Consider the following 57,671-nt stretch of genomic DNA (forward strand, 5'->3'; position numbering starts at 1 on the left):
ATTGTGCAGTAGTCGATTGATGATTCCGGGTTGTTTGCGAGAGCGGCTCGCTTCAGTGCGCAGCCAGCCCGATAACTTCTGGGTAAATGGCTCAAGCTTGCTGCAAGCCTTGGCTTGCACGACATCTGCGCGTAAGTACTTGCGGATGGTGTTATGAGAAAGCCCTGTGCGCCGAGCAATCTCACGAATCGATAGGTGCTCTCGAAGAGCCCAGCGGCGGATGGCACTCAAAGTGGCCACGTCAATCACTCCTGATCTCCTGCTGCTCACAAAAACAGCAGGTTAGGGTTAATACGTGGGTCAGTTTGAGATGGAAATCAACAGACAGCCTAATCATCGATGGGCGCTTCCGCCCCACGGCTCTGCCGGACGGAGACTAAAGCTATTCGCCGGATTCACGCCATTGAAACAGTTTTAATAGAGTACAAGATTACGCCACGCACTGAATGTGGCGCTAAAACCGTAAGCTGAACAAACATGTGCCTTGGATGGTATTGCCACTAAACATCTGCAGGCCATAACCGTATAGCTCTACTTCTCAACGCTAGGGGTGTGGGGCTTACCTTTTCAGTGGCTCCCTATGGCAACATAGCTTTTACAAATGAGCCAATGGATGCGCGAGTCTAGGCCATGGAGAGTTAAAAAAAGCATTCACCTCGTTTTGGTCTACATCTTCAATTTTTGACGGCGTCCACTGAGGTTGATGGTCCTTGTCGATGGCTAGTGCACGGATCCCTTCAATAGTTTCGCTGTTTTCCTGGCGGTTAGGACGCAGATAGAAACAATTTCTTACCATGTCTCTTTCCATGCGCAAATCATCTGCAAGAGACAGATCTCGCCCCTTACGTATTTGCTCAAGAACAACATGCAGCATCAGTGGGGAGCGCTTACGAAGCGTACTGGCCGTCTCTTGCTCCCAAGCTTCTGTTGATTGTTCAAGGCGATCAACAATTGTTTTAACTAAAGGTAAGCCAAAATAGTGGTTAATACGATCAATGTGATTGTTAGGTAAAGCCGTTTTGGCATCGAAAAAATCTCGGACATATTCTTCGATTACTTGTGGGCTTGCAAAATGGCCTTCTTCAAGACCCTTCCACAGATTTGGAAGTTTTTCTGCTTGAATACAGCCATCTGCTAGGCCAAACGCAATAGCTTCACATGCCTGAATTACGTTACCTGTTAACGCAAGGTATTCGCCAACATGTCCAGGCGCGCGACTAAGAAAATATCCCCCGCCCACATCAGGGAAGAGACCGATAGCAGTTTCTGGCATTGCCATCTTGGTGCGCTCTGTCACAACGCGCAGACTGGCTCCTTGGGAAACACCCATTCCGCCCCCCATCACAATGCCATCCATGAAGGCTATATATGGCTTACCAAGATGGTGCGTGAGGTGGTTAAGAGCATATTCTTCCGTAAAAAAGTCTTCCAATTCTGGATTTCCATCCACGGCTGATTGGTGGAGAAACCGGATATCGCCGCCTGCACAAAAAGCGCCAAAAGCACCCTCTCGGCTATTCCCGCGAATGGCTATGGCAAGCACTTGAGGATTGTTTTTCCAACTTAGCAAAATGCGGTTGAGCTCCCTAACCATCGGGAGAGAGAGCGCATTGAGGGCTTTGGGGCGATTGAGGGTAATGAAGCCGACTTGGCCACGGACTTCAGACAAAACCTCTGTTGAATTGCTCAAGATGTGCTCCTATTTTTTCTAATAAAACGATGCCTGCAAAAGCAGCTAGGCATTTGAGAGGCCACTGCTAATTAAGCAGGCGTGTTTGCAATGCGAGTCAATGTGAAGTTGTGTGTTTTTTTTACAAAAAAGACATGATGTTCGCCTTTTCTCGCCAAAAAACTACCTTTCGTCACTTCGCTGCGCATCGGGATGTTAGCGGTTTTTAGCATCTAGGGCATGAAGAAGTTTGTTTTAGAGCACCCCGTCGAATGTAGAGAGCATGGTTTCACGATGATTGAGCTGCTGGTGGTCATCACCATTGCGGCGGTCTTGGCCGCTTTAGCCCTACCAAGTTTTGACAGCATGGTCAAACGCTGGCGTGTGAGATCTGCTGCGGAAAATGTTGTTTCAGCCATTTATTTAGCACGCAGTGAAGCTGCTCGTCTGGGGGGGGTCAAGTTTGTGCGTGAAACACCACAAGGTTGTGCGATTGGCAATGGGCAATGGCAATGTGGCTGGCGTGTTGAAAGCATGGAAGCGACACCGCAAGTACTGCAACAGGCGGAGCCTAGTAAGGGCATTCTCATTAAAAGGAGCCAAAATGGAAACGAAATAACTTTCAATCAGTATGGACAGCCTAGTGGGCTTGGAGCTTATAGCTTTGTGATTATTCCTGTGGCTGATGATCAAAAAAATGATAAATCGCGCGCGATGGTGGTTTGTGCCTCATCTGGCGGTCGTGTCCGTACTTTAACTGGCGTCGATGCCTGCTCGTGAGCACGATATGAGAAATAAAAAATATTTCAGCATAAAAGATCAGCGGGGCGTATCTTTATTTGAGGCGTTGATAGCTGTTCTTATACTCGCCTTTGGGATTCTCGGAATGCTGGGCATGCAGTTGGGTATTCTGGCTGAAACAAGAAATAGTACGCAAAGATCCCAAGCAATAAAAATAATTGGAGACCTTTCTGAAAGAATTAAAAGCAATCCAGATCGATTTAGGGTTATTTCTAATTACGCATTGAATAACTGGGCTGTGCCAGGAGTGATAACAGCCTTTGATTGCGATGCTGCCAGTTGTACCTCAGAGCAACAAGCACAATGGGATCTTAATGCGTGGAGGCGTAGCGTTAATAGTTATGTGAATGGTTTTCAGGCGAATACTTTTTTTTCATTCAATGAAACTGATGATGGAAATAGAAGGCAAATTGGCGTCATGATTGCATGGCGTTTGAATAGCAGGTCAAATAATGCATCTGATAATAATTTTTCGTCGCCATTTTCTATTTCTTTAGGCAGTGGTTCCAATGCGATTGATTGTCCTGAAAATATGATTTGCCATTTGGCTTATATACAGCCTTGACGTTTCTTTTTAGGTTATTTTTATGAATAAGTCAAGAAATATTTCCCTGCAAAAAGGGATGACGCTCCTTGAGCTTTTGGTTGGCATCACTTTAGGTGCAATGGTGATTGCTGCAGCATTGGGAACACTGGTCATGTCTAAGTCGATTACCAGTACGACCGATGAACTGGCAACGATGGAGCAAGACGCTACTTTTGCACTGAATTTGATGGGGCGTTTGATCAGCCAAGCTGGCTCCTTGGAACCGAATCAAAAAACCAGTGATTTTGGGATTCCAATGATCTCTTTCAGAGAAAGAGCGATGGTTGTTATTAATGGTACTAACAACACCGATTCACCAGATGTTTTGACTGTGGGGACACAGTCTGGGTCTAGTGTGGGTGTGAATGTTGATTGTTTCGGAAATAGCGTGGAGGCTTCTGAATATACATCAACATTTGATGTTGGTGGGAATAATGAATTGAGATGTACACCAAGTACTGCTGGCAGTACCACGACAACTTCGGCGCAGGCTATTATTCCAAATGTTTATGATTTACAAGTTCATTATAGAGTTGCACAGCAAGATGCGGCAGGTAATGTGAGATTGAGGTTGGAAAATAATCCTCCAGCAGCTTCATTAAATACTATGGATCCCTACGTTACGGCCGTGCATGTTTGTTTAGAGATGCGTGGCTCTGAGATTATTAATAATGCTAATGCACAATATACAAACTGTCGTGGTGGAGATTCAACTGTGCAGCAGCGTATGGTGAAGGTCTTTCGCCATGTTTTTTATGTGCGTGTGTCATAGTTTGGTTTTATTTGGATGTTGAGATGAAAATATTATTTGGGAGCAATGTTCCAGAATATAAATCCATCCCGAATGGTAAGCAGCATGGTGTGGCTGTTTTTATAGTGATGGTTGTCATGCTGCTCGGCGCTTTGTTGGTTGTTTGGTCTAGTCGTGTTACTTTGTTTAATGAGCGCGTGACAGGGAATAATGCAGATTATTTGTTGGCTTATGAAGCTGCGCAAGCGCTATTGGCTGATGCAGAGCTTGATATTCTTGGGATGATGGCGGATGGGAGCGATTGTTCATCTCCGTGTCGAAATAAAAATAATGGGGTACTGCAGATTCCAGATAATTTGACTGTTCTTGAAGACGATGGTGGGGCAATGGTTCTTTTGGCGAATAAAGTCAAAGATAGAGCGGTGCCTTGCATGCAAGGCTTGTGCTTTGATAATGGAAATCTAAAGACAGAATTTTGGTCTGAATCAGATGTTTTGAATAATATGATAGGTGATTCTGCGTTGTATGGTGAATATACAGGTGCAGTTAATGATGCGACGATGGGAAATCCAAGGTTAATTGTCAATGACGGTATGATTAATAATCGCGCATTAGCTAGTGCTTGGTATTGGATAGAGCCTATTGAGTTCAATGCCGATACTCCCATAGGACGAAAATATGCAGGGATGGGGGCGGACGTCGCAATGGGAACAACTAACGGGATAGTTTATAGGGTCACCGCCATCGCCAATGGGCGCAAGCCAGGAACTAGAGCCATTATTCAGTCAATTGTTTCGCCGAAAATTGTTCCTGTAAATTTTATAAATCCACCTGTCTGAGATTGCAGATTTTTTGCGTAAAAATAATTAAGTGAGAGAGGAAAGCATCTATGTCAAAGAAAATAAATAATAAACGCATTGAAGGAAAATACGTCGTCATGGCGGCTATTTCCTGTTTGTCATTCAATGTAGAGTTGTTTGCAGCACCACTTCATTTGGTTCAAGCACCAGTGGTGAATGTGAGTAAACCTCCTGCCCCAAATGTAATTGTTTCTGTTGATGATTCTGGAAGTATGAATAGTGGGGGGAAGAGGGATGCATTGAGTAATGCGCTAAAGGAAACATTTAAAGAGGAAAATGTGCCGGATGGTGCAATTCGGCTTGGCTGGCAAAGTATGAATGCCTGTCCGAGCATTAAGAATAATTCTGGTTGTCAGGATGATAATAGGATAAAGGTGCTGGATTCTGGTCATAGAGATAGTTTTTATAGGTGGATTGATTGGATTAATAGTTATACTTCAAAAGGTAATAAAGGTACACCTTCACACGGAATGTTGAATCAGGCTGGTCAATATTTGAGCTCGGATTTGAACTCTAATAGTCCTTGGGCACATATTCCTGGTGAAAAATTGAATCCAGTTCAGGCCTGTCGGCGTTCTTATACCATTTTTCTTTCCGATGGAGAGTGGAATGGATCAACTAGTACTGCTAAAAATGAAGATAATACGGTGATTACGTTTCCGGATAATGTGAAGTATGATCCTAAAGCTGATCAATCTCGTGTTTATAGAGGCTCAGATGAAAAAATGCTTGCGGATTTGGCTTTTAAATATTGGGCAAATGATCTGCAACCGAATATTCCTAATAAAGTTCAACCAAAAATGGCGGTTAGAACGGACGAAAAAGGGCTTACACCTTACTGGAATCCAAGAAATGATCCTGCAACTTGGCAGCATTTAACGATGTATGCCATTGGTTTTGGTGCAGGTGCAGCTACGTGGCGTGATGCTCCTTTATGGGGCACTGACACATGGACAGGGACAGACTATGATCAGATTTTGTCTGGGAAATTAAGTTGGGGAAAGGCGGTTCTACCTGATCAATGGCACGCTGCAATCAATTCGCGAGGTCGTTTTGTTCCTGTATTGCAGCCTGTCGATTTAGTTGAGGCATTCAAGAGTATTCTCAATGAGATTCTTTCGGATAACAATAAACCTGTCTCCTCCATTTCTTTAAGTGCGACCACCACCCGTACAGATTCTTTCATGTTTTCTGCTACTTACGACCCTATGACATGGTCGGGGAGCGTTTCAGCACAGAAAATCAAAGCAGGAGATGCAACGGTCGATACGGTGAATTTTCCTTGGGGAGGTAAAAATACCGCAGAAATTATGGCTGCTAAGCCAGAAAATTGGTATTTGAATCGAAAAATTATTGGTAGCCAATCCGATGGTTCGGCTATTGACTGGACATGGACAAATTTGGATGATATTCAAAAGAGACTCTTGAATGCTAGTGATAACCTGGGTGAAAGTCGAATCAAATATATTCGAGGCGATCAATCAAAAGAAATTGGAAAGACGGGAGGGGTATTTCGCCAGCGTGAATCTATTCATGGAGATATTGTGAATTCGAATATATGGTATATGTCTGGAAATAATTACCGGACAAAAACCAAGAGTGTTGATCGCCCTAATATGGTCTATGTGGGGGGCAATGATGGTATGTTGCACGCGTTTAATGGGGCTGATGGACAAGAATTACTGGCTTATATTCCCAAAGGCGTTGTGGGTCATTTGCCTGCATTGACTGATCCGAACTACCAAAACCAACATCGCTATTACGTGGATGGATCCCCCTTTACAGGTGATGTGTTTACCCATTCCAAAAATTTTGATGGGACAGATAACACGGATTCGGCGAAAAGCTATTTAGCAGGATTTTTGGGGGCAGGTGGCCGCGGTTATTTCCTCTTGGATGTCACAGCGCCACAGAATTTTTCGAATGCCCGCGCATCGGATGTGTTGGTCATGGATAAAACGATCGGTGCTTCAGAAGTATTTGATGCGACTGATGCCAGGGCCTTTGTGGGGCACATTACCAGCGAGCCCGTCACTGATCAGGTGGACACACGCGTTTCCAACCAATTGGTTCGCATGAATGATGGACGCTGGGCGCTGGTTATGGGCAATGGCTACAACAGCCAGAATGAGCAAGCTGCATTGCTGATCCAATTCTTAGAGGGCAGTAAAGAGCTGAAAGTGCTGAAAGCCAGTAGCACAGAAGCAATTGGCAATGCGAACGGTTTAGCTGCGCCGCGTTTGCTTGATTTGAACAATGATGGCGCCATGGATGTGGCCTATGCTGGTGATTTGCACGGCAACCTGTGGAAGTTTGATTTGACTTCATCTAATCCTGCTCAGTGGAAAACATCTTTTGCTGGACAGCCTTTGTTCCAAGCACGCAAGAGCACCACTTCTGGTGCCGTGGTTCGTCCAATTACCGCCGCGCCTGCATTTGCTTTTCACCCCGATGGCGGCGTGATATTGATGGCTGGTACGGGAAGGTTGTTGACGGAATCTGATCGCAGCAGTATCGACAGGGAATATATTTTTGCTGTTCGTGATGCTTCGAGCATTTCTATTGAAATTACTCAAGATGCAAAAACAAGTCTGGGCGCTGTACGCATAGGAGAGGCTTCCAGTGATCGTGCGGCATGGGGTGACTTGGTTGAACTGACAACGACTGCTAAAGGAGATAGTTGGAATCTTTCTGGTGATTCTATTGATTACAAGAACAAGAAAGGGTGGATTGTTCAACTGCCTGTGGCTGGATCGCGTGTGGTGCAAAACAGCCAGTGGGTGATTGGTGAGCGATTCCGCGTGCCTTTTGTGTTGCCAGCCCAAGGTGGTGGTGTGCTCAATGAGGAGACCTGTGATCCACAGTATGCGGCCAGCAAACATTATCTGGCGACCGTGGAAATCAGGACCGCAACCCAAGCTTTGCCACCAAAGAAGTGTGATGCACAGGGTAATTGTAAAGAGTGGACGCGAGAACCTGAACTCACCCCGGTCATTAAAGATCCAGGAGGAGTCCCAGCACGTTTATTGGGCCCAGATGGTTCAGAGCACCTATTACCAGATGGCGAGGTGAAGAAAATTTTTGACACCAATCCTCTTTACCCTTCGTGGCGCCCGATTCAGTAACTGATTGGCATCGGGCCTTACGGCCCGACGATCAATGGCGTAGAGGAATGAACCATTCCATTTGCTGTTAAACCACGGATGCACAGAGTGCCCATTGTGGATGGGCGCGCTCTCTACGCAATACAAAGAGCAAGGAACAACGCATGTGTATGCAAAAAAACTATAGCCAGCATGGTTTCACCTTGATTGAGGTGATGATTGTGGTTGCCATTGTGGGGATTTTGGCAGCCATTGCTTACCCTAGTTATGAGGAGTATGTGAAGCGTGGGCGGCGTGCCGAGGCCCGTGCGGCGTTGTTGGAAGGGGCGCAATGGCTGGAGCGGGTGGCCACGGCCAGTGGTTCCTATCCTGCGGCTGCTTCTTATCCGACATCCCTGCAGACAGTGCCTTCAGGTGGATACGCTATTGCCTATGCGCCTAGTAATGACAGCATGACTTATACCTTGACCGCAACGGCGCAAGGGGGCCAAGCCAAGGACAAGTGCGGTAACCTGACCTTTACCCAAAGCGGGCAAAAGGGGGTGAGCGGCGCCCTTTCTGTAAACGAGTGCTGGAACCGCTAAGGCGGAAAGTAAGCCTTTAGTGCTATGTCCTACCCATATTGCAGAGGCTGTTTCAGTTCCATTCAGCAGTATCTACCAATACGATTTCGGCATCTTCACTGGCTGCAATGTGAATGTTGCTTTCCCCGTGGATGGCTGCGCCATCGCGCTGGGACAAGGCGACGCCGTTGACGGTCGCACTGCCTTTGGCCAGCACCAAATAGCCATAGCGCTCGGGTGAGGAAAACGCATACTCCACACTTTCCCCAGCTTTGACTGTGGCGCCTAGCACCCGTGCGTTGGCGCGAATCGGTAGAGCATCCGTATCGCCTTCCACGCCGCTGGCCAGCGTCATAAATTTTCCACTGCGATCGCCTTTGGGGAAGGGCTTGGTTCCCCAGCTGGGTTGGTGCCCTTGGCGGTCAGGCATGATCCAGATTTGGAAGATTTGGGTTGCTGTGGACTCTAGGTTGTATTCGGAGTGCCGAATACCAGTACCCGCACTCATGACCTGCACGTCACCGGCGACGGTGCGCCCTTTATTGCCTAAGTTGTCTTGGTGGGTTATGGCGCCTTCACGCACATAGGTGATGATTTCCATGTTGGCGTGGGGGTGGGGTGGAAAACCCGTTTGTGATGCGATCGTGTCGTCATTCCATACCCGCAAAGCGCCCCAGTTCACGCGGTTGGGGTCATGGTATTCAGCAAAAGAGAAATGGTGTTTGGCATTGAGCCAGCCGTGGTTGGCACCGCCCAAGCCGTCAAAGCTGCGTCGTTCAATCATGTCAGAACTCCTTCAATGGTGTGTCGATGGAGTGAATGTAGGGCTTCTTTGAGATAAATTAAATAGAAAAAATAGAAAGGTATCATTTCTATTCTTGATGTAATCACCTCCAGCTAGACATGAGTAAACTCCCCGATTTGGAGGCATGGGCCATTTTTGCCAAGGTCGCAGAAACAGGCTCTTTCGCCCGCACTGCTAATGATTTGGTATTGTCACAAGCTACCGTCTCAAAAGCCATTACGCGGCTGGAAGCGCGTATGAAAACCAATTTATTCCACCGTACATCGCGCAGGGTGATGCTGACAGAAGCAGGTAAGGGAGCGCTTGAGCGTGCTGCGCGCATCTTGCATGAAGGGGAGGCGGTGGAGGCTGATATCACCGAGCAATCGACAAGTTTGCGGGGTCTGATCAGAGTGGCTGCTCCCATGTCTTTTGGAATTGCACGTGTCGCTACCATCTTGCCGCAATTCATGGCCAGCCACCCTGAGGTGGCAATTGAGTTGCATCTAGCTGATGAGCAGGTGGATTTGATTGGTGAGCGTTTTGATGTGGCGCTTCGCATTGCCAATATGAACGACTCCAGCTTGATTGCACGCCAGTTGTGCAAAGTCAAACTGCTGTTGGTGGGCGCGCCTGGTTATTTTGAGCGCTATGGCCGCCCCCAGCACCCGAAGGATTTGGCTCACCACAAAGGCTTGCAGTACAGTCTGGCGCGCGACGGTTTAAGCTGGAAGTTCCGCCATCCAGAACACGGTGAATTCACACAGGTGATGGCCGCGCAGCTGCAAGTCAACAATGCAGAAGCTCTCGAGCCTGTGCTATTGGCTGGAATGGGGCTTGCAGTGCAGCCTGCTTTTTTGGTGTGGGAAGCTGTGCGTGATGGGCTCTTGCAAGTGGCGATGCCGCAATGGGACGCAGGCATGTTGTCTTTAAATATTGTGACGCCGCCCGGCCGGTTGCGGCCAGCGCGGGTGCGTGCGTTCATTGACTATGCCGCGCAGCAATTTCGCCATGAACCTTGGGCGCATTGGTCAGAGGGCATGGACGAGTCTATGTGAAGGAGGTGGCAAGGGGCTTTTGCGTTGCGCTGATGTTCACCGACCTACGTACCGGCCTGGTTTGTGACTCATCCACAAAAATACGCCCATGACCACCGCCGCCAAAATGGAATACAGAACGCGGTCAATGGGCACAATCAACAAGGCAAATGCGACGACTGTGCAATCAATGATGAGCTGTACTTTGCCCGCAGGAATGCCATAGCGCTCTTGCAAATACAGCGACAAAATCGTGGCGCCGCCTAGACTGGCGCGGTGTCGTGCCAAGAACAAACAGCCGGTGCCTAACAACAAACCGCCTAGCACAGCAGCAAATAACGGATTGAGGTAATCGACGTGAATGACTTTGGGGCCCAAGTCAGTCAGCAGCGACAGAAAGCCGACCGAAATGAACGTCTTAATCGTGAATTCTGCGCCCATGCGTTTCCATGCGAACCAGTAAAACGGCAGGTTGAGTGCAAAGAAAACGCCGCCCAAAGGAAGGCCTGACCAGTAATGGATCAAGAATGCAATGCCAGCCGTACTGCCGGTGAGCAGACCTGCCTGCGCAAACAACATCAAGGTGATGGAGACAAACAGCGTGCCTGTGAACAGGGCTTGAAAATCTTCATAGCGCCCATGGCGAAGCCCATTTTGCAATAGCGCTGGTGCGGTCGCAGGCTGGCCCCCGGGGGTGGTAGGGATCGGCATAACGAGAAGTCCTTTAAGCCTCATCAGGCTTGAGTGGGCATCTTTAGGTATGGATGCAGGTCAAAGCAAATAAGCAAAAAATGCGCCAGATAGACTTATGGTTTACCCGTGCATGCAGCGTTATTGTGCTTGAGATTGATGGCTTGGAATAGAGGGCCGTGCAGATTTATTTGCACTCACGTGTGAGGTGTTTTGTTTGCGGCCATGCCATTGAGATTGCAGCGATTGAATGGAGGCTGCATGGTCCAAAAGAGCGCATGGCGCGCTCTTTGAAAGGGATGGGGGTCGTTCTTATTCTGACCAAGGATAGCTTTATTCCACCTTGATGTTGCGCCGATCGGCCACCGTTTTCCAGCGCTCGATTTCGCTCTTGATTTGCGCCTGCATCGCCTCTGGCGTGCTGGGCGCGGCCATGCTGCCGACTTGGGCCAGGGCTTTTTGCGTGTCTTCCTGCGCCAGAATCGCGTGCAGCTTCTGGTTGATGTCTTGCACGATGGCGTTTGGCGTGCCTTTGGGTGCGGCCAGACCCAGCCAGGAGCGCACTTCAAAGTCCGGCAGGGTTTTGGCGGCAGGCGCAATCGCAGGCGTCAGCGGCCAGGTTTCTGCGCTGGTCACTGCCAGTGCGCGCAAGCTGCCGCTTTGCAAATGCGGTGCGGCCACGGTCAAGGTGTCCGACAGCATGTCCACATCGCCTGACAAGACCGCCAGCGCAGGCGCGCCGCCGCCACGAAATGGAATGTGCAGGAACTCGCCGCCACTTTCAGCGGCCAGCAATTCGCCCACCATGTGCTGGGTCGAGCCCACGCCCACCGAGCTGAACGACACGCCCTTGGTTTTGCTCATCGCAATCAAATCCGCCAGGTTTTTGGCCGGGTGGTCGGCTTTGACCGCAACCACAAACGGGAACGACGAGACGGTCGAGATAAAGGCAAAGTCATTCACCGAATCGTAAGGCAGATTCTGGCGCAAGGCGCCGGAGACCGTGTGCGCGCCGGTTAGCATTATGAGCGTATAGCCATCGGGCTTGGCGTGGGCCACATTGGCCGAGGCAATCGCGCCGCCTGCGCCGCTTTTGATGTCGACCACCACCGGCTGACCCAGCGCTTCGCCGAGTTTTTGCGCGACCAGCCGCGCCACCACATCGGCATTGCCGCCCGCGCCAAAGCCGTGCACCAGCTGGATCGGGCGCGACGGGTAGGCATCGGCGGCCAAGGCCGAAGCGGCATTCAGCCACAGGCTGGTGCCCAGGGCCAGGCTGGCCAGTGCCTGGAGGCTGCGGCCAATGAATCTGCGTGTCATCATGTTTGTCTCCTTGGAATTATGGTGGGCGGCTGAGCGCTTTGGCTAGTGGCCTTATGCATCGGCGGTTGGGCGGCTATAACCGGTCTGGCTGCCAAAGACTTTGGCGCGTTGCGACCAGTCGCGGGTTTCATTCCACAGCGCCAGTACTTTGGGCGCTTCTTCTTCGTAGGCGCGCAATTGCACCGGGTCCAGGCAGGTGCGCACTGTCAGTTCCAGGCGGTGGCCGCTGGGGTCAAAAAAGTAGATCGAGCTGATGAAGTCGTCGTGGTTGGTCACGCCCACCACTTTCAGGCCCTTGGCTTCCATGTCCTGTTTGGCTGCCAGCAAGGTCTCCATGCTGTCGACTTCAAAGGCGAAATGCTGAATCCAGCCGGGTGTGGCCGGGTCGCGCCCGGAGGTCTCACCGGGGTCTTTCGGGCACTCGAAAAAGGCGATATGGCTGCCGTCTTCCATCTCGAAAAAGATGTGCACATGCGGGCTGTACTTGCCGGTCGAAGGCACATGGTCCTCGCCCATTGCATGGGTGAACTTGAGGCCGAGCATCTCGGTGTAGAACTTGACGGTTTCTGCCGCGTCGCGGCAACGAAAAGCGGCGTGGTGAAGTTTTTTGCACAGCATGGCAAGAGCTCCTGTGGTGAAAAAGAAGGGGGATTAATCACTGGCCAGCGGGCAGCTGCCACTGGGGTTGAAAAAACGGCGCTGGCACCAGAATGCGCGACTCCTGCTTTTGCAACAGCGGCAGCATCTCGTGGACATAAGCGCGAAAGTCCGGGTCAGCCAATAGCTGGCCGCGCCGCTGGCTGCGCTCGTTCAGGTCTTCGTAGGCCCACAGGTGCACGATCTGGTTCATCTCGCCGATGTCGCAGTGGTAGTAGCCGACCATGCGGCCCAGAATGCGCTGCTGAATCGCCAGGCCCTTGGCCTCGTACAGCGCCAGGTACGCGCGCCATTGGCCGGGGTGGGTGGTGTAGGTGCGTTGCTCGACGATCATGGCTGGGCTGCAAGGATGGTGGCGCGGCATTCGCCAAAGCCAATGCGGACAAAGCCTGCGCGCTCGCAATGGCCGCGCAGGATGATTTCGTCGCCGTCTTGCAAGAAGCTGCGCTCCTCGCCGCTCGGCAAAGTAAAGCGCTGGCTGCCGCCGCGCGTGATCTCCAAAAGGCTGCCAAGGGCGCTGTCGCCCTCGCCCGAGATCGTGCCGCTGCCCAGCAAATCGGCCGTGTCCAGCGCGCTGCCATTGCAGGTGTGGTGGGCCAGCATTTGTGCCACGGTCCAGTACAGGCTGCGGGCGTTGGAGCGCGACAGCGTATGCGCCGCTATGCCTTCGGCACGCATCCGGGCGGTGCTCAGCGCCGCATCCAGCGTAATCGCGATGCCGCCGCTGGCCATGTCCTGGTCATCGAGTAAGTGCGGCAATACGGCCGGATCGCCTGCGCTGCGTGGTGCTGCCGGGCAGTGGAAGGGCGCGAGCGCCTCGGCCGTGATCACCCAGGGCGCAATGCTGGTCGCAAAGCTTTTGGCCAGAAACGGCCCCAGCGGCTGGTATTCCCAGGCCTGGATGTCGCGCGCCGACCAGTCGTTGAGCAAGCAAAAACCAAACACATGCTGCCAGGCCGCACCGGGCGCAATCGGCTGGCCCCGCGTCGAGGCTTGGCCAATCACGATGCCCAGCTCGACCTCGTGGTCCAGCCGTGCCGAGGGCGCAAAAGCAGGCGCGGCCAACTCCGCAGCCGGGCGCAGCTGGCCTTTGGGGCGGGTGACTTTATCGCCGCTGACTTGCACGCTGTTGGCGCGGCCGTTGTAGGCAATGGGCACGTATTTGTAATTGGGCAGCAGCGGCTGATCGGGTCGAAACAGCTGCCCGGCGTTGGTCGCGTGGTGGATGGAGGCGAAAAAGTCCGTGTAGCCCGAAACCTTGAAGGGCAGATGCAGCTGCACATCGGCCTGCGCCACCAAGGCGGGGCGAATGCGTGCTTGCACGGCGGCGTCTTGGCTGCACAGCAGCTGGCTCAATTGCTGGCGCAGCAAGCTGAGCTGGCTGCTTGGAAAAGCCATCAAGGCATTGAGCTGCGGCTGGCGGCAGGCGTGCGCAGCGGCTTGGGCTTCGCCCTCGAACAGTTCTTCAATCGCGCTGATATCCAGAATCCAGTGGCCAATGCCAACCCCGCAGCGCGGCGCGGTTTGTGGTTCAGCCAGTTTGGAAAAACTGGCGAACGGCAGGTTTTGGACTGGAAAGTCGCTGCCTGCGTCGTGGGCCGATTCGACCCAGCATTGCAGGCTCGCATCGTGCGTGGCGTTGATGGCCGTGGCGGTGTGGGCGGCGTAATCGGCGTTGTGGGCGTGTTCGGCGCTCATAGCACATGGCCTCCATCAATCACAATGCGCGTGCCGGTGGCGGTGCGCAAATGCGTCGCGCAGGCCTGCACCGCATCGGCGACATCCTCGGGGCTGACAATGCGGCCCAGCGGGGTTTTGGCGGCTTTGCTTTGCAACTCTTCGCGGCTGCGACCGGCGACAAATTCTGTGTCGACCGAGGCGGGCGATACGCTCAAAAAACGCACCGGGCCAAAGGCCCGCGCCAGCGACTGGGTCATCGTGTCCAGCGCCGCTTTGGCTGCGCAGTAAGCGATATTGCTGCCAAGGCCGGTAAAGGCCGAGACCGAAGAAATATTCACCACCAGGCCGTTGCTGCTTTGCTGCAGCAGCGGCAGCAAGGCGCGCGTGATCGCGTAGGGGCCAGTCACATTGGCGCTGAGAATCTGGTCAAACAAGGCGGGCTCCAGGGCCGCCGTGTCGCGGTGGGCAATGCGCTGGGTAAAACCGGCGGAGTTGATCAGGAGGTCGACGCGGCTATAGGCCTGCTGCAGTTCTTTGGCCAGCGCGGCGTGGCTGGCTGCGTCTTGCAGTGCAATGGCGGCGATGCGGTGGCCGTGGCCGGGCAATTGCTCCAGCAGGGCCTGGGCGCGGGCTTGGCCGCTGTGGTAGCCCAATACGATGGTCGCGCCTTGCGCGGCCAGGGCTTTGGCGCAGGCCGCGCCGATGCCGCTGCTGGCTCCGGTGATGACGGCAATGTGTTGGTCGAGTGCGTTCATGGCAAGGGTCGGTCGTGCAAGCTGCTGGTAGCTTGCGGTGTGCGTGGCAGGTTCAATAAAGAAGAGCTGCAGGTTATCGCTGGGGCCTGCATGCCGTCCTTGCTTTGTCCATTTATCGAACAGCATTTATTGCGCACAAACCCTAGTTCTCATGCGTGGCGGTATGCAGAAAAATGGCCATCCCGCAAAGCACTTCGATCAGTATTTCGATATATGAACAAAACAACCGAGGCCGCCGCAGGCTCGCTCAGCCGCGGCGTGGTCTTGCTCAAATTGCTGGCCACTGCCGGGGTGCGCGGCATGGCGCTGACTGACTTGGCCAGCAAAGCGCAGATTCCGCATCCAACCGTGCACCGGGTCTTGCAGCAACTGGTGGCCGAGCGCCTGGTCGATCGCCACCCCGAGTTGCGGCGCTACCGCCTCGGGCCTTTGGCGTTTGAATTGGGCATTGCGAGTGCGACCTTCTACGACATCCGCGATCTGTGCAATGCGGCGATGGCCAACTTGGCTGGCGCTTCAGAAGACACGACCTACCTGGTCGTGCGCAGCGGCTTTGACGCCGTGTGCATGCACCGGCGCGAAGGCTCGTTCCCGATCCGCACCCTGATTCTGGATGTCGGCAGCCGCCGCCCCTTGGGCGTCGGCGCGGGCGGCTTGGCATTGCTGTCGGCGATGGAGCAGGACGAGCGCGAGACCATCATCGAGCGCGTCGCGCCAGCCTTGTCGGCGTTTGAGGGGCTGAACGCAACAGTGCTGACCGAAGCCTGCGCGCAGACCCGCAAGCGCGGTTTCTCGTTGATCAAAAGCACGATCAATCTGGGCGTGACGGCGGTTGGCCAGGTCTTTTACAGCAGCATGGGCCAGCCGATGGGGGCCTTGAGTGTGGCGGCCTTGTCGCAGCGTATGACACCCCAGCGCATTGAGGGCGCGGCAGCGATGCTGGATGTGGCTTGCAAGGAATTGGGCCGCCAATTGCGCGAGCGCCAAATGGTCGACTGGTCGATTAAGTACTGAGCGCTGCGCTAATCATCGATTTTCCACAGCTCTTTGAGCAGCGAAATCGCGGCAATCAACAGCGGCTGCGCTTCGGTCTCGGACGGGTAAATAAAGCCCAGGGTCGCATTGATGCGCACATTGCCCCACAGGCTAAAGGCCTGGCGTTTAAAGCCTTCAAGCGCGACTTCTTCCCGCAACAAGGCGCAGCCGGTCTTGGCCATCACCAAGGTGTCGATATTGGCCAGATCGTCGATTTGCAACACGATGCGCGGGCTTTGGCCGCGTTTTTCAAACATATCGCGCAGCAGCCAGTGGCTGTGGCTGCCCGATGGCCCATCCAGCCAGGGCAGGGCGGCCAATTCGCGCCAGTTGGCCGCTTGCAATTGCTCGTGCAAGCCATTGGGCACGGCGATGCGGTAGATCACGCTGCGCAGCGGCAGCCACTGCACATCGCGCGGCGGGTGGGCGGCAATCGCAAAGGCGGCGGTCAAGCGGCCGGTGCTGACGTACTCGCTCAATTGTTCGGCGGGCAAGACGCGGGTTTGCAAATGCACCAAGGGCAAGCTGTTGGTAATGGCTTGGGTGAATGGCCCCAGGCGCAAAAAATCCATGCGTTCGCTGGGAATGCCCAGCTCAAACTGGCCTTGCAATTGGCCATGCAAACGCGTGGCCTGGGATTTGAGTTCCGAGCCCAGCTTGAGCAGGGCTTCTGCGGTGGGCAATAGCGACTCGCCCGCTTTGTCCAGGGTCATTTTGCCGGCGCTGCGCAAAAACAGGCTCACGCCCAGGCTTTGCTCCAGCGCCTTGATTTGCGCGGTCACGGCGGGCTGGGTCAGGTGCAGGGCTTCGGCCGCGCGCGTCAGGTGGCCCAAGCGGGCCACCGTGACAAAGGCGCGAATCTGGTAGATCTCCATGGCGCGAGCTTATCCCTGGCAAGGGCCGCGCACAAGGCGGTCGGGCACGGTGATCTGCATCTTATTGCGGCAACAGGCGAATTTGCGAGGGCTCCAGGCCCACGCTGACGCCCGCGCCACGCGGAAAGGTGCTCAAACCAGCAAAGTGCGACTGGTCGGCAGTGACCATCAACTCGCCCACGCGCACTTCGTAGCGCGTGAATTCGCCCAGAAATTCGCTGCGCTCAACCACGCCTGGAATCCACAGATAGCGCTGATCGACCTGGTCGCCCTCGGGCTGGATCAGCACTGAGTGCGGGCGGAAACTCAGCACCAGGTTGTTTTGCTCAGGCGTGTCGCTGGCTGCGGGCAAATCCACTTCGCCCAGGCCATCGACGGCCAGGGTGACCAGGCCCGCTTCGCGGCACTTGACCTGGCCGGGCAGCACATTCATCGTGCCGACAAAATCGGCCACAAAGCGGTTGACCGGGAAGTCGTACAAGGTCGACGGGCTGCCCACTTGCTGCACCACGCCCTGGTCCATCACGGCCATGCGGTCGGCGGTGGTCATCGCTTCTTCCTGGTCGTGGGTGACGAAAATGGTCGTGATGCCCAGGCGGCGCTGCAAGGACAGAAGTTCCTGGCGCATTTGCACGCGCAGGTTTTTGTCCAGGTTTGACAAGGGCTCATCCAGCAGCAAGACCTGCGGCTCAATCACGATGGTGCGCGCCAGTGCGACGCGCTGCTGCTGGCCGCCCGAGAGCTCGTTGGGGCGGCGTTTGGCCAGGTGCGCCAGACCCACGGTTTCCAGCGCCTGCGTGACTTTCTGGCGGATTTCATCGCGACTGGCGCGGCGCTCAACCAGGCCAAAGGCGACGTTGTCCCACACCGTCATATGCGGCCACAGCGCATAGCTCTGGAACACCATGCCGATATTGCGCTTGTGCGGCGGCACGCGGCTGATGTCCTGGCCGTCGACCAAGAGCTGGCCGCTTTGGTGCTCGTTAAAGCCCGCAATCAGGCGCAATAGCGTGGACTTGCCCGAGCCCGAGGGCCCCAGCAGGGCAAAGAATTCGCCTGGCTCAATGCTGATATTGATGTCTTTGAGCACCTCGGTCTTGCCGTAGGACAGACGGATATTGCGGCATTCGACACTGACTTTTTTCATGGTTTTTATTCCTTACTGCGCACAGGACGAAAACGTGACGATGTGCGCTCCACAATCACATGCGATACATAGGTGCCAATGGCGACGGCGACCACCGCCAGCACGCCCAAGGCCGCGCCAGGGCCACGGCCAGACGCGCTTTGCATATACAGATAAATGCCATAACTCATCGGTGCGTCGCTGTCGCGCGTCACCAGCATGATGGTGGCCGACAACTCCACCGCAGCGGTGATGAAGCTGGTGACAAAACCGGCCAGAATCCCGCCTGCCATCAAGGGCACGACCACGCGCTGGATCGTGCGAATGCGGTTGGCCCCGACCGAGGCGGCCGCTTCTTCCAGCGAGATATGCACTTGCTGCAGTGCCGCCACGCAAGAGCGCAGCGCATACGGCAAGCGCCGCACTGCGTAGGCAATCATGATCAGCAGCCAGGTGCTGGTGATGCCGATGTCGGTAAACGGAATATTCACGTCGCGGAAAGTGCGCATATAGCCAATCGCCAGCACGATGCCGGGCACGGCCAGCGCGGCCGAGGCAATCCAGTCCAGCCACTGGCGCGCGCGCAGCGAAGAGCGCAGCATGATGTAGGCAATCGCGGTGCCCAAAATCACATCCAGGCCTGCAGCCAAGCCGCAGTACAGCAAGGTATTGCCAATCATGCCTTTGGATTCGTCAAACACGGCTGCGTAGTGCGCCAGGGTGTAGGCGTCGGGCAGCGGGGCGTAGCTCCACACGGTGGCAAACGACAGCAGCAACACGCCAATATGCGGTGTCAGCACCAACAGCAAGACCAGCGCAATCCACACATACGCGCCAATGCTTTGCCATTTGCTGAGCGTGCGTTGCTGGATCGAGCTGCCGCCTTTTTGCAAAGTGGAGTAGTCGCGCCCCTTCATCACGCGGGCCGAGAGCCACAGCGCCAGAATCGAGAAGGCAATCATGATCACGCTGATCACATAGCCCAGCGGGTCATCGAGGCCCACCTGCGTGATGCGCAAATACGCCTGCGGCGCGAGCATATTGGTCACGCCCATCACCAGCGGCGTGCCCAGGTCATCAAAGACCTTGACGAACACCAGCGAAGCCCCGGCGATATAGCCCGGCAAACCCAGCGGGAAAATCACCCGCCAGAACAAACGCCAGCCTTTGGCGCCCAGGTTCACGGCGGCTTCTTCCATCGCCCCGTCGATGTTGCGCAGCGCCATCGTCAGGTTCATCAAAATGAAGGGGAAGTAGTGCAGCGACTCGACAAAGATAATGCCGTTGAGCCCCTCCATCACCGGAATGGTGAAGCCAAAGTGCTGGTCCAGCAGCAGGTTGACGCTGCCGGCACGGCCAAAAATCAGCTGCATCGCCACCGCGCCGACAAAGGGCGGCATGATCAGCGGCAAGATGCCCAGGGTCTGAATCAGCAAAGCGCCCTTGAAGCGAAAGCGCACGGTGAAATACGCCAGCGGCACGGCAATCAAGGACGACACCAGGGTCGACATCAAGGCCACGTACAAGCTGTTGAAAAAGGCTTCCTTGAGCAGCGGCTGCTGCAGGAAGGCGCTGAAGTGGCCCAAGGTCGGCGTGCCGTCGTTGTTGACGAAGGCGGTGTAGAACACCGCGGCGACGGGAATCACCAGAAACAGGGTCAAAAACGCCAGCACCAATAAGGCCACTAGCGCCAGCCCTTTGGGAAAGGATCGTGAGGCAGAGAAAGACATGAAGAACCTTGTTCAGGCATCGCCACAGCCGGTGCAATTGCCGGTGTGCATTGCCAATGCGTTTGCTGGTTATTGAGCGTGCGCAAGGCACGGCAGCGCCAGGCTTGCAAAGCGGCTCTGACTCCCCCGTGCGAAACGAGGTGTCAAAGCCCTTGCAGCAGCGCTGGCGCGCTGTGGCCGGGGCGGTGTGACGATGCGATTACTGGGCGCCCGCTTGTTTGGCCAGGGCAATGGCTTTTTCGTAATTGGCCTTGGCCAGGCTGTTCCACTCGCCTTGCAGTTTGGAGAGCTGCTGGTTCACGGCCGAGTCCTTTTTGTCCGCCGCAAACAGCGCCTGCAAGTCGGCTGAGGCCGCTTGCTCAGCCGTCAACACCGGCGACCAGGCCAGTTGCTTGGCTTCATCGAGCAGGGCCTGGCCTTTGGCATTGGGTTTCTTGGCCAGCTTGGCTTCGGCCTCAAAAATCGCTTTGGTGGCGGCGCGCAAATCGTCTAAGCGGAAAGTGATGGTCTGGTCAAACAGCGACTGCACGATGAAGTAGCGGTTTTTCGAGACATCGACATCAAACGCGACCTTGCTGCGCGCGGCAATCGCTTGCGGGTCTGGGTAGCCTTCTGGCACGCCGCTGAGCTTGTCATACGGCAGCACTGGCAGGCGCGAGATGTCGTTCTTGAACAGCAATTCCTGGCCTTCTTTGGACAGCGAATAGGCAATGAATTTCTTGCCTTCTTCGGTATTGCCCGCGCCCTTGATCAGGCCGATATTGGCCGGCACGATCGAGGTTTCTTCCGGGTAGACAAACTCGACCGGGAATTTGGAGTACTTGCTCGACAGGCCAAAGAAGTCAATCACCGGGCCTGCGCCAAACTGGCCGTTGTTCACGCCATCGGGCACGCCAAACGACCGGTCGGTCATCGCGGCGGCATTGCCGCTCATGCGCAGCATGGTGTTCCAGCCCTTGTCCCAGCCTTCGCCCTGCAAAATGGTCTCCACCGTCAAATGCGTGGTGCCCGAGCGCGAGGGCGAGGTCAGACCCACATTGCCAAACCATTCGGGTTTGAGCAAGTCGGCCCAGGTGGTTGGAGCTTCGAGCTTTTTGGCCTTGATCACGCGGGTGTTGTACATGATGCCGTAGCCCGCCAGTGCCTGGCCTAGGAACAGGCCTTCGGGGTTGTTGACCGGGAACGAGCCAATCGTGGCGGGCACATCGGGGTTGGCAATGTCGCTAATCGGTTCGAGCAACTGGTTTTGCGCCAATACTTCAAACGCATCCGGGGCGCTGGCCCAGAACACTTCCGGGCGCTTGCCTTCGGACGATTCGCGCACATAGGCAATGCCAGCGACGGTGTTCTTGTTCAGAATTTCCAGCGTGATGCCGGGATGGGCTTTTTCAAACGCCGTTTTGTAAGCGCTGGTCAGCTCTTTCGGGAAGGAGGTGATGACCGTGACGGTGCCCGCTTGTGCGGCCACGCCCCAGGCACAAGCTGCCAGCAGCAAGGCTTGCGCACTGCGTGCCAGTGTGTGGCGAACCGCAGGGCGGCGCGACGATGCGAATGACGATGCCATGGTGCTCAACATAAGTGTCTCCTAGCGTTGTAATAGTTTTGTCACAATACCAAGCGCCGTCTGCCTGACCCAATCATATTTTCTGATGTGGCACATCAGCCTGAGCGTGCTGTTCGCCGTGGGTTTTTGCAACTTATTGTTTTTGAATGTTTTATTTTTAAATTAAGGGGCTCGGCACGCAGTGCCTGCAGGCTGGGCGCTAGGGTAAACCTGAGGCGCGGGGTGGCTGGCACACAGCTGTCATCTGCGCGATATCTAGGGAAGCTCTGCAAAACTCCCTGTTGTGGTCTGAGCGCGTTATCAGGTGATCCGCTTCGTTGTCTTTCTTGTCCATAGCGACGGCTATTGATCCAAAAGACGCCTTGCGGCTCATCCTGATACCGCACTCATTCCAGCAACGAGGGTTTTGCAGAGCTTCCCTAGTCTTGCGGGGGACAGAAATTGTGCCGGCGGCTCTGCACAATAGCTGCATGGGAACCATTTATTTAGTGCGGCATGGTCAGGCATCGTTTGGTGCTGCCGATTACGACCAACTCAGCAACAAAGGATTTCGCCAGGCTGAGCTGCTTGGCGCATATTGGCGCGAGCAGGGGCTGGTTTTTGATGCCGTCTACAGCGGCACTTTGCGCCGCCATCAGCAAACCATGGCGGGTTTGCTCAAAGGTTTGGGGCTGGCCGAGCCGGGCCTTGCGGCTGCGTATACCCATACGTACACGCAAAGCGCCAAGCTCAATGAATACGACTCTGATGCGCTGCTGGCGACCCTAGAGACGCACCTGCCCAAGCCCGATTCACCAGAGGCGATTCGGCTGCACTTTCGCGCCTTGTGCTCGGCGATGGAGCAATGGCAACATGGCTCCAGCCAGCCAGTAGGCATGCCCGCATGGCGTGACTTTCAAGCCGGGGTGATGGAGGTACTGCACGAAATTCGGGTCAAGCATCTGGGCCAGCATGTTTTGCTGGTGTCCAGCGGCGGGCCGATTGCCACGGCGGTGGCCGCGGTGATGGGCGCGCCTGATGCGCAAATGATTGGCCTGAATATGCGCATCCGCAATACGGCCGTGACCGAGCTGGGCGTGACAGCTAAGCGCATCAACCTGCACAGTTTCAACACCACGCCGCATTTGGTGGCCTTGGCCCAACGTGAGTTGGTGACGATGACTTAAAAACGTGAAAACGTTCTGAGCGTCACCCTCTGCGCGCCGCAGTTTGGCAGCCGCTGGCGTAGCAACAGGCCATCAACTTGCGTCTGGCGCAGGCAGGTTTGTATCGGCCCAAGCCCCTGCACGGGCCATGCGTTTTCTCAGTTTCAGGACTTGCTTGTCTTTGGATAGCAGCATTCCCTGGTGGGCCACGGCCAGGTCAATGAACATTTGGTCGTCGCTGTCTCTGCAGTACAGGGTGCAAGCTATAGCGGGCTCGACTAGGGTCGTGCGCTGGTCAAACTGCGCCAAAATCGTCTCTGGCGTGTGCTGGTAGTGGGCAAGCATCGGTTGCAAATGCGGATACAGCAGCACATGGGCTAATTCATCGCGCATGCGCTGCGTGGCAATCCAACGCCATTGCGTGGCGTCCGCCAGCGCCGCATTGACCTGCGCTTGCAAGCGCAGCGCCGATGGATCACCAAACAGCAGGTAGTCCAGCACGATGTTGGTGTCAAGAATCAGTGCGCGAGGGACCGCAGCGGTCGCTGCCATGTTGTCGGTGCTCATCAGGTGGATTACAGGTTGCGTAGCAAGGGCATCAGAATAGATTGCAACGCCTCTTGCCCATTCGATTGCGTCAGCCAGCCCATGAGCAGCACGTTGCCCACTACAGTCAGCCAGAACACCGCTTGAAAGCTGGACTTGCTTGATTTGTGGCGCAGGCGGCGCTGGGCCAACAGGGCCGCAGGCCAACCACCCAGCAGAGACAAAATGTGCAGCGTATTTTCCTTGGTGCGCCACGCGCCTTGTTTGGCCGCAGATTTGTCCATAGCGTAGACAACAAAGGTGATCACGTTGATCACGGGCAGCCACAGCCCCAGTAGGCTGGGCAGCACTTTGAAGGCGGCCAAACCCAAACCGGTCAGCAACGCCACCATGGCCAAGCCCAAAGGCCAACCCCACACAGGCAAAGCACCGTGCTTGTTGTGAATGACTTTGGTCGAACCTGCGCGGACCGTTTTATCCATCAACAACACATGCGTGGCCTGCCAGCGGCCTTGCGCATCGCGCTCTAAGTTGTAAGAGATACGGTCGCCCATCACAGGGCGTCGTGGGCGCGTCTCAAACGCTTTGATGTGTACAAATGCCTTGGGGCCGCCACCTTCTGCAATGACGAAACCAAAGCCTTTGTCGTCATTCCATTGTTCTAGCGTGCCTTGCTGGCGCTGTGTGTTGGTTTGGGCTTTCATGTGAGGGGCACTGCATTCTCTGCGTTAGGGCTTTGCGGGCGGCTGCAGCTGCGGGACTATTTGTGCCAGCAGCGTGCCAAGGTTTTGGTGCTTGATCTTCGTGATGAATTGCACCGGCACGTTGCGCGCCTGCAAGGCATGGAAGAAGTGCTTGGCGCTTTCAATCTTGCCGCGTTCTTCTGGAGCGATCTGATTCAGGCTGTCATAGCCTTTGGTCTCCACCACCAAATACAAAGCCTGCGCTTGGCCTTGCTGTTGCAACACGTAACCAAAGTCTGGGTTGTAATTGCCCAGCGGGGTGGGAATGTTGATGCGCGGCAGCTTGGCAAACACGGTCACGCTGCTTTGGTTGGACTCGTCTACCGTTTCACGCTCAATCTGGCTATCAACCGGCATGAGCGGTTCCTCATACAGCGAACGTTGGCGCACCGCAGGGTTGCTGATAGTGTGCGTCTCGGCCCCGCACAGTGCCACCGGAATGGTTTTGAGCAATTGGCCCGCTTTGTCGGTCAAGGCCGTCTCAATGCGCACTTCACGCAACTCATACGCAATGGTATTGATGACCAACGCGTGCACGCAGCGCACAATCAGCGCTTGCAGCGTCAGCAACGCGCGTTGCTCGTTCTGCGCGATTTGCGCAAATTTCTCCGCAGGCATGCGCCGCAAAATATCGCTGATGGTGTGTACCGACAAGCGCGTGGTATTCGCCAGCTCACGCACAAAACCGACCAGCGTGAACACCGATTGCGGCACCACCTTGTAATCCTGTTGCTGTTCTTGGCTGGTGCGTTGCGCATCTTGCGCGTTGGTGGTGCGGGTCGTAGTGATCGTCAGCGGTTTGACATCAAAATTTTCCGCAATGGCTTGCAGCACGTTGGTCACCAGTTGTTCGGTGTCAATGGCGTAGCGCAGCACCGCATCGCGGTTGAGGTTTTCCCACAAATTGCGAAACTGCTGGTAGTGCAGAGCATTGATGGTGAGCGTGGGCTTGATGCGGTCCTGCTTGCTTTTCACATGGCCTGCCCCCTCGTAATACGTATCCAAATAGCGCAGCATATTGCTGGCGCTCTCAGGGGGTAAGTTGGGCACTTGCGCCAGCGCAGCCACCACTTGGGGGCGCTGCGCTTGGTAGTGCGCCGCTTGCCATTGCAAGGTGGCCATGCCACTGTCTTCATCCAGCGTAATTAAGCCTGTTGCCACCAACGCATCCAGCACCTTATAGGCTTGGCGCGTGCTTTTGGTCACATCGTTAGCCACCAGCACCGCATCGTCAAACGTGGCGGCTACGCGTTGCACGCTCTGCGCAGTGATTTCGCCTTGAATGGCAGCTACGAAATCGCCTTCGCTCGCTGGCACCACCACCGTCAAATCGTTGATGGAGTCAAATTCCGCATCGTCGGCAGAAATACGCTGCAACTGTTGGTTCACCGCCAAGCGCAAGCCACGGCCAATTTGCTGCAGCTTGGTGATTTTGCTATTGCTGGGCGCCAGTTTGCACAGCGTGAAGACGTTGGGGTTGTCCCAGCCTTCTTGCAGCGCCCACATCGAGAAGATAAAACGCAAATCGGTATCGAAGGACAGCAGCCGCTCCTTGTCCTGCAAGATCAGCTTGATCGCCTCTTCCTCGCCCTTTTCACTGCGCGAACGGGCAAAGTAGCCCTTGTGTACTTTGGTAATGTCTTGCGCACTGCGCTCCAAATATGTGCGGTAGTTTGCATCCACATCACCGCGTGCCAACACTGCGTTCAATTGCTCGCGGTAATGCCGCTCAAACAAGTCACGCAGAATGGCGGGTTGCTGGCCATCGGGCAAATACTTGTGCACGGCATCAATGAAGAACAGGCTAATGGCCTTGATGCCGCGCACAAACAGCGCTTCTTCACGCTCAAAATGGTTGGCAATCGTGCGGCGCACCAGTTCAGACTGCACCTCCTCGGCCAGCATGCCGTAACCCATGGGCTGCTCCAGTGGCAAGGCAAACCCATTGGTGAACAACAACTCGCGTTGGGTAATTTTTTCTACCACGTGCCCGTCTAAAAACGGCAGTCCGGTTGCCGCGCCCAAATTGTCTTTGGCCTGCAATTGCACACTGGCGTTTTTGCCATTGGCCGTTTGGTAGCGCACTGTGCCACTGCGCTCCTTGGTTGTTCCGCTCACTTCGGTGAGCGTGAGCGACTGCGCCATGTCTGCACCCGCGCCCACAGTATCGACCGTGATGCTTTTGACCAAGCGCTGGCGAAATGCTTCCAAACTGTCCAGCGTGTAGACCAAGTTGCGGAACTCGTCGCGCTTGAACGTTGCGCCAAAACGTAGCGTCAAGAGTGGGTTAAAGCGCGTCAAATACTCCTGCGTTTGCTTGCCCTCAAAGCGGTGCGGCTCGTCAATGATGAGCACCGGGCGAATGGCTGCCAAAGCCTCCATATAGCTTTTGGCGCGGCCAAAAAGGTTAGCCTCCACCCCGCGCTTGTTGATGAGCTTGCTGTCCCCCGCAAACGATTGGTACGTAGCCACCATCACCGTGATGCCTTGGTTGGCCGCGTGGATGAAGCCGCCCACTGTTTTGTCGGAATAGTTGATAACGCGGATTTTCTGGTTGTCGTACTCGCGCGCAAAAAAATCTGCCGTCGTTTGCAGGCTGCGCAACGTGCCTTGGCGAATCGCATTGCTGGGCACCAGCACAATGAACCTGGCCATGCGGTGATCGCGGTAGAGGCGGTGCATCGTCTCAATGAACGTGAAGGTCTTGCCCGTGCCCGTCTCCATCAGCACATCCAGCGACAAAGCTGGCGTAGCCGTGCTGGCTACCTGCACGCTGCCAGCGCTTACGTGGTTGTCGGCCCGAATGCGCTCAATGTTTGCCTTTAACGTGGCCTGTGCCTCGGCGGGCGAAAAGGTCGGGTTGGCCTGCGCATGGCTGGGCGCAATGAAGCGCACATCGGCAAACGCCTGCGCCACGCTCTCAACCGCCTGCGCTTGGTAGGCCAGCCGCGTGTATTGGAATTGGGGCGATACAGCCATTGGCGCTTACCCCCGCAGCCGCAACTTGTCTTGCGACAAGTCCAGCGATTGCAGCAAGGTTTTAAGGCCCAGCAGCAAGTTGTTGTCACTCACCCACGGGGCGTACACGCTGATGTGGGTAATGGGGTTTTCTGCGGCGGTGAGCAATGGGCGCGCGGCCTCGCTATCGATATTGCCGGTGATGAACAAGGTGCTGCCTGCGCGGTAGAGCCGCCCCTCTTGTACGCCTTGCACAGCTTCGATGCGGGTTGTCAGCGGCAGCCCTTCGGCCAGCAACAGGTTGTAGAGCACGCGCGGCAATTGCGTCGGTTGCGGCGTGGCAATGGTCTCTTGAAACGTGGCCAAATCCGCTTGCGTGGCCTGCGCCAAGGGCTTTTGCACAACCAAGGCATCGGCATCTTCAGCAATTTCAAAAATGCGAAAACCCGTATCTACGTCTGGCTTGTCGGCGTTGATCTTCGCACCCGCGCGGCGCAACCGTTCAGCGGTGATTTCAAAAATCGTGGCCTCCGGTTTGCCCAAAGTTTCGGTCACAAAGCAGTGCGCTTCTTTTTGCTTTTTGGCATCAATGGGCTGCGGAATTTGCACTAAGATGAATTGGCGATTGCCGCCGTCTTCGGCATTGAGGCGCATCACCGCTTCGCCGGTGGTGCCGCTGCCTGCGAAGAAGTCGAGAGCAATATCGCAGTTATTAAATGCAGTCGCAGCATCAATTATGTTTTTCAATAAATTGATGGGCTTGGAATGAACAAAAACTTTGGGAACACCAAAAATTTCTGTGATTTCCGCCGTCCCTTCAGAGTTCAATCCGTGCTTATCCCACCAACTCTCAATAACATCTCGCTTACCTTCCCTATCTTTTAGAAATACTTTTTGAGTGGGGCCTGCAGTGCCAGATCGTCCAAAAATAATTCGACCATCTTCAATTCTTCGAATCACTTCTGTCTCATTGAAAACCCAATACCTACCAGATGGGGGATTGAATATCTCGCCATTTAGTGGATTAGTAATTGGAAATGTTGGCCCTTCGTGGTTTGCAGAAAGGTCCATTGTTGTCCATGGTCCACGGGGATCATTGTCTGGATTTTTGTATGTTCTTGCTATTACTTCGGGGCTTGGAGGTTTTCCGAAATTTCTTTGGTTAATAGATGAAGAATTCTTTGAAAAAACCAATACATGGTCATGCACAGCTGGAATTATTCCTGTGTTGTTTCCATTGGTTTTCTTTTTCCACTCTATTTGACCTAAAAAATTTTCGGGGCCAAACACCTCATCGCACAGCAGCTTCAATTGCGCCTGTTCGTTGTCGTCGATGGAGATGAAAATCACGCCATCGTCGCGCAGCAAATCTTTCGCCAGCAGCAGGCGCGGGTACATGAAGCTGAGCCAGCCGCTGTGTGTGCGGGCACCGTAGATGTTTTGGATGTATTCCACATCCTCGGCCTTGTAGCCCAGTTGCGCCAATACCTCGGTTTGTTTGGCGCTGAAATCATCGTTGTAGATGAAGGCGTCGCTTTGGGTGTTGTAAGGCGGGTCGATGTAGATGAGCTTGATGGCGCCAAAGTAACTCTCGCGCAGCAGCTTGAGCGCATCGAGGTTATCGCCTTTGAGCAAGAGGTTGCCGGTGGCATCCCAGTTTTTGCTCTCCTCAGGACGCGGCTGCACGATTTTTTGCGGCGGTACAAAGGCGCTGTGGTACGCCTCGCGCTTGCCCACCCAGCGCAGCTCGTAGCCATCTTCCTCCACCCGAATGCCTGCGGGGTTGGCGGGGTCCAGCGCTTGCTGGATGGCGGCGGCGTCGACCCGAATGCGCCCATCGGCATCGCTTTGCACCGCAGTAGGGAACAGCTCACGCAATAACTCCAGCTTTTGGCTGGCGGGGCTGGGGGCGGTGAAAAACGCTTGGGAGGTGGGTTTGGTCATAGCGCAATAGCCGTATCAAATGCGGCGGTCGGTGTTGGGGTGTTGGCCGCACCTTTTGCAAAAACGGCACTTCTGTGTGCCTTGTTGTACCGGGCGCGGGGTGGGTAACGAATGGCCCACCTTACTTATCTTCTTATCTTCGCTGGCTTAACCCAACTTTGCCAACTGCTCGCGCAAGCGTGCCAACGTGGCGCCAAAACCGGCGACGCGCTCTTTTTCTTGCTCAATGACGGCTGGCGGGGCTTTGGCCACAAAGGCCTCGTTGCTGAGTTTGCTTTCGGCTTTTTTGACTTCGCCTTCTAATTTGGCGATTTCTTTGGCCAGACGTGCTTTCTCAGCGGCTACGTCAATTTCCACAAATAAGCACAGGCGCGCATCGCCGATCACGGCTACGGGCGCGGCGGCGGCGGCTTGGCTCCATGCGGTTTCGTCGGCAAACACTTGCACTTCGCTCAATTTTGCCAAGGCTTTGAGCGCAGGCGCTGCCGCCTGCAGGCGCGCCAGCGTGGCGGCGTCACTTGCGGTGGCGTACAACGGCACGCGCTGGGCGGGGCTGATGGCCATTTCGCCGCGCAGATTGCGGCAGGCGTCGACCAGGGCTTTGATTTGCGCGACTTCGGCCTCGGCCGCTTCGTTGATGTTCTCGGCCTGGCTTTCTGGGTAGACGGCAATCGCAACCGATGCGCCGGTTTTGCCTGCCACTGGGGCCACTACTTGCCACAACGATTCGGTCACGAATGGAATCAGTGGGTGGGCCAAGCGCAAGATGGCTTCGAGCACGCGGATCAGCGTGGCGCGGGTGGCGCGTTGCTGGGCTTCGGTGCCGGTTTGCAGTTGGGTTTTGGCGATTTCCAAATACCAGTCGCAGAACTCGTTCCAGACGAATTCGTAAATGGTGTTGGCGACGTTATCCAAACGGTATTCGGCAAAGCCTTGCGCGACGGCCGCTTCTGCCTTTTGCAGGATGGAGATGATCCACTGGTCGGCGCTGCTGCGGGCGGCGGCAATGTCAGCGGCATCAGCACCCACGCCGCAGTCGTAGCCTTCGCAGTTCATCAGCACGAAGCGGCTGGCGTTCCAGAGCTTGTTGCAGAAGTTGCGGTAGCCTTCGCAGCGTTTGGAGTCGAAGTTGATGTTGCGGCCCAGCGATGCCAGTGCGGCAAAGGTAAAGCGCAGCGCGTCCGCACCGTAAGCAGGGATACCTTCAGGGAATTCTTTCTTCGTGTCTTTGATGACTTTGGGTGCTGTTTCGGGTTTGCGCAGGCCAGTGGTGCGTTTTTCCAGCAATGGCTCAAGCGTGATGCCGTCGATCAGATCGACCGGGTCCAGCACATTGCCCTCCGACTTGGACATTTTTTTGCCCTGCGAATCGCGCACCAGGCCGTGCATGTACACGTCTTTGAAGGGCTCTTTCCCCGCAAATTGCTCGGTCATCATGATCATGCGGGCAACCCAGAAGAAGATGATGTCATAACCGGTCACCAGCACTGATGAGGGCAGGTACAGGTTGTAATCTGACAGCGGATCGTCTTTGGCTTCGTTACCCGGCCAGCCCATTGTTGAGAACGGCACGAGCGCGGAGGAGAACCATGTGTCCAGCACATCGGGGTCGCGGCGCAAAGTTTTGCCCGGCGCTTGGGCTTGAGCGTCGGCCTCGTTTTTGGCGACGTAGACATTGCCTGCTTCGTCGTACCACGCGGGGATTTGGTGGCCCCACCAGAGCTGGCGCGAAATCGTCCAGTCTTGGATGTTGTTCATCCATTGGTTGTAGGTGTTGATCCAGTTCTCGGGTACGAAGCTGGTGCGGCCGGAGTGCACGGCATCAATGGCTTTTTCGGTGATGCTCTTGCCATTCGCATCTGCCTTAGACATGGCGACAAACCACTGGTCGGTCAGCATCGGCTCCACCACTTGGCCGGTGCGGGCGCAGATGGGCAGCATCATTTTGTGCGGTTTGATTTCTACCAAGAAGCCGCCAGCCTCCAAGTCACGCACCACGGCTTTGCGGGCTTCAAAACGGTCCATGCCTTGGTAGGCGGCGGGGCCGTTTTCGTTGACGTGCGCATCCAACGTGAAGATGGTGATCAGCGGCAAGTCATGGCGCAGTGCGCAGGCATAGTCGTTGAAGTCGTGCGCGCCGGTGATTTTCACCACGCCAGAGCCGAAGTCGCGCTCCACAAAATCATCGGCAATGATGGGGATGTTGCGGTCCATCAGCGGCAATTGCACCAGCTTGCCCACGAGGTGTTTGTAACGCTCGTCTTCAGGATGCACGGCCAGTGCGCCATCGGCCATCATGGTTTCGGGGCGGGTGGTGGCAATCGTCATGCCGCGCTGCAGGGTGCCATCGATCAACTGCGGGCCGTCGGCGAACGGGTAGGTGATGTAGTGCATCTTGCCGTCCGATTCGACGCTTTCCACCTCCAGATCGGACACGGCGGTTTTGAGTTGTGGGTCCCAATTCACCAAGCGCTTGCCACGGTAGATCAGGCCTTGTTTATAGAGGTCGATAAATACTTCCACCACGGTTTTGGAGCGCGGCTCGTCCATGGTGAAGTATTCACGACTCCAATCCACCGTGGCGCCAATGCGGCGCATTTGGTTGGTGATGGTGTTGCCCGATTGTTCTTTCCACTCCCACACTTTTGCGATGAAGTTTTTGCGCGCTTCTTCAGGCGTGGGGCCCATATCGTGGCGACTGATGCCTTGGCCTTGCAACTGGCGCTCCACCACGATTTGCGTGGCGATGCCGGCGTGGTCGGTGCCTGGAATCCACGCGGTGTTGTAGCCGCGCATGCGGTGGTAGCGCGTCAATGCATCCATCACCGTTTGGTTGAAAGCGTGCCCCATGTGCAAGGTGCCCGTCACGTTCGGTGGCGGCAACTGGATGGAGAAGTTTTTACCGGCCGCTGCGGCCTCTGCATTGGGCTGGCCTGTGCCACGGTAGCCTGCACGGCCATAGCCGCGCTTTTCCCACTCAGGACCCCATTGGGCTTCGATGGCGGCAGGTTCAAAGGATTTGGCCAGGCTTTCTAGGCCGGGTTGGGCGGGGGCTTGAGTGCTCATAAATGAAGTCAACGAATGGAAAACGGCATTTCGCTGCAATGCGCCAAGGCAGAGCGAAATGCCGCTGATCAGTGAGTGGCAGTAGCCGCTATTCTAATGGCGCCTCAATAGTCCCGGCGGTAGCGCTTGCACCCCTATGTTTGTTGCATGACAGCGCATGGTAGAGCGAGACATGCCGAAACTGTGGTGATTCGTCCAAGTCGGGGCAGGTGGTGGCTTCGTGTTGGGCTATGCGCTGGTAGTGGGGGTGGTGGAAGTCGCGTACGCGTGAGTCGGCCACCAGCACTTGGCTGGCCGCTTCGCTGAAGGTACTGAGCCAGCGTAAATTGCTGCGCTCGTACAGTACATCTGCAGCGAGTATCCAGTCATAAGGCGTTGCAGGTATCGCAAAGCGCTCCGTGATTTCGAGCGAGATGCCATTGGCTGCGGCATTGGCCAGACACGCTTGCCGGGCCAGTGGGTCGATATCGCAAGCGACGACTTTTGCTGCGCCTGCGTAGGCTGCAGCAATGGCCACCACGCCTGAGCCAGCGCCAAAGTCCAGCACGGTTTTGCCCTGTACACGCTCAGGATGATTGAGCAGCCATTGCGCCATGACCAAGCCGCTGGCCCAACAAAAACACCAATACAAGGGTTCCTGCTGAATGCGCTGAACCTCTTCGTCGGTAAAAGCACGGCGCATGGGTGCAGGGTCGAGCAACCACAGCTGCAGTGGCGTGCCCGGCAAAGGGGTCAGTTTGAGCTGCGCATCGTGCAGTTGGGCACTCAAAGTGGCTTGCAGCGGTGCGATGGTTTGCTGGGCGCGATGGGGAAAAGAAGTCATGAAAGTCTCTTGCATGAATGCGCATGCGTGAAGGGGTGCAAAAAAAGCAGCGCGCCCACCCGGTGGGGATGGCTGGCACAATCTGCCGCGTTGCACCCACCGCATTTCACCACGTTCACGCCATGCCTCAAACGTCATTTACTTCTTCCGAGCGCACCTTGTTGTGGTTGGTCGCTATGGGTTTTTTCATGCAGTCGCTTGATGGCACGATCGTGAATACGGCGCTGCCTTCGATTGCAGCCAGTATGCAAGAGAGCCCGTTGCGTATGCAGACGGCGGTGGTGGCCTATGCATTGACGATGGCTGCGGTGATTCCAGCTTCAGGCTGGCTGGCCGATCGCTTCGGCACGCGGCGTATTTTTATGACCGCTGCGGCCGTGTTTGCATTGGGCTCGCTCGCTTGTGCGCTATCGACCAATTTGGGCATGCTGATTGGTGCGCGTGTTTTGCAGGGGCTTGGGGGCGCACTGCTGCTGCCCGTGGGGCGGTTGGCGGTGCTACGCAGCTTTCCAAAAGGCAAGTTTTTGGAAGCCATGAGTTTTGTGGCCATTCCCGGTTTGATGGGACAGTTGATTGGCCCCACATTGGGGGGCGTTTTGGTGCAGGTGGCTAGTTGGCACTGGATTTTTTTGATCAATGTGCCAGTGGGCTTGCTGGGGGCATTGGCGGCTTTGCGCTGGATGCCTGATTTGCGCGATGCCAAGGTGGGGCCACTGGATGGCGCAGGTTTTTTGATGCTGACCATGGCCATGGTGTGCATGTCTTTGTCGCTCGATGGATTGGGTGGGCTGGGGTTTCGCCATGTCACCGTGTTGGTATTGTTGATTGCCGGTTTGGCGGCATTGACGGCGTATTGGTTGCATGCCCATAAAGTGGCGAAGCCGCTGTTTCACCCGCAGTTGTTTTCTGTGCAGAGTTTTCGCGTCGGTATTTTGGGCAATCTCTTTGCGCGCATAGGCTCAGGGGCTATGCCGTACATGATTCCGCTGTTGATGCAGTTGAGCATGGGCTTTAGCCCTGCCCAGGCAGGCATGATGATGTTGCCTATGGCGCTGGCTAGCATGGGCATCAAACCACTGGCTACGCGTTTGATTCATCACTTTGGCTATCGGTGGGTGTTGACTGGAAATACCCTGGTTCTGGGCGCCATGATCATGGGTTTCGCCTTGATGACACAAGGCCAGCCGCTGTGGCTGCGCATTGTGCAGATGGCATTGTTTGGCGCAGTCAATTCGGTTCAGTTCACCTGCATGAACACCGTCACCTTGAAAGACCTGGAGCCGCATCAGGCCAGCAGCGGCAACAGCATGCTGTCGATGGTGCAAATGCTTGCGATGGGTATGGGCGTGGCCGTAGCGGCTGCTTTGATTGCAGGCTTTCAGCAATGGTTGGGCGTGGCTGATGTGCATGCCAGTTCCGATGCTTTCCGTGGTGCATTTGTGTGCATCGGCATCATCACAATGCTTTCGGCGTGGGTGTTCTGGCAGCTGGAATCAGACCGTGCGCAGCTTGACCCGTCTGCGGTTGAGCCCGATAGAGAAGACCATTGATGGTGTTTTGCGCAGGTGTTTTTCAACTTGTTGGGTGTGCATGCTAGAGGTTCCCCTTACGGGGCATCCCTTACAACTAAAGTCGTCTGGTGGGGATGGCGTGGTCTCGGTAAATTGTAGGTATCGGTATCTGTTTGCTGGCGCTTTGTGGGCGCTGGTTTGGCGGGCCGAGCCAATAACAAGGAGACACCAACATGAGCCAGACGAGCCAGACCACCGCAACGGATCAAGCGGTCCAGCGGATACAAAACAACCCCGCTTACCAGCGCTTGCGCAGCAAGCGCAACGCCTTTGCTTGGGTACTCACCATTTTGATGTTGGTGGTGTATTACGGCTACGTGGGCTTGATTGCCTTTGACAAAGAGTTGCTGGCCAAGCCCATTGGCACTGGCGTGACGACCTTGGGCATGCCCATCGGGCTGGGTGTGATTCTCTTTACGGTGGTGATTACCGGCATTTACGTCTACCGCGCCAATACGGAGTTTGATGCGATCACAGAACGAATCTTGAAGGATGCCGCCCAATGAAAACTCGTAGCTCTATTCCTTATGCTGCTATTTTGGCTTTGGCCACGGCCGCCATTGCAGGCAGCGCTTTTGCTGCTGGCGGTGATTTGGGTGAATTGAAAAAGCAAGCCACCAATTGGACTGCCATCACGATGTTTGCCGCTTTTGTGATCGGCACCTTGTGGATCACCAAGTGGGCAGCAGGCCGCACCAAGTCTGCCGCTGATTTCTACACGGCAGGTGGAGGTATCACTGGGTTTCAGAATGGTTTGGCGATTGCCGGAGACTACATGTCTGCCGCCTCGTTTCTGGGTATTTCTGCTGCGGTCATGGCCAATGGTTATGACGGTTTGATTTACTCCATCGGTTTCTTGGTGGGGTGGCCCATCATCACGTTCTTGATGGCTGAAAAATTGCGCAACTTGGGCAAGTTCACGTTTGCCGATGTGGCTGGTTACCGCTTTCAGCCTGGGCCTATCCGCGCTTTTGCGGCGTCAGGCACATTGGTTGTTGTTGCGTTTTATTTGATTGCACAAATGGTTGGCGCGGGGCAGTTGATCAAACTGCTGTTTGGCTTGGACTACCTGTATGCTGTGATCATCGTGGGTATTTTGATGATGGTCTATGTGCTTTTTGGTGGCATGACCGCTACCACTTGGGTGCAAATCATCAAAGCGTGTTTGTTGCTCTCTGGCGCCAGCTTTATGGCTTTTATGGTGATGAAAAGCTACGGGTTCAGCTTTGAAAAACTGTTCCAGGCTTCAGTGGAGGTCAAAGGCTCGAATTCCATCATGGGCCCCGGTAACTTCATCAAAGACCCGATTTCTGCCATCAGTTTTGGCATGGCCTTGATGTTTGGTACGGCGGGTTTGCCGCACGTGTTGATGCGTTTTTTCACTGTGCCGAATGCTAAAGAAGCGCGCAAGTCCGTGTTTTGGGCGACCACATGGATTGGTTATTTCTACATCTTGACCTTCATCATCGGCTTTGGCGCGATTGTGTTTGTGAGCACTAACCCACAATTCCTGGATGCCACTTCAGGCACATTGGTTGGCGGCAGCAACATGGCTGCGGTGCATTTGGCATCTGCTGTGGGCGGTAACGTGTTCTTGGGCTTTATTTCTGCTGTGGCTTTTGCCACGATCTTGGCGGTGGTGGCAGGCTTGACGTTGTCAGGCGCGTCTGCGGTCTCGCACGACTTGTATGCCACTGTGTTCAAGAAAGGCAAGGCCGATAGCGCTGCAGAATTGAAAGTCTCGCGCATCACCACCGTGGTCTTGGGCATTGTGGCTGTGCTGCTGGGCATCGTGTTTGAGAAGCAAAACATTGCGTTCATGGTGTCACTGGCGTTTGCGGTGGCGGCATCGGCTAACTTCCCGGTGTTGTTCCTGTCGATTTTGTGGAAAGATATGACGACCCGTGGTGCTGTGATCGGTGGTTTCCTGGGGCTGATTTCTTCTGTGCTGCTGACGATTCTCTCGCCATCAGTTTGGGAAGCCGTGTTCCATAATCCTGTTGGCTCAGCGCCATTCCCTTATGCTTCCCCAACCGTGTTCTCGATGACACTGGCTTTTGTTGGAATCTGGTTTTTCTCGATTACTGACAAGAGCGCACGTGCTGTTAAAGACCGTGCGGCTTATCCAGCCCAGTTGGTGCGTTCTGAAACTGGTTTGGGCGCATCCAAAGCATCGTCGCACTGATGTTGTTGCGCGCTTGCCTTTGCGGCAAGCGTAGCCACATCGTTGGTCACGGGTGGTTTAGCGCCACCCGTTTGTTTTCATCATGATGAGAGAGACAAAACCATGTCCCAAGAACTGTATCCCGTGAACCCCGCACAGGCTGGCCCCAACACCATCACGCCAGAAAAATACCAACAAATGTATGAGGAGTCGGTCAAAGACCCGAATGCATTCTGGGGCAAGGTTGCCAAGCGCTTGCAGTGGTTTAAAGAGCCGACCGTGATCAAAGACACCAGTTTTGATCCGAACAATTTTCATACCCGCTGGTTTGCTGATGGCGAGATCAACGTCAGTGTCAACTGCCTTGATCGTCATCTGGAAACGCGCGGTGACAAAGTCGCGATTTTGTGGGAGCCAGACGACCCGAACACGCCTGCACAAAAGATCACCTATCGCCAGCTTTATGAGCGTGTGTGCAAATTAGGCAATGCCTTGCGTAAACTGGGCGTGGGCAAGGGCGATCGTGTCACGGTTTATTTGCCCATGGTGCCTGATGCGGCCGTGGCTTTATTGGCTTGCGCACGCATTGGTGCGATTCACAACGTGGTGTTTGGCGGTTTTTCACCTGGCTCAGTGGCCGATCGTGTGCGCGACAGCAACGCTAAAGTGGTCATTACTGCTGATGAAGGCTTACGTGCAGGGCGCAAGGTGCCGCTTAAAGCCAATGTGGATGCGGCGCTCAAGAGCGAGGGAACTGACACCGTGACCAGTGTCATCGTGCTCAAGCATACCGGCGGCGCAGTGGAGATGACTGCGGGTCGCGATGTGTGGTTGCATGACGTGACAGCCAATGAGCCTGCGCAGTGTGAGCCTGAACGTATGCAGGCAGAAGACCCACTGTTCATTCTCTACACCTCTGGCTCAACCGGGAAACCCAAAGGCGTGGTGCACTCCACGGCAGGTTATTTGGTGCATGCCAGTTTCAGCCATGAGACCGTATTTGACTTGCGCGAAGATGATATTTACTGGTGCACAGCCGATGTGGGCTGGGTGACTGGGCATAGCTACATCGTTTATGGGCCATTGGCCAATGGTGCCACTTCTGTGATGTTTGAAGGTGTGCCGAGCTACCCTGATGCATCGCGTTTCTGGCAAGTAGTAGACAAGCACCAAGTCACTATTTTTTATACTGCCCCAACGGCTATTCGTGCGTTGATGCGCGATGGTGATGAATGGGTGAAGAAAACCTCGCGCACTTCTTTGCGCGTGCTCGGCTCGGTCGGTGAGCCGATTAACCCTGAGGCATGGCGCTGGTACCACGAGGTGGTTGGTGGCGGAAAATTGCCAATCGTTGATACCTGGTGGCAAACCGAGACTGGCGGCTTCATGATTACGCCCCTGCCTGGCGCCATTGCGTTGAAGCCAGGCTCTGCGACCAAGCCATTCTTTGGCGTTCAGCCTGCACTGGTTGATGCAGAGGGCAAGTTTATAGAGGGGGAGGGAGAGGGCAACCTGGTGATCGTAGATTCCTGGCCAGGCCAGGCGCGTACGGTTTTTGGTGACCACCAACGTTTTATTGACACCTACTTCAAAGCCTATCCAGGCATGTACTTCACCGGTGACGGCTGCCGTCGGGATGCTGACGGGTACTACTGGATTACTGGCCGCGTTGACGATGTCATCAACGTCAGTGGCCACCGTATCGGCACCGCTGAGCTGGAGAGTGCGCTGGTATTGCATGAAAAAGTGGCCGAAGCCGCTGCCGTGGGTTACCCGCATGATCTCAAAGGCCAGGGTATTTATGTGTACGTCACATTAGTGGCGGGGTTAGAGGGCTCTGATGAGCTCAAGAAAGAGCTGATCGCCCATGTCCGCAAGGTCATTGGGCCGATCGCCACACCGGATCACTTGCAATGGGCGCCTGCCTTGCCTAAAACCCGCTCTGGCAAAATCATGCGCCGCATTTTGCGCAAAATTGCTGAGAACGCACCAGACCAGTTGGGCGATACCAGCACTTTGGCGGATCCGGCTGTGGTGGACACGCTGGTGGTTGAGCGCCTCAACACCTGAGCGCGGTCATCGGCGGCCATCCAATAGGCGGCTGATGGCTCGTTAGCGCGGTATTGCACTACTGCACTACTGCAAAGCCCCAGGAGGCACATGCCGATTGGGGTTTTTTCATGCTTGTTGAACAGGTTTTTTGTCTGGGTGGCGGTAGATCGATAATCAAAAGGCTTGTACTTAAGGAAACGCTGATCAGTTCAGTCTGGTCCGCGTATCCCTGTTGCGGGCGATCTGGTGTGTTGTCATTTGACGTTAATAGTGTCGCTATTGCTGCCAAATGCCGCCTTCCAGTTCATCCTGATACAAGGTTTGCAGGTTCGGGGAGTTAATCAGCGTTTCCCAAGCGCTATAAGCTACCGCTATGATGGTTGCCGCGATAAAAAGCGGCCCTGTTGTGGTGTTTCATGGTGCGATCGCATCCATCATGGAATAGTCAAACGCGGACAGGCGCGGCCTACCGACCACCATGATTCGAATACCTTATGCCCACATTGTTGATTGCTGATGACCATCCCCTCTTTCGCGATGCCTTGCGCACGGCGGTGTTGCGGGTTTGGCCTGATGCAGTGATTCATGAGGCTGAACATGTGGATGGGGTGTATCAACTCATCGAGCAGTGCGCTGAAGCTGATTTGCTGTTGCTCGACTTGAGCATGCCTGGTAGTACGGGTTTTGATCCCTTGGTGCATATTCGCGCGCGTCACCCTCAGTTACCGGTGGTGATTGTTTCGGGCCATGATGATTTGCACACCATGCGCCGGGCGATGGACCATGGTGCCATGGGCTATATCCCCAAATCCTCTGATCTGGCCACGATCGGTCAGGCCTTGCAGGCGGTTTTGGATGGTGACCCTTGGTTTCTACCTCAGGCACTCGAGAGCAGTGTGGCCAGTGCCAATCAGCAAGAACAGGACGTGGCTGCGCGCATGGCGGAGTTAACGCCCCAGCAAGCCAAGGTGCTTCAAATGGCTGTTGCTGGGCGTTTGAATAAGCAAATTGCACACGATTTGGGCACGTCCGAGGCGACGGTGAAAGCGCATATGTCTGCAATTTTGCGTAAGCTCGGAGCGACCAACCGCACCGAGGCAGTGTCTATGGCCCATCGCTTGGGTGTTCGGTGAGTTTTTGACCCGCTTCGTCTTTTGGCGATGAACGTGCAGCCGCCGCCATTAAAAACGCGCGCAACGCGGCAGGTTTGATGGGTTTGGTCAGCACGGTGACGGTTTGTGCTGCTGCCATTTTTTTGAGTGCATCGCTGCCGTCAGCTGTGACCAGCGCTGCAGGCGTGTGTGGTCGCAATTCATGCAGCGCGGCCAGTGCTTGCAAGCCGTCCATGCGGTCTTGTAGGTGGTAATCGACCAACAGACAGTCAAGGCGTGGCATGTGCTGGGCATGCTCCAATGCTTCATCAACTTGGGTGGTGGTTACGCAGGAGATGTTCCAGCGCGTCAGCAATACGTTCATGCCTTGCAAAATGTCGGGGTCATTATCCAGGCACAGCACCGCCATGGCGTTGAGGGGATTGGCCACTGGTTGCGCATATGAGCCCACTGGAGTGCTGTTAGGAGCCAGGATTGCAGGAGGGCTTGATGGACACCTATCGTGTGGGGTGGTTCTGGCACGTATGACCGCACGGTCTTCACTGGCTTGTACTGATACGGCAAACCTACTGCCTTTGCCAATGGCTGAATGGGCCTGCAGGCTGTGCCCCAGCAGGCGGGCGATGCGCTGGCAGATGGATAGGCCTAGGCCGAGACCGCGACCGTCCCAGTCAAACACTTGTTGGTAGCGGTGAAACTCTTCATAGATGCGCGCCAGATGGATCTCCGGAATACCGGGCCCGGTATCCCATATCTGCACGACGATTTGGCCTTTGCGTTGCCTTGCGGCAATCAATACCCCGCCTGTTTGTGTATAGCGCAAGGCATTGGCGACAAAGTTTTGCAGCACGCGGCGTAGTAAGCGCGGGTCGCTGCGCACCCATAGCGCTGGCGCATAGCGCGGGGCGGCCAGACGCCATTGCAGCTGGCGCTTGGCCGCTATGGGGGCGTATTGGGCATGCAGTTCTTCCAGAATCGGGCGAATGTCAAAGGTTTGGATGTTGGGTTGCAGCGCACCCGCATCTAGGCGTGAGAGATCCAGGATGCCGTCTAACAAGTCTTCCGCTGCGTTCAGTGCGCTGTCTACACGTTCGGCCAGGTATTGCAGTTGTTGGGGCCGGGTTTCGTCTTGCAAGGCTGTGGCAAACAGGCGTGCGGCGTGAATGGGCTGCAATACATCGTGGCTAATAGCCGTGAGGTAGCGCGAGCGCGATTCTTGTGCGGCGGCTACTTCATGTGAACGTTCTGCCACGCGTTGCTCCAGCGTTTCATTGATATTGCGTAACTCACGTTCAGCCTGTTTGAGTTCGCTGATGTCGCTGTAGCTGGTGACGTAGCCGCCGTGTGGCAGAGGATGGCCGCGCATTTCAATGACGCGACCATCAAGCAACTCTCGCACATAGGTGTAGCTGCGGCCTGCACGCATGATGGTGATGCGTTTTTCAACCTCGGCGTCGATACGCTCGGGGGATAACGGCGCTGAGGGCAGGCCCAGTGGATTGTGTTGCAGGTTGTGGCGAATCAGACTGGCGACGTCTCGCCCCACGTACAACATACCGGCCGGGTAATGAAACAGTTGCTGGTAGCGCTGGTTCCAGGCCACCATGCGCATTTCGGCATCGATCACGCTGACGCCCGGATCGATGTTTTCCAATGTGGCTAACAGAATGTCGCGGTTGAATCGCAACTCTTGGCCTGCTTCATCGAGAACAGAGACCACGGCAGCCAACTCCATGCCTGAGCCTTGTAAGGCCCGTGTCATGACCAGTCGTGCGGAGGCCGCTCCAACGGCACCTACTAGCAACAGTTCTGTGAAGTGCACCCACTTGCGGTCAGCTGGCATTTCCGCATGAAGGCTTTGCCCCAGCTTGTGGGCGTGTTGATTGAAGGCGCGCGTGGCGGTGTCGTGACCCACGATGTGGCTGGCGACCATTTGCAGGTCTTGGATGCGCAGGCGGTTGAGTCTGGGGAGACGCTCATTGAGTGATGAATCTCGTGTAATAGGGGCGAGAAAAGGCTGTGCCTGCATCTGCTCACTCAAACCAGGACGCCAGCGCAGAGAGACGAAAACCAGCGCTGTGATGTTGGCCGCGAGCGACCAAAATGTGCCGTGGGTAAGCGAGTCCCAACCGACACTGCCAAAAAGCTGGTAGGGCCGCAGCCAGGCCATGTCCCATGGGCCATGGGCAATCCAATCGGCCCGAATCCACCCCACTTCCGCCAAGTTGGGCAGCATTAAGGTGTAGGCCCACACGGCAAATCCGGCCAGCACACCAGCCTCAACACCTTTGCGGCTGGCTGCTTGCCAGTACAGGCCTGCAATCAGTGCGGGAGCGAACTGGGCCACGGCGGCAAATGCCATCAAACCGAAACTGGCCAGTTGCACTTGATCGCTCACGCCACGAGAGTAGCTATAAGCGAGTAGGCCTAAAAGCACGATTACCGTGCGGCGCACCCACAGCACCAAGGCAGCAGTGTGTTCAATGGCCGTTTGTGAGGCGGCATTGGCAGCTGGGGCCCTGTTCCAACGCCAACGCAGCAGCAGCGGCATGACCAAGTCGTTACTGACCATGTTCGAAAGTGCAACGCTGACCACAATCACCATTCCTGTGGCGGCTGAAAACCCCCCAATGTAAGCCAGCAGGGCAAGCGTGTTGTAGTTCAGTGCCAGCGGCAAGGCCAGGACGTAGCTGTCCGGGGCAACAGCACTTTGTTGGCCGAACTGGGCCAGGCCCGCAGCGGCAATGGGCAAAACCATGGCACAAATAATGACCAGATAGGTGCCAAACAGCCAGCGCGCACGGCGAATGTCGCGCACATCGCCGCATTCCACTACGGCCACATGAAACTGGCGTGGCAGGCAAATGATGGCGGCAAATGCCAACAAGGTTTGCGCGACGAAACCAACGGGTGCGGTGTTCTCAATCAGGTGGGCAATGGCTTGCGGCGCGGTGGTGGGTGTGGTTCGTTGTGATAGCCACAGGTAGGCAAAAATGCCCACAGCTACCAAGGCGATCAGCTTGACGATGGATTCCAGCGCTACGGCCAGCATTAAGCCGGGGCGGTGTTCGGTCGCGTTGACTTGGCGTGTGCCAAACAAAATGGCAAACAGCGCCATGATGGCTGCGACGTAAAAAGCCGGGTCGCCCCAGGTGTCGCGGTTGATGTCCACGCCCGCAAGAATCCCCAGGCTGGAAACCACGGCCTTGTATTGCAGCGCCAGGTAAGGCACGGCAGCAACCAGGGCAATCAAGGTGACGAGTGCTGCCAAGCGCTGCGACCTGCCAAAACGTGAACCGAGGAAATCGGCAATGGAGACGGTGTTTTGGCTGCGCGCGATAGAAGCCAGTCGTTCCAGCATCCGCCAGCCGAGCAGGAACATCAGCAAAGGGCCTAAATAAATCGGCAGGTAGCCCAAGCCGTAACGGGCGGCAGTGCCGACTGCACCATAAAAAGTCCATGATGAACAGTACACCGCCAGAGCCAGGCTGTAGATGATGGGGCGGACGCTATCGCGTTGCATGAAATGCGCATAGCGGTCGCCCAGCCATGCCACCGTAAATAGCATGACGGCATAGAGCAGCGAAACAAGAATGACACCAATGGGCGACATAAATGGCAAAGGCTCCAAACAGTGGTGGTGGGCAAGGCAACGCGACGTTGTGCCGGTAGGGTGGGCTGCGCATATGAAATTGATGGCGCTACCGCATCGTACTACGTGAATCTGGTGCGAATACACGGGTTCACCAACGTCTTGCAGGATTAGATCGACTAACACAATCCTTGATACGTCGTTGCACAACCTTGTCGTACTACTCGTACTGCCTGCGGTTTTGCGTCTAGTCTCAACCGCAAANTAGTCGTGGGCGCAGTTGGTGGTGTTATCCTGCAGCCCGCGCGTGAACTGGCCTCACTTCTGAAGGGCAGGATGCAGCGCCGCTCCGATCACTGCGGAAGTTGGGCCGCATGGTGTTGACGGGGTAGACATAAAGGTGTCGCAGATGTCGTTTCTTGATCCTGTTGTATTGGTGTTGCTGGGCACAGCGGTGCTGGGCATCGTCAGCCATAACACGGCGGTGACCGTGGCGATGGTGATTTTGCTGGCGGTGCGCTTGACACCGCTGCATCAATTCTTTCCTTGGATTGAGAAGAATGGCTTGACGGTCGGTATTATTTTGTTGCTTGTTGGCGTGATGGCGCCGATTGCCAGCGGAAAGATTCCTGCTGAAGATTTGTTGCGCTCCTTGACGCAATGGAAATCGCTATTGGCTATTGTTGTTGGGATTGGTGTGGCTTGGTTGGGGGGGCGGGGCGTTCCCCTGATGATGAGTCAGCCGGGTTTGGTGCCGGGTTTGATGATTGGGACCGTGATCGGGGTAGCTTTTTTCAAAGGGGTTCCTGTGGGGCCCTTGATTGCTGCCGGCATCTTGGCCGTATTCATGGGCAAGTGGTAGTACGCGGGCCATTGCGTTAACGGGGGCCATGAAGTGGGCGCGGTGTGAAGGATTCGTTGTAATCTGAGCCAACTGCGGTGACAATCATGGGTTGCCGTTGTCTGTGGCTGCCAAGTGGTTTGAGAGGCAGCGAGCAGGGTGGCAGCAGATGCCGTTTGGTATGCTAGGTTGGAATTTTTGTGGGCGTGGCATGGATTGTGCTCGTTCCATCATTTCATCTCACCATCACACTAATAGGAAAATAGGAACGCACATGTTCAAAATCAAAAATCTCTTGCTCGCCCCCGTTGTGGTTGCCATGGTCGCTTCTGCACATGCCCAGACTGCAGCGCCCGCGCAAGATGCCAAGGCCGCGACGACGATTGTGGTCGGTCTGGACGACAACTTCCCACCCATGGGCTTTCGTGACGAGAAAAACGAGATCGTAGGCTTTGACATTGACATGGCCCGTGAGGTGGCCAAACGTCTGAACATCAATGCGCAATTCCGCCCAATCGACTGGAGCGCCAAAGAGGCCGAGCTCAACAGCAAGCGCGTGGATGTGCTATGGAATGGTTTGACGATCACGGAAGAGCGCAAAAAGCACATTGGCTTTACGGCGCCCTACATGGAAAACCACCAAATCATTGTGGTGTCGGCCAAGTCTGATATCACCAATAAAGCCGGTTTGGCAGGCAAAGTGGTGGGTGCCCAAGAAGGCAGCAGCGCCGTTGACGCCATCAACAAAGACGAGGCTGCTAAAACGTTCAAGCAACTCAAAACGTTTGGCGACAACATCACCGCGATGATGGATTTAGGCACAGGGCGTTTGGATGCTGTGGTGCTTGATGAAGTGGTGGGCCGTTACTACGTGGCCAAGCGCGCCAGCGAATTCAAGGTGTTGCAAGACCACTTCGGTACGGAAGAGTATGGTGTGGGCACGCGCAAAGATGATGCAGAGCTGTTGAAAAAACTTGACGACACGCTCGCGGGCATGAAAAAAGATGGCACTGCTCAGAAAATTTCTGAGCAGTGGTTTGGTGCCAATGTGATCAAGTAATCCGTGTGCCTACTGCGCCTTGTCTATGGGGCGCAGCAGTGGCCCATGCCATTGACAATGCCGAGGTGGGGCCTGCTTCACCACGGCATTTGCCTTTTTTATCTGTTGGCCTTTTTTAGTATTTTTATGCTGTGATGTGGGGCTGCTGCGCACATCACTTTTGAAGTTTCTGTCATGAACTACGTCCTCTCCATGCTGCCCGCGCTCTGGCAGGGCTTGCAGGTGACGCTGACTCTGTTCGCTATCACCTTGTCGCTGGCTATTCCGCTCGGATTGCTGCTGGCGTTGGCGCGCATTTCGCGCTTCGGGTTGCTGAGCGGTTTGGTCAACGGCTACATCTGGTTGATGCGTGGCACGCCGCTGCTGTTGCAAATCTTTTTTATCTATTTTGCGCTGCCCGGTATCGGCATCACCTTGCCCGATTTTCCGACCGCTGTTGTGGCCTTTGTGCTCAATTACGCCGCCTACTTTGCCGAGATTTTCCGCTCCGGCATTCAGTCCGTTGACCGGGGCCAGTACGAAGGCGCCAAGGTTTTGGGCCTGACCTATCCGCAAACCATGCGCCGCATTGTGATGCCGCAAATGGTGCGGCAAATTCTGCCGCCGATGAGCAACGAGACCATCACCCTGGTCAAGGACACCTCGCTGATTTATGTGCTGGCGCTCAACGACTTGTTACGTGCAGCACGCCAGATTGTGCAGCGTGATTTTGAGATCACCGCGTTTGTGGTGGCCGCCGCGTTTTATCTGCTGATGACGCTGGTGCTGACCTGGATTTTCCAGCGCTTGGAGCGACACTATGCCCGATACGACCAGTAATACCCCAGCCGCAGCGCAAGCCGCGCGCTGGATGATTCAAGCTCAGGGCGTGGGTAAATCCTTTGGTGCGCACCGTGTACTGAACCAGGTGTCGCTGGACTTGGCCCAGGGCGAAGTGGTGGCGGTGATTGGTCCTTCTGGCTCAGGCAAAAGCACATTTTTGCGCTGCCTGAACCACTTGGAAACGATTGACGAAGGCAGCATCCAGATCGAAGGCGAAGCCTTGGCCCAGCCTGATGCGACTGGCCGCAGCGCCTATGTGCCTGAGCGCGAAGTGCGCCGCATCTGCCGCAAAATGGGCATGGTGTTCCAGTCCTTCAATTTGTTTCCGCACATGACGGTGCTGCAAAACATCATTGAAGCGCCAATGACCGTCAAGGGCATCAGCCGCGACGAGATCATCCCCAAAGCCGAGCGTTTGCTCGACAAGGTGGGCTTGCTGGCCAAGCGTGACAACTACCCAGGTCGCCTCTCGGGCGGGCAAAAGCAGCGCGTGGCGATTGCGCGGGCTTTGGCGATGGAGCCCGAGATCATGCTGTTTGACGAGCCCACCTCGGCGCTGGATCCGGAATTGACCGTGGAGGTCTTGCACACCATGCGCGATCTGGCCCGCGAGCACATGACCATGCTGGTCGTGACCCACGAAATGGGCTTTGCCCGTGAAGTCGCCAACCGCGTGGCTTTCATGGACCAGGGCCAGTTGATTGAGATTGCGCCTGCGGCCAATTTCTTCACCAGCCCGCAGCATGAGCGCACGAAGGCGTTTTTGCGCCAGATGCTGTAAGCGCCTCAACGCATTTGAGCCTATCGCCATACGAACAAAGCGCCTGTTTCCAGGCACTTTGTTGTTTCTACGGTGAGGAGCAAACCCTGCTGCAGGACTGGCTCCTACCTATCGACCATGCAGATCATTCGCTGATGCTGCTGGTACGCAAGCTAGGGGCTTGGGCAATTTCCGCTTCACTGAATGGCAGGCGCACCCATTGCTGCTGGCTATAGGCCTGGCTGTAGTCGCCGTAATGCGGCGAGGCTGGGTCGTCAGAGAGCGAGAAGGTCAGGAACGAATAGGCCTCGACCCCGCTGGATGGGAAGCTCACTACTTGCATGTAGGAGTTGCCGTGTGGTTGGCCATCCATGCTGAAACCGGTCGAAGTTAGGCGCAATTCCGAGCAGTTAATGGTGAAGTAACCCACGCCACCGCAACCGCCGTACAAAGGCAGGCGCTCGCCACTGCGCGTCAGGTATAGCACTTCACCACGCGGTGCATCCAGCGCAAAACCGGAGGCTTGCACGGTCGCGACGGCCGTATCAAAGGCTTGCGCCAACTGCGCCCGTGTTGCGGGGTTGATGTCGCGCGGTGTGTTCAGCGGATCTTGGGCATCGAACGGCGTCAGGTACAAGGTGCTGCTGGCCACGCTGCCCAGGTTCATCCAGAACTCGTCCCAGAGGTGCGAGCCGCGTGAGCTGGCCGTGCCCCGGTTGTCCCAGGCTGCGAGCACTGCGCAAGCATTGGCACGCGAGGCTGCGTCATCGCCTTCGCAGACCAGGTCCAGAATTTCGTCCTTGAAACGTGTCGACTCGATGCGACTGTCCAACACCATCTGCCGCACGATGCTGCTGGTAGCCAGATTGCTGCCATAGCTATCGGTGCCTGCCAAACGCTCCAGTGCCATGCGGTGGCCCAAGCGGGTGCGCAGGGTTTGGGCTTGTGTTCCGGCTGGGCCAAAAATGCTGGGGAAACCGGTCAATGGCGCGTTGGCATTGGTCAGCCAATAGCTGTCGTTCATGTTGCCGACGTAGTCGCTGCGGCGCAGGCTCGGCATGCGCGCTGGGCCAATGGCCCCGGCTTGCACCGAGTCTGCATCGCTTTGCCAGTTGCAGGCGCTGCGCGAGCCGTCGAGCACTGGCACACCGGGCAAGGCCACAGCAGCTGCGGCCGAGAAGGGCGTGCCGCAACTGGCCAGCAGGCTTTCAGGTGCATTGGGCACGGCGCCAATATCCGCATACCAGACCTGCTCGGAGCCACGGCCTGCGGCGATGGTGTTGACCCATGGAATGGCTGATTCTTCGCGTTGGATGTTGGCAAATTCATCGAGCGAGCCGGCTTGGCTCCAGCGCATCCAATTGCGCACGGTGCGGTAGTTCAGCGCATTCACATCGCGAATCACCACGGCACTTTGCGCATTCCAGCCCAGCGCAGGATGTAGGGCACTCAGGTTGATAACCGGGCCTTGTTCGGTTGCGTACAAGGTGCGTTTGACGGTGGTTTGCCCGCCATCAACACCTTTGACGCTGACTTCGATATCACGCGCAATAAACGGTTTGGCTTGGCCATCCAAGACGTAGCGGGTTGGATCATTGGGGTCCAGAGTCATGCCAAAGAAACCAAAGCGGCGTGCGGTCGAGACCGTGTGGCTCCAGGCCACGTCGTTGTTAAAGCCAATTTGCGGAATCGGAAAACCCAGAAACGATGCACCACTGACGTTGACTTGGCCGTCGATGGTCAACTGCATCTGGTAGAAGCGGTCTACGCCTTTCCAGTACCAGTGTGGGTTGCCAAACAACACGGCGCTGCTGCCCGTGGCTTGCGGCCCAAAACCGTACATATTGCTGCCAATACCGGCATTGCCTCCAACTTGCAAGTCGGGTGTTTTCATGCTGCCGGGCGCTATCTCCATAGGAGTTGCTTGGGCTGCCGACTTGGCTGAAGATTGAGTTGCAGACGCGGCTGGCGGCTGGGCATTGGCGATCATCGCAACAAAATTGCTGTAGCCACCCGCCAGGTTGGCACCCATCACGCGACGCCACATGTCAAGCGCGGTGATCGGCTGCACCCATTCGGCGCTGCGGCAAGCGCTGTTGGCGTTGGCTTGACTGGATTTGGCTTCGGTGATGTAGCGGTTGTAGCCAGCGGCAAAGCCTTCCATCGCCTCAAGCGCATCGTTGGTTTGCGCCGCCATCATGGCTTTGACGGCCTCGTCATTGGCTACATGTTTGAAGAACAGGTCTGAGTCCAGATTGCGTGGTCGGCCAATGGTGGACGAGTAGGCCGCCAGCGCATCTGCGCCGAAATATTTGGAGCGCTCGCCCCGAAAGGTCAGGAAACCGTCGGCCAAGGTACACAGATCGTCGCTGGCTTGCGCGTAGCCCGCGCCGTAGCCCAAACCTGCCCAGTTACTGGCCTTGATGTGGGGGATGCTCATCTCGGTACGGCGAATTTCGGCGCTGTAAGTAGTGGGGTCGGGCGGTGTGCCGCCATTGTCGTCGTTGTCTGAGCCGCCGCAGGCGGCCAAGGCCAGCACGGCACCGATGGGTAAACACCATCGTGGTATGTGATGTTGTGGAAATGGCATGGTTTGTCTCCTATTTTGGTGGTTGTCGTCTCTACTGCAGGGGCTTGTTCAGTGCGCGATAGGCATCTCTGCACTCTGGTTTTAGCCCATGCAAAGTGTAGGAGTGCCAAAGTACACGCGCATGCGCGTAAACCCGCGGGAAATGGGGCGCAACAATCGCTGGGGCAAACAACCATTGTGAGCGTATGGCGCAGCGCTCAATGTTCGGCGTAATGAGGCCTGATTCTGTAGGCCTATCCCATCAAAACAGGTTTCAGCCCAATGCGGGCAGTTTCGCTTTGAGTGCCCTGGCCGCTTCGGCGGGGTCAGCTGCATGGGTAATAGCACGAACAACCACTACCCGTGTCGCACCTGCTTGCACGACGCTTTCAATGGTCTCCAGATCAACGCCACCAATCGCAAACCACGGCTTGCTTGTCGCTTGTGCCGCTTGTGCGACTTGGCGGACAACGTCCAAGCCCGTGGCGGGTCTGCCGGGCTTGGTCGGTGTGGGCCAGACAGGGCCAATGCAATAGTAGTCAGCCACGCTTTGCATCGCTTGTTGCGCTTGTTCCACGCTGTGGGTGGATTGCCCAAGCAGCACGTCTTTCCCCAGTAGTTGGCGTGCTGCGGGCAATGGTATGTCGCCTTGCCCCAAGTGCAGGATAGGGGCATGTGCCAGCAGGGCCATATCGGCGCGGTCATTGGCAGAAAATAGCTTGCCATGGCGAGCGGCTGCAGCACGCAATGCAGCAAAATAATCAAGCTCTTGCGCCGCCTCCATGCGTTTGTCACGCAATTGGATGATGTCTACGCCAGCATCAAAGACCATGCTGGCCCAGTCCTCAAACGCCTTGAGCGAAAGCCCTTGCGCATCGGTGCAGACATAAAGCTGGGCTTGGGAGAGAGGGGAGGGGATGGCGGTCATGGTGTGGTGTAAGGCATAAAAAGCCATTCTTGGTGTAGACTTGCCAGCTGATTGTAGGGGTGTTTTTCGGCCCCCTGCGCACCTCTTGTTAATGCACGGGAGCCAGTGTGACTGGCTGAGAGGGCAATGGCAGTGTCAAACACACACTGCAGCTTGCTGACCGTTGAACCTGATCCGGCTTACACCGGCGTAGGAAGCCATGCCCCATTCTGAACCTCCCCGTTGTTGTGCTCGTGTGCTGCTGGTTTCAAACCTGCGGCAGCACTGCTGCGCGTGCGTTTTGCGAGCAGGGGGCCTTTGGCGCCTTGGTCGGCATCTTCTCTTCCCCTTATTTGCCCAAGAGTTTCACTATGCCTATTGATCCTGCTGGTGTTTCTGCCAGCCTGTCCATTTCACTCAACGGTCAAGCGTACACCACACAGGCGCGCACGGTGGGCGCGCTTGTTGAAGAGATGACCGGGAGTTCAGTGAATGCCCAAGGCCTGGCTGCAGATGGCAAACGGCTGGGGATTGCCGTTGCAGTCGACAGCGCCGTGGTGCCCCGCGGCCAATGGCATACCCATGCGTTGCTCAATGGCGCAAAGGTTGAGGTGGTGACTGCCAAGCAAGGTGGCTGAACCAATACAGATCAGATGCATGGCTGCATGCAAGGCGCGGCAGCCTCATGAATTTTATACACAAGGAGATACGCTATGGCAACCCCTATCGAGAATGGCAATAGCCTGGATCAACCCCTGCAGATTGCAGGGCGCACCTTTTCTTCGCGCTTGATTACCGGTACCGGTGGTGCTACAGATTTGCAGGTGCTGGAGAAGGCGTTGTTGGCTTCGGGCACCGAGATGACCACGGTTGCTTTACGGCGCCTGGACCCGCGAGGCGATGGCGCAGCCGTTTACCAATTGATTGAGCGCTTGCAGTTGCAGGTTCTGCCGAATACCGCAGCGTGTTTCACCGCCCGTGAAGCTGTAACTACGGCAGAGCTGGCACGCGAAGCGTTGGAGACCGACTGGATTAAGCTGGAGGTGATTGCCGACGAGAAAACATTGCTGCCTGATGTGGTGCAAACCTTGGATGCGGCCAAGCAATTGGTTGCCAAGGGTTTTATTGTGATGGCCTATACGAATGACGATCCGATCGTGGCCAAACAGCTTGAAGAGCTGGGGGTGGCTGCTGTCATGCCTTTGGGCGCACCGATTGGTACGGGCTTGGGCATTTTGAATCCGCACAATATCGCCACCATTGTGGCGCGTGCCAATGTGCCCATTGTGCTGGATGCAGGTTTGGGTACAGCGTCTGACGCGGCTTTTGCGATGGAGTTGGGCTGCTCAGCCGTGCTGTTGGCCACTGCTGTGAATCGCGCCAAACACCCTGTGGTCATGGCCGAAGCGTTCCGCCATGCGGTGGTTGGTGGGCGTTTAGCATCGTTGGGGGGGCGTGTGCCGCGCCGCCACCATGCGCTGGCTTCATCCTCGCTTGAAGGGCGGGCTTATTTATGAAGGATTGGGCATGATCCCTTTGGTTGCGCCGGCGCTTACTTTGAGCCCACAAGAGCAGGCCCGCTATGCCCGCCATTTGGAGCTGCAAGGGTTTGGTATGCAGGCCCAGTTGTGCTTGAAAAATGCCCGAATCTTAGTTGTTGGGGCTGGTGGTTTGGGCTCTGCTATCGTGCCGTATTTGGCCGCAGCAGGTGTGGGGACACTGGGGATTGTGGACGATGATGTGGTGGATTTGTCCAATCTGCAGCGCCAAATCATGCACCGCGAAGCGGACATCGGATTGGCTAAAACGGCATCGGCGCGCAGGCATGTGCTCGCTTTGAATCCCCATGTCGAGGTGATTGAGCATGCGATACGACTGACGGCTACCAATGCCTTGGAGATATTGAGCCACTACGACGTGGTGCTTGACGGAGCAGACAATTTCGCCACGCGCTATTTGGTCAGCGATGCGGCTGCGTTGCTTGGTATGCCGTGTGTGTGGGGTAGTATTTTGCAGTTTGAGGGACAGGTGAGCGTGTTTTGGCGCGGCCATGGTCCTACTTACCGCGATGTGTTTCCAGAGCCGCCAGAGCCAGGTGAGGTTCCCTCTTGTGCGCAAGCGGGGGTTCTGGGTGTTTTGCCGGGGCAGATTGGGGTCTTGATGGCCGCTGAAGCGATCAAGCTGGTGACTGGTGTGGGAGAGCCGTTGCTGGGGCGGATGCTGGTCTTTGATGCGTTGCGTACCCAATGGCGCGACATGCGGGTGCAAGCTGATCCCAGTGTGCCAGCCGTTACTGCGCTGCTGCCTGACTACCCTGCGTTTTGTGGTGTGGCAACAGACCGTGAAGCGGCAATGCCGCGTTTATCGGTGCACGCCTTGCACACAGCGATGGCCGAACACGTGTCCGGCCAAGTCTGGCTGGTTGATGTGCGCGAGTCCTCAGAGTGGAACTTGGGCGCTATTGATGGTGCGCGGCATGCACCATTGGCAACGTTGTTGCAGGCAGTAAGCCTCGCGACCTTGCCTTCAGCCTTGTTGGGAATAGAGGACGCGAGCCAAGTTGTCCTGTATTGCCAATCAGGTCAGCGCGCTGCCGCTGCTGCGGCGCATTTGGCTGAACTGGGGCTGGAGCGGGTTAGTGTGCTCGATGGGAATGTGGCGACTTGGCGCGTTTTAATGGCGCAATAACCGCCTGGCTTGCGCTGGATTGGCGCTTAATGCTCTTGCAATTGCGCTTGTGACGAATGCCAATTAGTGACTAGTTCGTGCAACTCGTGTGCGTCAGTGGAACTGATCATCGCATCACGCAGATCGACATTGCTGAGCAACTCGGCGATTTCAGAGAGAATTTCCAAATGTTTTTCTGTTGCTGCTTCAGGAACCAGCAGAAAAATCATCAGGCTGACAGGCAGATCATCTGGCGCATCGAAACCAATGGGGTGTGCCAATTGAAAAATGGCAGCCATTGGCGCTCGCAAGCCTTTGATGCGGCCATGTGGAATGGAGACACGGTGCCCCAAGCCAGTAGAGCCCAATCGTTCGCGTGCAAACAAGCTGTCAGTGACTACAGCTCGAGACAGGCCATGCAGGCTCTCAAACAGCAGGCCTGCTTCTTCAAATGCGCGCTTCTTGCTGGTGACTTCAACGTTCACCAGCACGCGCTCGGGGGGAAGAATGGAAGCTAAACGGTTCATAAGTGGGCTCCCATTATGCATGGATGAACAAAGATTAACAGTAAATTGTCGGTATTTCCCCTAAGACCGACGCAAAAAGAGGTAGTAATTAGACAGGAAAAATGCCATTTGAAACAGCGCTCAAATGGCATTTTTTGTGAAAAGGCGGTTTTCAATAGGCAAAAGACGGATTTCTCAAATGTTGCGTGAGTGCACCGCTCTGTGCAAGCCACGCTCAAGCAGAGATGGTCTTTTTATGTGCTTGGTGGTCGTGTTCTTTTTGCTTGTCTTTAAAGCGTACCACTTGGCGGTCTAGTTTATCCACCATCTCATCAATGGCAGCGTACAGGTCTTCATGGCTGGACTTCACATGCAAATCACCGCCCTTGAGCAAAACGGTGGTTTCGGCGCTTTGGCGGCCTTCTTTCTCTTTGGTGTTTTCCAGCGTAAGCAGCACCCGCACATCAATCACTTGGTCAAATCGTTTCACAACGCGTGCCAATTTGTTGGTCACGAATTCCCGCAGTGCAGGGGTTACTTCCAAGTGGTGTCCGCTAATGGTCAGATTCATAAGGCATGCTCCTTGTCATTTACCGAATGCGACGCAGCATATAGGGCCCGTTGTGTCTCTTGAAGGTCGTGTGCTGCGCCCTACCTACTACAGAGTTGGGTGGACTGAAAAGACGGCAGGAGGTTCCTCCTGTATGCCCTTTTCCGACACCGCTGTCTGTGTCCACACTATGCGCGTCCAGTGGCATTTCTGCAAGCGAACATATATGCAGTCGGGTTTCTTACGGTAACTTTGCTCTAGCGATTTTTGTGCGTCACAATGCCAGATGGTATGGGGCCATTGCAGTTGGCCACCGGTGCGCTGAGTGCGCAAACAAGGTTGCCGATTCTGCCAAAGCGCGGCGTTGCTTTCGCTACTCCTTCAAGGCCATGCACAATGTGCCGCAGACAGGAAAGTTAGTGGTTTTGACTAGTCCAATAAAAGAGCTATGTGTGGCACTTTTGGGGTCAGGAGGCCGGACCACCTCCTAGTTTTATTGCAGGTCGCCGTGAACTGAAGATGGGTTTGCGCGCTAGACTGAAGTGCATACCATTTGAGCAGCGTTTGAGGAGACATGTATGAGTAACTTGCCAGGCCTGAACTACCAATTGGGCGAAGACATTGACGCACTGCGTGATGCTGTGCGTGATTTTGCGCAGGCAGAGATTGCCCCATTGGCCGCAGAGGTTGATCGCTCAGACCAGTTCCCCATGCACTTGTGGCAGAAAATGGGGGCATTGGGCGTTTTGGGCATCACGGTGCCAGAAGCTTATGGCGGCGCCAATATGGGTTATTTGGCGCACATGATTGCGATGGAGGAAATCTCCCGCGCTTCTGCCTCTATTGGGCTTTCTTATGGTGCGCACAGCAATTTGTGCGTGAACCAGATCAAGCGCAATGGCAGTGAAGCGCAAAAGCAAAAATACTTGCCGAAACTGATTTCCGGCGAGCATGTGGGCGCGTTGGCCATGAGCGAACCTGGCGCGGGATCCGACGTCATCAGCATGAAGCTCAAGGCTGAAGACAAGGGCGGGTACTACCTGCTCAACGGCAGCAAGATGTGGATTACCAACGGCCCGGATGCAGACACCATGGTGGTGTATGCCAAAACCGAGCCGGAGTTGGGCGCGCGTGGCGTAACGGCCTTCATTGTGGAAAAGGGCATGAAGGGTTTTTCCACGGCACAAAAGCTCGACAAGTTGGGCATGCGTGGCAGCCATACGGGCGAGATGGTGTTTCAGGACGTCGAGGTGCCTGAGGCCAACATTTTGGGGGGCTTGAACCAAGGCGCCAAAGTTTTGATGAGCGGCCTCGATTACGAACGTGCCGTGCTGGCTGCAGGCCCGATTGGCATCATGCAGGCCGTGATGGATAACGTGGTGCCGTATATCCATGACCGTAAACAGTTTGGCCAAAGCATTGGAGAATTTCAGCTCATTCAGGGCAAGGTGGCAGATATGTATACCGTGCTGCAGGCCGGGCGCGCCTTCCTCTACACCATTGGCAAGAACCTGGATGTTCTCGGCACGGACCATGTACGCCAAGTTCGTAAAGACTGCGCCTCGGTGATTTTGTGGTGTGCGGAGCAGGCCACCAAAATGGCGGGCGACGGTGTACAGATTTTCGGCGGCAATGGCTATATCAATGAATATCCGTTGGGTCGTTTGTGGCGCGATGCGAAGCTGTATGAAATTGGTGCAGGCACCAGTGAGATTCGTCGCATGCTGATTGGACGCGAGCTTTTTGCAGAAACCATGTAAATGTGAAGGGCTTGTTGCCGCATTGGCCGATGTGATGGCTGCTTGGCTTCCTCTGGGGCATGAATTCCATTTCACGTTGAAGCTGCAGCAGCCCTGTGGTCGTTCGCTGGACTTCGCTGCAGAGGCGATGTTGCAGTGCGACAATACGCTTCGTTAACAGTTACGAAAGCAACAATGCCATCACTGAAACAACTGTTTGAAAACAACCGCCAATGGGCCGCCAGCATGGAGCGTGAGCGCCCAGGTTTTTTCACCCGTTTGCAAGAGCAGCAGCATCCCAAATACATGTGGATTGGATGCTCTGATAGCCGTGTTCCGGCCAACCAGATCACTGGCCTGGATCCGGGAGAGGTTTTCGTGCACCGTAACGTGGCTAATGTGGTGGTGCCTTCGGACCTCAATTGCCTCTCCACCATTCAATATGCTGTGGACCAGTTGCATGTTGAGCACCTGATGGTGGTGGGGCACTATGGCTGTGGTGGCGTGTATGCTGGGCTCACAGACCACCGTGTGGGTTTGGCCGACAATTGGTTGCGTCATGTTAAAGATGTGCGTGACAAGCATTGGGGCATCTTGGAGCCCATTGCTGAGAGTCGCCGCCATGAGGCCTTGTGTGAACTCAATGCGATTGAACAAGTGCTCAATGTGGCCCACACCACGGTTGTTAAAGATGCGTGGGCCAATGGCCAGAAATTGGTGCTGCATGGCTGGTGCTATCACCTGACCAATGGTCTGATTACAGATTTGGAAATGACCGTTGTTGGGCAAGATGATTTGCAGCCGGCGTACAGCAGGGCTTTGCAGTTGGTGTGCGAGCGTTACAAGGATGGCGCAACGCAAGCCTCGGGCAGTTTGACCGCCCAATAAACGTTTTGCTCTTTGGTATGGCGAGTTGGGGCGCTCGCCATCACTATCGCCACCCCTGTTTAGAACGTGCTTAGGGTGCTGAAGTCGGTTGTGGCGGCGGTGGCCCGTGTTCCCATGGCTCCAGCGGGTTGGCCTGACCATTGTTTTGCGGTCTTTGTAAAAATGGCAAAACTGCAGAAGGCAAGACTACATCTTCCACGCGCCGTGGCGTGCCAATGGGGGGACCGGAAGCATTGCCGTTTTGTACTGCTGCAATGTCCTCTGGGCTGGGGTATTGGCCTGCGAGCCAATAGTCCATCACGCGCCTGACGATGGGCGCTGCCGCGGCGGCACCAAAGCCCGCATTCTCCACAATCGCTACTACAGCAATTTGCGGATTTTCGATCGGAGCAAACGCGGCATACAAGGAGTGGTCGCGCTGGTGTTCAGCCAATTTGGCCGCGTTATAGCGCTCTCTCTGTCCTACGGTGGCGGCTTGGGCTGTGCCGGTTTTTCCTGCGGAACGGTACGGTGCATTGGCGAAGATTCGCCTGGATGTGCCCCGGATGGTCACGCCTTCCATGCCATCAAAAATCACTTGGATGTTTTCTTTGCGAAAGCCTAAATTAACCCCTGCTGGCTGGGGGAAGCCCAGCAATTCATTGCGCATGGAGTCCAGGCGGCCCTTTGCCAAGTGGGGCGTATAGCTTGTGCCTCCATTAGCCAGCGTAGCCATGGCATGGGTTAACTGCAGCATGGTGAAGCTGTTGTAGCCTTGACCAATGCCGAGTGAGACGGTGTCACCAGGAATCCAAGTCTTGCGCCGCGGGTCAGAAAATGTATTGCGTTTCCACTCTCTGCTGGGCAATATGCCGCGGCCTTCCCCGTTGAGGTCAATGCCGGTGAGTTGGCCAAAACCCAGCGGTGCCATGAAGTCGTGGATTTTGTCCACGCCCATCTCATAGGCCAGCGAATAAAAGTACACGTTGCTTGAGCGCTCAATACTGCGGCGCATGTCCACAGGGCCCAGCGCATGGCCGCTGCGGTAGTTGTGGCCTGCCAATGTCCAAGTGCCGC

At 55.5% G+C, this 57,671-nt stretch carries 47 protein-coding genes, 1 pseudogene and 1 riboswitch (1 of these 49 running past the window's edge); of the genes and pseudogenes, 23 read left to right on the forward strand and 25 right to left on the reverse strand.

The genetic code is table 11. The annotated features are described in order from the left end of the window. Both E9531_RS12135 and E9531_RS12140 read right to left on the reverse strand, forming a co-directional pair. Positions 1 to 249 (reverse strand): annotated as a pseudogene (locus E9531_RS12135) (winged helix-turn-helix transcriptional regulator); the annotation flags it as partial. Between the two features lie 346 nt (positions 250 to 595). After that, complete coding sequence (locus E9531_RS12140; RefSeq protein ID WP_136574036.1) at positions 596 to 1,693, reverse strand: enoyl-CoA hydratase/isomerase family protein; 1,098 nt, start codon at positions 1,691 to 1,693, stop codon at positions 596 to 598. A 216-nt stretch (positions 1,694 to 1,909) separates the two neighbouring features. Between E9531_RS12140 and E9531_RS12145 the strand changes: the two genes are divergently transcribed. The 6 genes from E9531_RS12145 (at position 1,910) to E9531_RS12170 (ending at position 8,355) form a co-directional block, all read left to right on the forward strand. Continuing rightward, a complete protein-coding gene (locus E9531_RS12145) occupies positions 1,910 to 2,449 on the forward strand; it encodes a GspH/FimT family pseudopilin (protein WP_136574115.1) in 540 nt (179 codons plus the stop codon). Further along, a complete protein-coding gene (gene pilV, locus E9531_RS12150; protein WP_136574037.1) occupies positions 2,436 to 3,035 on the forward strand; it encodes a type IV pilus modification protein PilV in 600 nt (199 codons plus the stop codon). Before E9531_RS12145 ends, pilV begins: the two co-directional genes overlap by 14 nt. 22 nt (positions 3,036 to 3,057) lie before the next feature. Next, on the forward strand, positions 3,058 to 3,828 hold the full coding sequence (locus E9531_RS12155; protein ID WP_136574116.1) for a PilW family protein: 771 nt from the start codon (positions 3,058 to 3,060) through the stop codon (positions 3,826 to 3,828). A 23-nt stretch (positions 3,829 to 3,851) separates the two neighbouring features. Next, positions 3,852 to 4,646, forward strand: coding sequence for a pilus assembly PilX family protein (locus E9531_RS12160; RefSeq protein ID WP_136574038.1), 795 nt, complete (start codon positions 3,852 to 3,854; stop codon positions 4,644 to 4,646). A gap of 50 nt (positions 4,647 to 4,696) precedes the next feature. Continuing rightward, positions 4,697 to 7,792, forward strand: a complete 3,096-nt coding sequence (locus E9531_RS12165; protein ID WP_136574039.1) for a pilus assembly protein — start codon at positions 4,697 to 4,699, stop codon at positions 7,790 to 7,792. 149 nt (positions 7,793 to 7,941) lie between these two features. Then, complete coding sequence (locus tag E9531_RS12170) at positions 7,942 to 8,355, forward strand: type IV pilin protein (RefSeq protein ID WP_136574040.1); 414 nt, start codon at positions 7,942 to 7,944, stop codon at positions 8,353 to 8,355. A gap of 52 nt (positions 8,356 to 8,407) precedes the next feature. Here the strand turns inward: E9531_RS12170 and E9531_RS12175 are convergent, their stop codons facing one another. Next, entirely contained in the window at positions 8,408 to 9,118 is a 711-nt protein-coding gene (locus E9531_RS12175) for a pirin family protein (RefSeq protein ID WP_136574041.1), read from the reverse strand. A 119-nt stretch (positions 9,119 to 9,237) separates the two neighbouring features. Between E9531_RS12175 and E9531_RS12180 the strand changes: the two genes are divergently transcribed. Beyond that, the gene (locus E9531_RS12180) at positions 9,238 to 10,176 is read left to right on the forward strand and encodes a LysR family transcriptional regulator (RefSeq protein WP_136574042.1); all 939 of its coding nucleotides are present in this window, start codon (positions 9,238 to 9,240) and stop codon (positions 10,174 to 10,176) included. Between the two features lie 36 nt (positions 10,177 to 10,212). Here E9531_RS12180 and E9531_RS12185 read toward each other — a convergent pair whose 3' ends face one another. The 6 genes from E9531_RS12185 to E9531_RS12210 all read right to left on the reverse strand — a co-directional run bounded on the left by E9531_RS12185 (position 10,213) and on the right by E9531_RS12210 (position 15,386). Further along, the gene (locus E9531_RS12185; RefSeq protein ID WP_425293590.1) at positions 10,213 to 10,866 is read right to left on the reverse strand and encodes a YitT family protein; all 654 of its coding nucleotides are present in this window, start codon (positions 10,864 to 10,866) and stop codon (positions 10,213 to 10,215) included. Between the two features lie 312 nt (positions 10,867 to 11,178). Continuing rightward, a complete protein-coding gene (locus E9531_RS12190) occupies positions 11,179 to 12,168 on the reverse strand; it encodes a tripartite tricarboxylate transporter substrate binding protein (RefSeq protein WP_244610098.1) in 990 nt (329 codons plus the stop codon). A gap of 51 nt (positions 12,169 to 12,219) precedes the next feature. Then, positions 12,220 to 12,786 (reverse strand): VOC family protein, encoded by a 567-nt coding sequence (locus E9531_RS12195; RefSeq protein WP_136574044.1) that lies wholly within the window; start codon positions 12,784 to 12,786, stop codon positions 12,220 to 12,222. A 37-nt stretch (positions 12,787 to 12,823) separates the two neighbouring features. Then, a complete protein-coding gene (locus E9531_RS12200; protein WP_136574045.1) occupies positions 12,824 to 13,159 on the reverse strand; it encodes an NIPSNAP family protein in 336 nt (111 codons plus the stop codon). Continuing rightward, complete coding sequence (fahA, locus tag E9531_RS12205; RefSeq protein WP_136574046.1) at positions 13,156 to 14,523, reverse strand: fumarylacetoacetase; 1,368 nt, start codon at positions 14,521 to 14,523, stop codon at positions 13,156 to 13,158. Before fahA ends, E9531_RS12200 begins: the two co-directional genes overlap by 4 nt. Then, on the reverse strand, positions 14,520 to 15,386 hold the full coding sequence (locus E9531_RS12210) for an SDR family NAD(P)-dependent oxidoreductase (RefSeq protein ID WP_244610099.1): 867 nt from the start codon (positions 15,384 to 15,386) through the stop codon (positions 14,520 to 14,522). Before E9531_RS12210 ends, fahA begins: the two co-directional genes overlap by 4 nt. A gap of 87 nt (positions 15,387 to 15,473) precedes the next feature. Here E9531_RS12210 and E9531_RS12215 point away from each other — a divergent pair, with 87 nt between their 5' ends. Next, complete coding sequence (locus E9531_RS12215; RefSeq protein WP_136574047.1) at positions 15,474 to 16,274, forward strand: IclR family transcriptional regulator; 801 nt, start codon at positions 15,474 to 15,476, stop codon at positions 16,272 to 16,274. Between the two features lie 8 nt (positions 16,275 to 16,282). On the opposite strand, the gene E9531_RS12220 is transcribed toward E9531_RS12215, so the two are convergent. The 4 genes from E9531_RS12220 to E9531_RS12235 all read right to left on the reverse strand — a co-directional run bounded on the left by E9531_RS12220 (position 16,283) and on the right by E9531_RS12235 (position 21,602). Beyond that, positions 16,283 to 17,170, reverse strand: a complete 888-nt coding sequence (locus tag E9531_RS12220; RefSeq protein ID WP_136574048.1) for a LysR family transcriptional regulator — start codon at positions 17,168 to 17,170, stop codon at positions 16,283 to 16,285. Between the two features lie 61 nt (positions 17,171 to 17,231). Next, positions 17,232 to 18,317 carry an ABC transporter ATP-binding protein gene (locus E9531_RS12225; protein ID WP_136574049.1) on the reverse strand — a complete coding sequence of 362 codons (1,086 nt, stop codon included), beginning with the start codon at positions 18,315 to 18,317 and terminating at the stop codon, positions 17,232 to 17,234. Between the two features lie 5 nt (positions 18,318 to 18,322). Beyond that, complete coding sequence (locus tag E9531_RS12230) at positions 18,323 to 20,026, reverse strand: ABC transporter permease (RefSeq protein ID WP_136574050.1); 1,704 nt, start codon at positions 20,024 to 20,026, stop codon at positions 18,323 to 18,325. Positions 20,027 to 20,225: 199 nt separating this feature from the next. Further along, positions 20,226 to 21,602 carry an ABC transporter substrate-binding protein gene (locus E9531_RS12235; protein WP_244610100.1) on the reverse strand — a complete coding sequence of 459 codons (1,377 nt, stop codon included), beginning with the start codon at positions 21,600 to 21,602 and terminating at the stop codon, positions 20,226 to 20,228. A gap of 458 nt (positions 21,603 to 22,060) precedes the next feature. On the opposite strand from E9531_RS12235, the gene E9531_RS12240 reads away from it, so the two are divergent. Then, positions 22,061 to 22,756: a histidine phosphatase family protein gene (locus tag E9531_RS12240; RefSeq protein ID WP_136574051.1), complete on the forward strand. Its 696-nt coding sequence runs from the start codon at positions 22,061 to 22,063 to the stop codon at positions 22,754 to 22,756. A gap of 72 nt (positions 22,757 to 22,828) precedes the next feature. On the opposite strand, the gene E9531_RS12245 is transcribed toward E9531_RS12240, so the two are convergent. From E9531_RS12245 to E9531_RS12270, 6 genes are all read right to left on the reverse strand, one after another. Further along, the gene (locus E9531_RS12245) at positions 22,829 to 23,302 is read right to left on the reverse strand and encodes a putative toxin-antitoxin system toxin component, PIN family (RefSeq protein WP_244610101.1); all 474 of its coding nucleotides are present in this window, start codon (positions 23,300 to 23,302) and stop codon (positions 22,829 to 22,831) included. An 8-nt stretch (positions 23,303 to 23,310) separates the two neighbouring features. After that, positions 23,311 to 23,985, reverse strand: coding sequence for a DUF1294 domain-containing protein (locus E9531_RS12250; RefSeq protein WP_136574052.1), 675 nt, complete (start codon positions 23,983 to 23,985; stop codon positions 23,311 to 23,313). 24 nt (positions 23,986 to 24,009) lie between these two features. Beyond that, entirely contained in the window at positions 24,010 to 27,003 is a 2,994-nt protein-coding gene (locus E9531_RS12255; protein WP_136574053.1) for a restriction endonuclease, read from the reverse strand. A 6-nt stretch (positions 27,004 to 27,009) separates the two neighbouring features. Then, on the reverse strand, positions 27,010 to 28,926 hold the full coding sequence (locus E9531_RS12260; protein ID WP_136574054.1) for a site-specific DNA-methyltransferase: 1,917 nt from the start codon (positions 28,924 to 28,926) through the stop codon (positions 27,010 to 27,012). Positions 28,927 to 29,073: 147 nt separating this feature from the next. After that, positions 29,074 to 31,992, reverse strand: coding sequence for a valine--tRNA ligase (locus E9531_RS12265; RefSeq protein WP_136574055.1), 2,919 nt, complete (start codon positions 31,990 to 31,992; stop codon positions 29,074 to 29,076). Between the two features lie 88 nt (positions 31,993 to 32,080). Then, positions 32,081 to 32,815: a class I SAM-dependent methyltransferase gene (locus E9531_RS12270; protein ID WP_136574056.1), complete on the reverse strand. Its 735-nt coding sequence runs from the start codon at positions 32,813 to 32,815 to the stop codon at positions 32,081 to 32,083. A 122-nt stretch (positions 32,816 to 32,937) separates the two neighbouring features. Here E9531_RS12270 and mdtD point away from each other — a divergent pair, with 122 nt between their 5' ends. From mdtD to E9531_RS12295, 5 genes are all read left to right on the forward strand, one after another. Beyond that, on the forward strand, positions 32,938 to 34,365 hold the full coding sequence (gene mdtD / locus E9531_RS12275; protein WP_136574057.1) for a multidrug transporter subunit MdtD: 1,428 nt from the start codon (positions 32,938 to 32,940) through the stop codon (positions 34,363 to 34,365). Between the two features lie 194 nt (positions 34,366 to 34,559). Beyond that, complete coding sequence (locus E9531_RS12280; RefSeq protein WP_136574058.1) at positions 34,560 to 34,892, forward strand: DUF485 domain-containing protein; 333 nt, start codon at positions 34,560 to 34,562, stop codon at positions 34,890 to 34,892. Continuing rightward, positions 34,889 to 36,571: a cation acetate symporter gene (locus tag E9531_RS12285; protein WP_136574059.1), complete on the forward strand. Its 1,683-nt coding sequence runs from the start codon at positions 34,889 to 34,891 to the stop codon at positions 36,569 to 36,571. Before E9531_RS12280 ends, E9531_RS12285 begins: the two co-directional genes overlap by 4 nt. Positions 36,572 to 36,673: 102 nt before the next feature. Continuing rightward, a complete protein-coding gene (acs, locus tag E9531_RS12290; RefSeq protein ID WP_136574060.1) occupies positions 36,674 to 38,620 on the forward strand; it encodes an acetate--CoA ligase in 1,947 nt (648 codons plus the stop codon). A 476-nt stretch (positions 38,621 to 39,096) separates the two neighbouring features. Beyond that, positions 39,097 to 39,735, forward strand: a complete 639-nt coding sequence (locus tag E9531_RS12295; RefSeq protein WP_136574061.1) for a response regulator transcription factor — start codon at positions 39,097 to 39,099, stop codon at positions 39,733 to 39,735. Here the strand turns inward: E9531_RS12295 and E9531_RS12300 are convergent. Then, positions 39,707 to 43,327 carry a PAS domain-containing hybrid sensor histidine kinase/response regulator gene (locus E9531_RS12300; protein ID WP_136574062.1) on the reverse strand — a complete coding sequence of 1,207 codons (3,621 nt, stop codon included), beginning with the start codon at positions 43,325 to 43,327 and terminating at the stop codon, positions 39,707 to 39,709. The two genes, E9531_RS12295 and E9531_RS12300, sit on opposite strands and share 29 nt — an antisense overlap. 388 nt (positions 43,328 to 43,715) lie before the next feature. On the opposite strand from E9531_RS12300, the gene E9531_RS12305 reads away from it, so the two are divergent. From E9531_RS12305 to E9531_RS12320, 4 genes are all read left to right on the forward strand, one after another. Beyond that, complete coding sequence (locus E9531_RS12305; protein WP_136574063.1) at positions 43,716 to 44,168, forward strand: DUF441 domain-containing protein; 453 nt, start codon at positions 43,716 to 43,718, stop codon at positions 44,166 to 44,168. A gap of 253 nt (positions 44,169 to 44,421) precedes the next feature. Then, positions 44,422 to 45,207: an amino acid ABC transporter substrate-binding protein gene (locus E9531_RS12310; protein ID WP_136574064.1), complete on the forward strand. Its 786-nt coding sequence runs from the start codon at positions 44,422 to 44,424 to the stop codon at positions 45,205 to 45,207. Positions 45,208 to 45,381: 174 nt separating this feature from the next. Further along, positions 45,382 to 46,026 (forward strand): amino acid ABC transporter permease, encoded by a 645-nt coding sequence (locus tag E9531_RS12315; RefSeq protein WP_136574065.1) that lies wholly within the window; start codon positions 45,382 to 45,384, stop codon positions 46,024 to 46,026. A gap of 31 nt (positions 46,027 to 46,057) precedes the next feature. Further along, entirely contained in the window at positions 46,058 to 46,810 is a 753-nt protein-coding gene (locus tag E9531_RS12320) for an amino acid ABC transporter ATP-binding protein (RefSeq protein ID WP_136574121.1), read from the forward strand. Positions 46,811 to 46,934: 124 nt separating this feature from the next. Here the strand turns inward: E9531_RS12320 and E9531_RS12325 are convergent, their stop codons facing one another. Both E9531_RS12325 and thiE read right to left on the reverse strand, forming a co-directional pair. Further along, complete coding sequence (locus E9531_RS12325) at positions 46,935 to 49,379, reverse strand: penicillin acylase family protein (protein ID WP_136574066.1); 2,445 nt, start codon at positions 49,377 to 49,379, stop codon at positions 46,935 to 46,937. Positions 49,380 to 49,632: 253 nt separating this feature from the next. Further along, entirely contained in the window at positions 49,633 to 50,286 is a 654-nt protein-coding gene (gene thiE, locus E9531_RS12330; RefSeq protein WP_136574067.1) for a thiamine phosphate synthase, read from the reverse strand. Positions 50,287 to 50,371: 85 nt separating this feature from the next. Beyond that, positions 50,372 to 50,499, forward strand: a riboswitch (TPP riboswitch). A gap of 137 nt (positions 50,500 to 50,636) precedes the next feature. Between thiE and thiS the strand changes: the two genes are divergently transcribed. The 3 genes from thiS to moeB all read left to right on the forward strand — a co-directional run bounded on the left by thiS (position 50,637) and on the right by moeB (position 52,953). Then, positions 50,637 to 50,903, forward strand: coding sequence for a sulfur carrier protein ThiS (gene thiS / locus E9531_RS12335; RefSeq protein ID WP_136574068.1), 267 nt, complete (start codon positions 50,637 to 50,639; stop codon positions 50,901 to 50,903). A gap of 75 nt (positions 50,904 to 50,978) precedes the next feature. Beyond that, the gene (thiG, locus tag E9531_RS12340) at positions 50,979 to 51,782 is read left to right on the forward strand and encodes a thiazole synthase (RefSeq protein ID WP_136574069.1); all 804 of its coding nucleotides are present in this window, start codon (positions 50,979 to 50,981) and stop codon (positions 51,780 to 51,782) included. A 10-nt stretch (positions 51,783 to 51,792) separates the two neighbouring features. Further along, positions 51,793 to 52,953: a molybdopterin-synthase adenylyltransferase MoeB gene (gene moeB, locus E9531_RS12345; protein WP_136574070.1), complete on the forward strand. Its 1,161-nt coding sequence runs from the start codon at positions 51,793 to 51,795 to the stop codon at positions 52,951 to 52,953. Positions 52,954 to 52,979: 26 nt separating this feature from the next. On the opposite strand, the gene E9531_RS12350 is transcribed toward moeB, so the two are convergent. Both E9531_RS12350 and hpf read right to left on the reverse strand, forming a co-directional pair. Continuing rightward, positions 52,980 to 53,459 carry a PTS sugar transporter subunit IIA gene (locus E9531_RS12350; RefSeq protein ID WP_136574071.1) on the reverse strand — a complete coding sequence of 160 codons (480 nt, stop codon included), beginning with the start codon at positions 53,457 to 53,459 and terminating at the stop codon, positions 52,980 to 52,982. A 214-nt stretch (positions 53,460 to 53,673) separates the two neighbouring features. Next, a complete protein-coding gene (gene hpf, locus E9531_RS12355; RefSeq protein ID WP_136574072.1) occupies positions 53,674 to 54,009 on the reverse strand; it encodes a ribosome hibernation-promoting factor, HPF/YfiA family in 336 nt (111 codons plus the stop codon). A 557-nt stretch (positions 54,010 to 54,566) separates the two neighbouring features. On the opposite strand from hpf, the gene E9531_RS12360 reads away from it, so the two are divergent. Then, complete coding sequence (locus E9531_RS12360) at positions 54,567 to 55,748, forward strand: isovaleryl-CoA dehydrogenase (protein ID WP_136574073.1); 1,182 nt, start codon at positions 54,567 to 54,569, stop codon at positions 55,746 to 55,748. A gap of 174 nt (positions 55,749 to 55,922) precedes the next feature. After that, positions 55,923 to 56,615: a carbonate dehydratase gene (gene can, locus E9531_RS12365; RefSeq protein WP_136574074.1), complete on the forward strand. Its 693-nt coding sequence runs from the start codon at positions 55,923 to 55,925 to the stop codon at positions 56,613 to 56,615. Positions 56,616 to 56,685: 70 nt separating this feature from the next. Here can and mrdA read toward each other — a convergent pair whose 3' ends face one another. Then, positions 56,686 to 57,671 carry the final stretch of a penicillin-binding protein 2 gene (gene mrdA, locus E9531_RS12370; protein ID WP_136574075.1) on the reverse strand. Its footprint extends 1,054 nt past the window's final position, so only the last 986 of its 2,040 coding nucleotides appear in the window; its start codon lies off the right edge, out of view; its stop codon occupies positions 56,686 to 56,688.

Source organism: Lampropedia puyangensis, assembly GCF_004833285.1.
GTDB lineage: Bacteria > Pseudomonadota > Gammaproteobacteria > Burkholderiales > Burkholderiaceae_C > Lampropedia > Lampropedia puyangensis.

Coding starts and splice junctions, on each gene's coding strand:
- E9531_RS12145 (WP_136574115.1), top strand. CDS start 1,910: ATGAAGAAGTTTGTTTTAGAGCACCCCGTCGAATGTAGAGAGCATGGT.
- pilV (WP_136574037.1), top strand. CDS start 2,436: ATGCCTGCTCGTGAGCACGATATGAGAAATAAAAAATATTTCAGCATA.
- E9531_RS12155 (WP_136574116.1), top strand. CDS start 3,058: ATGAATAAGTCAAGAAATATTTCCCTGCAAAAAGGGATGACGCTCCTT.
- E9531_RS12160 (WP_136574038.1), top strand. CDS start 3,852: ATGAAAATATTATTTGGGAGCAATGTTCCAGAATATAAATCCATCCCG.
- E9531_RS12165 (WP_136574039.1), top strand. CDS start 4,697: ATGTCAAAGAAAATAAATAATAAACGCATTGAAGGAAAATACGTCGTC.
- E9531_RS12170 (WP_136574040.1), top strand. CDS start 7,942: ATGCAAAAAAACTATAGCCAGCATGGTTTCACCTTGATTGAGGTGATG.
- E9531_RS12175 (WP_136574041.1), bottom strand. CDS start 9,118: ATGATTGAACGACGCAGCTTTGACGGCTTGGGCGGTGCCAACCACGGC.
- E9531_RS12180 (WP_136574042.1), top strand. CDS start 9,238: ATGAGTAAACTCCCCGATTTGGAGGCATGGGCCATTTTTGCCAAGGTC.
- E9531_RS12185 (WP_425293590.1), bottom strand. CDS start 10,866: ATGCCGATCCCTACCACCCCCGGGGGCCAGCCTGCGACCGCACCAGCG.
- E9531_RS12190 (WP_244610098.1), bottom strand. CDS start 12,168: ATGATGACACGCAGATTCATTGGCCGCAGCCTCCAGGCACTGGCCAGC.
- E9531_RS12195 (WP_136574044.1), bottom strand. CDS start 12,786: ATGCTGTGCAAAAAACTTCACCACGCCGCTTTTCGTTGCCGCGACGCG.
- E9531_RS12200 (WP_136574045.1), bottom strand. CDS start 13,159: ATGATCGTCGAGCAACGCACCTACACCACCCACCCCGGCCAATGGCGC.
- fahA (WP_136574046.1), bottom strand. CDS start 14,523: ATGAGCGCCGAACACGCCCACAACGCCGATTACGCCGCCCACACCGCC.
- E9531_RS12210 (WP_244610099.1), bottom strand. CDS start 15,386: ATGCTGTTCGATAAATGGACAAAGCAAGGACGGCATGCAGGCCCCAGC.
- E9531_RS12215 (WP_136574047.1), top strand. CDS start 15,474: ATGAACAAAACAACCGAGGCCGCCGCAGGCTCGCTCAGCCGCGGCGTG.
- E9531_RS12220 (WP_136574048.1), bottom strand. CDS start 17,170: ATGGAGATCTACCAGATTCGCGCCTTTGTCACGGTGGCCCGCTTGGGC.
- E9531_RS12225 (WP_136574049.1), bottom strand. CDS start 18,317: ATGAAAAAAGTCAGTGTCGAATGCCGCAATATCCGTCTGTCCTACGGC.
- E9531_RS12230 (WP_136574050.1), bottom strand. CDS start 20,026: ATGTCTTTCTCTGCCTCACGATCCTTTCCCAAAGGGCTGGCGCTAGTG.
- E9531_RS12235 (WP_244610100.1), bottom strand. CDS start 21,602: ATGTTGAGCACCATGGCATCGTCATTCGCATCGTCGCGCCGCCCTGCG.
- E9531_RS12240 (WP_136574051.1), top strand. CDS start 22,061: ATGGGAACCATTTATTTAGTGCGGCATGGTCAGGCATCGTTTGGTGCT.
- E9531_RS12245 (WP_244610101.1), bottom strand. CDS start 23,302: ATGAGCACCGACAACATGGCAGCGACCGCTGCGGTCCCTCGCGCACTG.
- E9531_RS12250 (WP_136574052.1), bottom strand. CDS start 23,985: ATGAAAGCCCAAACCAACACACAGCGCCAGCAAGGCACGCTAGAACAA.
- E9531_RS12255 (WP_136574053.1), bottom strand. CDS start 27,003: ATGGCTGTATCGCCCCAATTCCAATACACGCGGCTGGCCTACCAAGCG.
- E9531_RS12260 (WP_136574054.1), bottom strand. CDS start 28,926: ATGACCAAACCCACCTCCCAAGCGTTTTTCACCGCCCCCAGCCCCGCC.
- E9531_RS12265 (WP_136574055.1), bottom strand. CDS start 31,992: ATGAGCACTCAAGCCCCCGCCCAACCCGGCCTAGAAAGCCTGGCCAAA.
- E9531_RS12270 (WP_136574056.1), bottom strand. CDS start 32,815: ATGACTTCTTTTCCCCATCGCGCCCAGCAAACCATCGCACCGCTGCAA.
- mdtD (WP_136574057.1), top strand. CDS start 32,938: ATGCCTCAAACGTCATTTACTTCTTCCGAGCGCACCTTGTTGTGGTTG.
- E9531_RS12280 (WP_136574058.1), top strand. CDS start 34,560: ATGAGCCAGACGAGCCAGACCACCGCAACGGATCAAGCGGTCCAGCGG.
- E9531_RS12285 (WP_136574059.1), top strand. CDS start 34,889: ATGAAAACTCGTAGCTCTATTCCTTATGCTGCTATTTTGGCTTTGGCC.
- acs (WP_136574060.1), top strand. CDS start 36,674: ATGTCCCAAGAACTGTATCCCGTGAACCCCGCACAGGCTGGCCCCAAC.
- E9531_RS12295 (WP_136574061.1), top strand. CDS start 39,097: ATGCCCACATTGTTGATTGCTGATGACCATCCCCTCTTTCGCGATGCC.
- E9531_RS12300 (WP_136574062.1), bottom strand. CDS start 43,327: ATGTCGCCCATTGGTGTCATTCTTGTTTCGCTGCTCTATGCCGTCATG.
- E9531_RS12305 (WP_136574063.1), top strand. CDS start 43,716: ATGTCGTTTCTTGATCCTGTTGTATTGGTGTTGCTGGGCACAGCGGTG.
- E9531_RS12310 (WP_136574064.1), top strand. CDS start 44,422: ATGTTCAAAATCAAAAATCTCTTGCTCGCCCCCGTTGTGGTTGCCATG.
- E9531_RS12315 (WP_136574065.1), top strand. CDS start 45,382: ATGAACTACGTCCTCTCCATGCTGCCCGCGCTCTGGCAGGGCTTGCAG.
- E9531_RS12320 (WP_136574121.1), top strand. CDS start 46,058: ATGATTCAAGCTCAGGGCGTGGGTAAATCCTTTGGTGCGCACCGTGTA.
- E9531_RS12325 (WP_136574066.1), bottom strand. CDS start 49,379: ATGCCATTTCCACAACATCACATACCACGATGGTGTTTACCCATCGGT.
- thiE (WP_136574067.1), bottom strand. CDS start 50,286: ATGACCGCCATCCCCTCCCCTCTCTCCCAAGCCCAGCTTTATGTCTGC.
- thiS (WP_136574068.1), top strand. CDS start 50,637: ATGCCTATTGATCCTGCTGGTGTTTCTGCCAGCCTGTCCATTTCACTC.
- thiG (WP_136574069.1), top strand. CDS start 50,979: ATGGCAACCCCTATCGAGAATGGCAATAGCCTGGATCAACCCCTGCAG.
- moeB (WP_136574070.1), top strand. CDS start 51,793: ATGATCCCTTTGGTTGCGCCGGCGCTTACTTTGAGCCCACAAGAGCAG.
- E9531_RS12350 (WP_136574071.1), bottom strand. CDS start 53,459: ATGAACCGTTTAGCTTCCATTCTTCCCCCCGAGCGCGTGCTGGTGAAC.
- hpf (WP_136574072.1), bottom strand. CDS start 54,009: ATGAATCTGACCATTAGCGGACACCACTTGGAAGTAACCCCTGCACTG.
- E9531_RS12360 (WP_136574073.1), top strand. CDS start 54,567: ATGAGTAACTTGCCAGGCCTGAACTACCAATTGGGCGAAGACATTGAC.
- can (WP_136574074.1), top strand. CDS start 55,923: ATGCCATCACTGAAACAACTGTTTGAAAACAACCGCCAATGGGCCGCC.